Here is a 57399-nt window from a genome sequence, read left to right on the forward strand (position 1 = left end):
ACTGCGGGTCGAATGGACGCGGCTGACCTTGCCGTCCGGCAAGTCGATCGTCCTGGACAAGCTGCCGGGCGCCGACGAGCAGGGCATGGCGGGCTTGCAGGACGGTGTCGATCGCCACGGCGCTCGCCTTTTGGCCGCCGCGGGCCTTTCGACCCTGCTGGCGATGGGCGCCGAGGCTGGATCGTCGAGCGAAGAATCCGACATCGTCCGGGCCCTTCGGCGCGGCGGCGCGGAGACCACCAGTTCCGTCGGCCAGCAGATCGTCGGCAAGAGTCTGGACCTGGCCCCGACCCTGACCATCCGTCCTGGCGCGCCGCTGCGGGTGCTGCTGACCCGCGATCTCGTGCTCGAACCCTATGTCGACGAAAGGAAGACCCCATGAGCGGCGGCAAACTGAAACTGGGCGCGCTGGAGGACGACACGCCCGTCAAGGTGACTATGGATCTGCCTGCCGGCGTCCATCGCGATCTTCTGGCCTATGCGGCGATGCTGGCCGCCCAGACCGGCGGCAAGCCCGCCGAGCCTGCCCGCCTGGCGCCCAGAATGCTGGAGCGCTTCATGGCCACCGACCGGGTTTTCGTCCGGGGGCGGCGAGGGCGGTCCCCCTAGGCCGCCGCCCTGTCTTCGGCCGGCTCGACCAGCGTCTCCATCATGGTCAGGACTTGTTGGCGGCGATCGCAGCGCAACCCGGCCAAAAGTTCGGCCAGGGCCAGGCCATCGGGCGTGGCGAGCATGGCCTGGACAGCCCGTGCGGCCTCCAATTCTTCCGGTTCGGCTGGGATTCCGGTCTCCGTCGGCGGCAGGCCCTCGAAGAACCAGGCCGGTCGCGTCCGCAGAAGGCCGGCCAGATTGTACAGCATCGACGCGCTCACCCGGTTGGTCCCGCGCTTGTACTTCTGCACCTGCTGGAAGGTCAGGCCCAGGCCCTGGGCGAGTTTGACCTGGCTGATCCTCAGCAGCTTGCGGCGCAGTCGGATGCGCGCGCCGACATGCTGGTCGACGGGGTGAAGCGGGGCTTTCAATGACAAGGCGGTCTCCGGCGGCGTCCAATGTGGCTAGGACACGCCAGTCGGCAAAGGTTGGTAGTTGCACGGACGAATCTTGTCTTCGCCCCGACCGGACCGCGCGTATGGCCGCCATCAGCCGCTCGATCAGTGCTTGGCGACGACGATGTACCGACCATCGGGCGTGACGGGCAGGCTCATCGATCCAGTACGATCCAGGCTGGCGCGTGGTCGCTGGCGCCGTCCTGGCCGCGCACCCAACGATCCACGCCAGCCTCGACAACACCGTCGGCGAGATTGGGCGACAGCAGAAGGTGATCGATGCGCAGGCCCTTGTCCCTGGGCCAGCGCTCGCGAAGATAGGACCAGTAGGTGTAGGGCGCAGCGTCGGGGTGGAGGGCGCCAAGAGCGTCTGTCCAGCCTTGGTCGAGCAGGCGGGCGAACGCCATGCGGCTTTCGGGTCGTAGCAGGGCGTCCCCGCCGTAGGAGTGCCTGGGATAGATGTCGGCCTCGGTGGGCACGACGTTGTAGTCGCCGGCCAGCACCACGGGCGCCCCGCTCGCCAGCAGGCTTTGGGCATGAGCGATCAGCGCCTCGAACCAGGCAAGCTTGTAGTCGAACTTTGGGCCGGGAACCGGATTTCCGTTGGGCAGGTAGAGGCACCCCACCAGGACGCCGTTCACCGCCGCCTCGATATAGCGGGCCTGGCTGGGGTCAGGATCGCCGGGCAGGGCCATGCGGGTCACGACCGGTTCGGCGTTGCGGGCCAGGATCGCCACGCCGTTCCAGGTTCGCTGTCCCTTCCAGGCCGCGCCATAGCCAAGCTGGGCTAGGGGTTCAGCCGGAAAACGACCTTGCTCGGTCTTCAACTCCTGCAGGCAGACCACGTCCGGCTCGGCCTCGGCCAGCCAGTCGATCAGGTTGTCGAGCCGGCCGACGACATTGTTGATGTTGAAGGTGGCGATCCGCAAAGGTCGGCTCAGTCGGCCGCGCCACGCGCGGCCCTCAGGCGCTGAGCCACCGCGTCGCTGTGGGGCCCCACGTCGATCACCGTGTTGATCACGGCCTGCTCGTCGACGCCGAGCCTTTCAGCCCAGCGCGACAGGTCCGCCGGATCGTCGATGTCGATGCGTGGCGGCGGCGTGGCCGCTGGGCGAAGCGGATCTTCGGACATGGTCGGCTCCTGGCCCTCCAATCCCTCGCGCGACCAGACGTTCCAAGCGGGCGGTCCGGCGGGACTGTAACAATATGTTCTATGCCAGCGCTCGCATCACGGCGCGATGGGGCCTAGGGTCGCCGCATCGTCGGCCACGATTTTCCGGGCGCCGACGGCTGAGAGAGTAGGCTATCGCCCCGTGCTCCCGCCTGATGCGTGGGAGCCTCGCATGCCCAGCTATAGCTTCTATCCTTATCTCCCCAACCGTTCCTGCGTGACCTTCGTCATCGCCGATTTCGCCGGCGACGCGGGGGCGCTGGGCCATGCCCGCCTGGTTCTGTCGGAACATATCTCGGCCAGTAGCGTGGCGGTGTGGGCGGGCGAGCGGCGGGTGGGGCTCGTCGGCGCAAGCGCCGCGGCGGCCGCTGGCGGTGCGAACCCCTCGCCTTCGCAAGCACGCGGGCGGAACGTTTCGCCAGGATCGCGGATTCGTCTCCCCACAAGGAGATCCAAGACATGTCCAAGCGTGAACTGATCGAACCCACCCCCGGCGACAAGCGCTACGTCCGTCGCGACGACAAGGGCCAGTTTTCGGAGTCCGACGACGTGGGCCGCTCGTCCGCCGCCGACCAGCGCCAGCATTCGAGCCATGACGCCGGCCGCGGTCAGGGCGACAAGGGCGACCGCCAATCCTGAGGTCGGGCCATGCCATCGCGCAGCGTTTAGACGGACGGGAAGGCCGGCCCTTGGGCTTGCCGTCGGGGGCCAAGTAGCAGGGATTGTCCCAGTAGACTCGGCGATGTCGGCCGCCGCTGTCGATCGAGGCCCGCCGACAGGGACGCGACGGTGAAGCGGCGATCGCGGGCGCGCCTACGCCTATCTCGGCGTGCCCGCCGATGTCGCCGATGGTCTGCGCGTGGCCTTCGCCAAAGGCGTATGTATCAACGCCATGTCGAAGTCGAGCCAACCGCGGGCGACCATGCCGTCGATGAAAAGGCCGTCGGCCGGCGCCAGGCTGCCATAGGCGGCCACTGCGGTGTCTCGGCGCCGGCGGGGTTGCGGATCCTGCTTGCCGAAGACCATCCGGCCAATCAGCAGACGCGCTGGAGGAGCGCGACTTTGACCTCGTGCTCATGGACATGCAGATGCCGCGCCTTGACGCCTGCCGGCGACGCGCCTGATGCGCGCCCGGCAGAAGGCCCTGGGACAGCGCCGCACGCCCGTAATCGCCCTGACCGCCAACACCGCGCAGAGCGACGTCGCCGCGTGCCTCGCTGCGGGCGCCGATTTGCACATCGCCAAACCTTTGCGTCCTGCGGTCCTTGCTGGAGGCTATCGCGGGGTTCGCAGGCCGGCGCGGCGACCAAGTCGCCGCATAGCCCTGTGGCAGCGGCACCGAAAGGCCTGAGCTCAACGAAAAGCCGCGGGCTTGCACGGGGCCTCACCGGGCGCCTCGTGCTTCTCGAGGTCCGCTGCGGACGTCCATTTGCTGGAGTGCATCAACGTCAGTTCATAGCGTAAGGCGGCCGCAATGGAGACCTTCGGATCGGCTTATGGGGCGTTTGGAGTCTCACGCGAAAATGTCGCAGTACTGGCGATTGGCTGTTTACGCGGAGCGGCGGGCGATAAGACTCAATTTAAACAAATACTTGTCAACTTGCTTATCGGCCCCGCGCCCATTGACCTTCGCGTGCGGCGAAAAGACCAAGCTTCGGTTCAGAAGTTATTTAGCAACCTCAGCCCAGTTGACCCTGTAAAGCGCGAGAGGTCGGGGAGTTGGCATGTTCAAAAAATCGAAAATTCGGGCTTTCGAGACAATGGCGGCGCTGGACCGCTCATTGGCGACTATCGAGTTTGATCCTAATGGCGTCATCCTGACTGCAAACGCCAACTTCTGCTTGTCGATGGGATATGATCTAAGCGAGATCGTTGGCCGGCATCACAGCATTTTTGTCGAGCCGATCCATGCGGCCAGCCCAGAGTACGCGGCCTTCTGGCGCAAACTCGGGCGCGGCGAATTTGACGCACGCGAGTATCTACGACTGGGTAAGGGCGGCGTGGAAGTGTGGATACAAGCCACCTATAATCCTATCGTCGACGCCCGAGGCCGGGTGTCGCGCATCGTCAAGATCGCCACTGTAATCACCGACGCAAAGCGCGAACGTGCCGAACAGCGGGCGAAGATGGATGCGATCGGCCGCGCTCAGGCAATTATCGAATTTACGCCGGACGGCGAGATCATCACCGCGAACGACAATTTCCTCGATGCTCTGGGCTACACCTTGTCCGAAATCCAAGGGCGACATCACCGAATTTTTGTCGACCCGACCGATGTCCGTAGCCCCGAGTATCTCGCCTTCTGGCGTCGGCTGAAAGACGGAGAGTTCGTCGCAGCCGAGTTCAGGCGTCTGAGCAAGGACGGGGAGGAAGTCTGGATCCAGGCTTCTTACAACCCGATCTTCGATCACAACCAGCGGGTCACTAAGATCGTCAAGTTCGCAACGGTGGTGACCGGCCGAGTCAGAGCAGTCAACGAAATCGCCCAAGGCCTCGAGCATCTCGCGCAAAATAATCTGACCTACAGGATCCACGGACCGATGGATCCGCAGTTCACAAAAGTGCGCGAGGACTTCAACACGGCCATGTCGGCGCTCGACGAGGCCGTGGGCATCGTCGCTCAGGTCACACAGGCCGTGGGGGCTGGCGCCACGGAAATCTCTGTGGCGTCCGACGATCTTGCACGGCGCAGCGAGCAGCAGGCCGCCAGCCTGGAGGAAACCGCCGCCGCGCTCGATCAGATCACCGCGACAGTCGGTCGCAGCGCCGAAGGCGCTCGTCAGGTCGCCTCAGCCGCCGCAGGTGCTCGGGTGGAGGCGGCCCGATCGGGCCAGATCGTCAGTGAGGCGGTCTTGGCTATGTCCGAGATCGAAAAATCTTCGGATCAAATTAGCAGCATCGTTGGCGTGATCGACGAAATTGCGTTTCAAACCAACCTTCTGGCCCTCAACGCCGGTGTGGAGGCCGCGCGTGCTGGAGAGGCCGGTAAGGGCTTCGCCGTCGTCGCGCACGAAGTGCGGGCTTTAGCCCAACGTTCGGCGGAAGCGGCCAAGGAGATCAAGGTTCTCATCGCTAGCAGCACAGCGCAGGTCGAGCGAGGCGTGCGTCTGGTCGGCGATACCGGCGCAGTTCTCTCTTCAATCGTCGAGAAGGTCGGTCGCATAGACGGTCTGATTACGGAGATCGCTCAGTCTTCACGTGAGCAGGCCACCGGGCTCTCAGAAGTGAATTCCGCCGTCAACCAGATGGATGACGTGACCCAGCGAAATGCGGCGATGGTCGAAGAGGCCACCGCTGCGGCCGCGAGTCTGCGTATGGAGGCGGCAGAGCTGTCACGGCTCGTCGCCAGGTTTGAAACGACCGCCACGACCGATGGACGGAGCTTGCAACACACTTCGGCCCTGGCAGGGCTCCCTAGAGCAATAGGCCGGTCGAACCGTTGAGCCAGCGCACGTTTGCACGCCGCGGCTGACGCACGGCGCTGATAGCACTGGCGGGTCGATACGCTTGAAGAGCGTGCGGCGGGGGCGTTGCGCAGATACGTAGTAGTGGGGGCTTAGATCTCAGCAGCGCGGTCCGTTCGGGCGGCTCGCTGACCGCCTGTAGGCCTAGGTGTCGAAGCTATGAAGGTTGTTCACCCGTGATCTTCCCCCGAGAAAGTGGACGGGGTTAAGCCGCTCTGCGTTCCATCTCGGCGGGGCTGATATAGCCCAGAGCCGAATGCAGGCGACGTGAATTGTAGAAGCCCTCGATATAGCCGAACAGATCGCGCCGGGCCTCGGCGCGGGTGGCGTAGACCCGATGATGGACGCGCTCTGTCTTGAGGGTGTGGAAGAAGCTCTCCATGGGCGCGTTGTCCCAGCAGTCGCCCTTGCGGCTCATCGACGGGGTGATCCCTGACTGGGCCAGGGCCGAACGATAGGCCTCGGCGGCGTACTGGATGCCGCGATCCGAATGATGGATGAGACCGGGCGCGGGCTTTTGGCGCGCGATGGCCATGGTCAGGGCCTCCAGGGCGATCTGGGTGTGCAGGGTATCGCGCATCGACCAGCCGACGAGCTTGCGGGTGTGCATGTCGAGGACGCCGGCCAGGTAGAGCCAGCCTTCGCCGGTCGGAATGTAAGTCAGATCGGCGAGCCAGACCTGGCCTGGGGCCGCCGCCTGAAAGTTGCGCCCCAGCCTGTTGGGCGCGATCGGATAGCCATGGCGGCTGTCGGTCGTCCTGGTGCGACGCGGCAGCGCGGCCAGGCCACGCAGGCCGGCGCAGCGCATCAACCGCTCGACCCGCGAGCGTCCGACGCGGCGCCCATGGCCACGCAGGACGGCGTGAACGCGCGGCGATCCATAGGTTCCGCAGCTCTCGGCATGGATCAGGCGGATGTCCTCGGTCAGCGCGCGATTGGCCGCCGCCCGCCGGCTCTCGGGCCTGATCCGCCAAGCATAGTAGCCGCTGGCCGACAGACCCAGGACCCGACACATCATCCGAACCGGCCAGGCGCCGCGGTGCTCATCGACGAACCCGAACTTCATCGGGAGGCCGCTCCGAAGATGAGCGCGGCTTTTTTAGGATGTCGCGCTCCATCCGCAGATGGTCGTTCTCGCGACGCAGACGGGCATTCTCGGCGGCCAGATCAGACGGCGACGGGGCCGGCGCTTGCGTATGGGGCCGCCGCGCCGGCCCCGTCGCCTGCGCCCCGTACTGCATCATCCATCGTCGAAGCACCGTCTCGTGCAGGCCCAACTCCCGGGCCACCACGCCGGCCGATAGGCCGCTGCTGGCGACACGATCAACCGCTTCTCGTTTGAAGGTCTCCGGAAAGACCCGACGCTTCACGCTCATCAGACACTCCTCTCCAGCTTCGAAAAGCTAGCATGGGTGTCCACTGAAACGAGGGAGGATCACCCGGGGCGGTGCTGAGAGGCTGGGGTTGCGAAGCTCCAACGTCCTAGCGCCGGATGCCCCGGATGAACGTGCATGAGAATGCGCAGCTGACCCCAGTAGATCGAGCCCTGATGATCGATCGGATCGACCAAGGCTGGTCGTTGGCCAGGGCGGCAGAGGCCTCTGGGGTCTCGCGGCGCACGGTCGGCAAGTGGTTGCAACGGCATCGACGGGGCGGGGAGCGAAGGCTTGCTGACGGATTTGCAATCAGTGCAGAAGCTAGGACTTGGCCAAGGTCTTTCGAATGGCGATCAAAGACCCTGGTCGGGCCTGGCGCCGTCCCTGCTCGAAATCGATGATGGTGCGCAAGGCGAGCCCTGCGGCGTTTGCAAGATCTTCCTCGGACCATTGCCGCGCCTGGCGCGCGGTGCGGCATTGTTGAGGTGTGATGGTCTCGCTCATGCGACGAATCTCATCCAAAGCCGCATCGACTAAGCTGGCAATGTCGAGCGGGGCTGGGCATCGCGCTGTGGCTAGCCTGCGTGATCCGATAACTTTTCTGGACCTTCATCGACAAAGCCCGGCTGCGATGCCTGCGTTTTCGACGCCCCACCTCGCAGCTTCTTCGCCAGCAAGCCCTGGATCTTCGACACGAGCATCACGGCGCCAACGGTCAAAAATGCGAACGCAACCACAAAGACGATCGTCGCGGCGAACGCCGCCACCATGAACAAGAACATTTTTCGGACCCGTGGCGCAGGAGGCGTTCAGATCGCGGCGACCGCCGAGATCGCAAGCATCGCGAACGAGCGAAGGCTAGCGATCGTGGGCCGCCAATCCAATTATGCTCGCCTTATAAGCAAGCTCCGCTTCAGGTCCGATCCTCGATGCGGATCAGCGCGTCCGGTCTCTCAAGCTTGAGCTCGTCTAATCGGGCGAGCGCCTGGGCCTAGGTCGAAAAACGGCGTTCTTTCGTCCAACGCGCCTGGGTCGGCGCGGTCCAAAGCTCTACCTCGAGGAGAAAGGGTCTCTCACGGTCGGTGTCGTCGAGCGTCAAGCGCGCACGAAACTCTCCACCGCCAGGTCGCCCAAGGCTGCATACTGGACCCAGATTGCACGGCGGGTCAGCTTTCATCTTCGGGTATCAACCTGTAGCCTAATCCCGGCTCTGTCAGAAGAATGCGGGGCGCTGCGGGTTCTTCCTCCAGCTTCTGCCGTAATTGCCCGACGAGCACCCTGACAAACTGGGCGTCCGTCTGAGCTTGGGGGCCCCAGACGGACGCGATGAGTTGTCTATGGGTCACCACGCGCCCGGCGTAGCGAGCAAGCGTCTTAAGCAAATCATACTCGCGCGGCGTGAGCCGCACCTCATCGCCCTGAAGCAGAACGATCCGGTCGGCGAAATTGATTTCAAGATCGCCGGCCTTGAAGCGGGCGCGCGCTGAAAAACGGCGGTCACGCCCCCTGAGAGCCGCACGAAGCCTAGCCAGGAGTTCACCAACGGCAAACGGCTTATTGACGAAATCGTCTGCGCCCAAGTCGAGGGCAGCGATCTTTTCTGCCTCAATATCACGCGCCGACAGCACGACGATGGGGACTTCGGACCACTCTCTGATGCGCTCGATCACCGCCTTGCCATCAAGGTCGGGCAAGCCAAGGTCCAGGATCACGACGTCGCAACCATCGCGGGCCAGGTGAGAAAGCGCGCCTGCGCCGGTCTCCGCCGTCGTGACCTGATAGCCCGCCGCGCTCAGAGCCGGCGTAAGGGCGCGCACCAATTGCGGCTCGTCGTCGACCAGCAATATGTGTGCCTGGTTAAGCTGCAAGCGCCGTCTCCCGGGTGAAGAGCATCGAGACCAGCAGGCCTTGCTGGTTGTCGCTGCGGGGCTGAGCGGCGATCGTGCCGTTCATCGCCTCGACCAAGCCACGAGCAATCGAAAGGCCCAGTCCCGCGCCCTGGCTGGCGCCGGCCGTCCGCCCACGATAAAACTTGTCGAAGATCCGCCCGTGCTCGTCGGCTTCGAGGCCAGGCCCGCAGTCCTCGACCTCCAGGAGTGCGGCCGCGCCCAGGTCGGTAAGGCGAACGACGATGGCGCGGCCCTGGCCGGCATAACGCATCGCGTTGTCCAAGACGTTGTCGAGGGCCTGTTCTAGCAAGATAGGATCGCCTTCGAGCGGGCAGGGCGAGTTAGGCAGCACACGTTCGATGTTCGCGCCCAAGCGCCTGAGCCGCGTGGCGCATCGGTTGACGATCTCGGCCATGTCGAAGCCCTGGCGGTTTAGTTGCAGAGCGCCAGATTCGAGCCGGGTCATGCTCAACAGATTGGCAACGAAGCGATTGAGGCGCTCGGCCTCCTCCTCGATCGTCTCGATCAGGTCCAGGCTCACCTCGGGGGAAAATTGTCGGCCAAAGGCTTTGAGACTCGATGCAGAGGCCAGTATGGACGCTAGGGGCGTGCGCAAGTCGTGCGAGATGGACGATAACAACGCCGTTCGCAGGCGCTCGGTCTTGCTCGCGGCGGCCAGGTCAGCGTTTGTCTGGGCCATGCGCGCACGCGCGATGGCCGCGCCGCCTAGGTCGACCAGCACATTGATTAGGCGGTCGCCGTCCTCATCGGGGCGATCCTCGGCGCTTGATCGCCAAGCCGCCAGTCCAAGCTCCTCGCCCTCGGCCGCGATGACCTGCACTCGCCAACCTTGCGATGAAAGAGCCAATGCGCCGGGCAGGTCTCGGGGCGAGCCATCTTCTGGGTAGCGCCACAGGCGCGCGCCATGGCTGATCATGGCCGAGCCCTTAGCTGCTAAAGCCATCTGCTTGACTATAAGCTGGCGAATTTCGTCTTCGTCGCTGGTCGACGATAGCGCTTTACTGGCTTCGAAGAGCGCCGAGGTCGCCCGAGCCCGGCGCATGTTGCGCAGGGCCTCGTCCTTGAGCCGGCCGGCCAGGCCGCCGGTCAGCACCGCCACGGCGAGAAAGACCAAAAGGACCAGCACATCTTCTGGGGAGGCCATCTGAAAGGCAAAACGCGGCTCGACCAGATAGATGTTGTAGATCAGGAAGGCGAGCAGGGCGGCGAAATAGGCCGGGTAGGATCCCAGTGTTACCGCGCACACCAGCACGCCGGCCAGAAACACCATGGACAAACGGGTGGTGCTCAGGAGGCGATAGAGCAACTCGGCCACGCCGGTGCTCACAGCGATTATCGCAGCAGCGGCGCCGAAACGCCAAAGCCCAAGAGGCTTTGCACCTAATCTATGGAGCCTGGAAACTATCGCGTCGTAAATCATAGGCCTTCAGGGGTGTCGTGCGCCGGCCGAGCCGAGCGTCTGTCTCGGGGGGGGGGGGCAGGCAGGCTCGGCATGGCCGACGCACTTTCCGCCCGCGGGGGAGGGCGGAGAGCGCTGAGAGTGGAGGCGCCGGCTCCGCCGGGCAACTATGTCGTCCTTATGCGGAGCCGACGGATTATAAATTTCTTATGCTTGCTCGTCGGCCTCGCCCATCCTCGTTTCAAGCCTCGCCCTTGATGAGGATAAGCTCATGTTTCGCCCGCTTACCTGCGCTATTGTCGCGCCTTTGTTGATCTCACTGGCCGCTTGCGCCACGAAACCTCCGCCAGCGGCAATGCAAGCTCAGTCTGATCATGCTCCGGCGGTGGCCGATGTGCCCGCGCCGTCGTCCGACGATCTGCCCCGGCAAGCGCCGGGCATCGCGATCATGCAGCAGCGCCTGGCCGCCGAAGCGGGCGATCGCGTCTACTTTGCTCTGGACCGCCATGACCTTTCCGAAGACGCCATGAACGTCCTTAAGGCCCAGGCGAGGTGGCTGGCCCAAAACAGCCAGGTAAGGGTTCTCGTCGCCGGCAACTGCGATGAACGCGGGACGCGGGAGTACAATTTCGCGCTGGGCGCGCGTCGCGCAGCCGCTGCTCGGGACTTCCTTGTCGCCCAGGGCGTGGCGCCCAGCCGCATCGAAACCGTCTCGTACGGAAAGGAACGGCCGATCAACGCCGGGACTAATGAAGCGGCCTGGTCGCGCAACCGTAACGCCAATACGGTCATTGTTGATCTTGGGACCTAGGTTTCGCCAGGAGTTGCCCAAAGCGGCCGCGCCAGGGCGGGGCGAGGACTGCGCTCTTGGACAATCTTCGCCCCGCGCTTTAGAGTATTAGAGTCGAGCTTGTTTTCCGGAACCCCAGGTCGTGAAGCGCTCATCCCCCCATCCGTTCGACGTGTCCGTAGGGCAACGTCTGCGAGCAGTGCGGCGTTTGAAGGAAGTTTCACAGGCTGATTTGGGCGACGCCGTAGGCCTTACATTTCAGCAGATCCAGAAGTACGAACAGGGGCAAAATCGAATATCGGCTTCTATGCTGTTCGAACTCGCCAAGGCTCTTGAGGTTTCCATGAGCCAACTGCTCGGCGAGGCCGCAGAGGTGCAGAATGAGACCATGAGGCTTGTTGATGGAGCAGAGGCGGCCGCGCTCCTCCGAGCCTTTCAGCGAATTTCGTCCCCTCGCGTTCGTCGCGAGATAATACATTTCGTTGAAGCTGTGCCAGATATATGGTCGCTGGAATAAGTCGGTCGGCATAATTTTCTTATAATGAAAATTCGATCGGCAGTCTTGCGGTGTGGTCGGTTGTCGCAGTTGCTTGTCTGGGGCGATTTTTAATTTTCGATTCATCGATATATCCGACGCTCACGCTGAATTGCGGGGGATAATCATGCGTCTCGATGACTTGAAGATTTCGACCAAGGTCTTGGCACCGGCGCTTATCCTGGCGGCTCTGGCCCTCGCGGTTGCGATCGCCGGCGCCTGGAGCACGAACACGGTTCGGCAGACCGCGCGGGTTCTTGTCGAAGAACGTGCGCCGCTCGAGCTGGCCAGCGCGCGGTTCAATCGCCGTCTCCAAGCCATGGGCTATGCCACTTACCGGACTATCGCCTACTCCAGCAGACAGGCCGAGGGACGTGCGGCTGGAGTGGAACTCGATCGAAACTATGCTGAAAGCAAGGCTTTGCTCGATGAAATGGTCAAGGTTGAGCCGGCCGCGAACGCCAAGGTCAAGGATTTCCGCCTGCGGCTGGACAAGGTCTATGCAGCGGCTCGCGAAGGGGCCGATCTTGGGCTGCAGGACGCCAACGATGCGGCCATCCTCGTCATTGCGGAGATCAATCCGAGCATCGCCCAGCTGAGCGCCGACGTCAGCACGTTCACCAATGGCCACAATGATCAGACCCGTGTGCTGGCGGCCCAAGCGGAGAAAAGGGCCATCGCAAGTGTGACCACGATGCTCGCCGTCGGCACCGTCGCGGCTGGCCTTGGTCTGGTCTTGGCGATCTGGATCGGTCGCAACAAGATCGCCCGTCCGCTCATTAACCTGTCCAAGACCATGGAAGTCCTGGCCCAGGGTTCGGTGGAAGTCGACGTGGTCGGCGGCCAGCGCCGCGACGAAGTCGGCGCCATGGCCCGCTCGGTCCAGGTGTTCAAGGACAACGCCCTGGCCCTGCGCACCGCCGAAGCCGCCCAGCAGCGCGCCGCCGCCGAGACGGAAGCCGAGCGCCGCCGCAACGAGCAGGTCCGCGAAGCCGCCGCCAAGGAGCAGGCCTTCGTGATGGAAATCATCGCCACGGGCCTGAACCGCCTGGCCGAGGGCGACCTGACCTATCGCGTCGACGCCGACTTCCCGGCCGACTACAAGCGCCTGCAGTCCGACTTCAACGGCGCCATCAGCCAGCTCGAAGAGGCGATGCGCACCATCGTCCACGCCGCCAACGGCATCGGCGCCGGCAGCGACGAGATCGCCTCGGCCGCCGACGACCTGTCGCGCCGCAGCGAGCAGCAGGCCGCCAGCCTGGAAGAGACCGCCGCGGCCCTCGACGAGATCACCGCCACCGTCCGCCGCTCGTCGGTCGGCGCCCAGGAAGCCGCCCGCGTGGTCGGCTCGACCCGTTCGGACGCCGAGCGCACCAGCGCGGTCGTCAAGGGCGCCGTGGACGCCATGCAGCAGATCGAGAAGTCCTCGAGCGAGATCAGCCAGATCATCGGCGTGATCGACGAGATCGCTTTCCAGACCAATCTCCTGGCCCTGAACGCCGGCGTCGAGGCCGCGCGCGCCGGTGATGCGGGCAAGGGCTTCGCCGTCGTCGCCCAGGAGGTGCGCGCCCTTGCCCAGCGCTCGGCCGAAGCCGCCAAGGAGATCAAGACCCTGATCTCCACCTCTTCTCACCAGGTCGAGCAAGGGGTCTCGATGGTTGGCCAGACCGGCGAGGCCCTGCAGGCGATCGTCTCCAAGGTCGGGGAGATCGACGCCCTTGTCAGCGAGATCGCCGCAGGCGCGGGAGAACAGGCCACCGGCCTCAACCAGGTCAACGCCGCCGTCAACCAGATGGACCAGACCGTCCAGCAGAACGCCGCTATGGTCGAACAGTCGACCGCCGCCAGCCACTCGCTGAAGGGCGAGGCGACCGGCCTGATGGCGATGATCTCGCGCTTCAACGTCTCGGGCGCCGAAGCCCGCCGCGCCTCGGCCGGCGGCGGTTGGGTCCGCCGCAGCGCTCCGATGGCCTCTGCGCCGATCTCGCGCCCGGCGGCCAAGCCAGCCGTGTCGCTGGCCGCCGCCGACAGCCGCCCGGGCGCCAACCCTGTCCGCTCGGCCCAGGCCAAGCTCGCCGCCTTCGCCTCGTCGGCCCCGGCAGCCACCAGCGACGACTGGGAAGAGTTCTAGGTCCAACGCAGTCCCGCACTCCAGGTTCGCCTGGAGGCCACTTGCCCCGCCGGCCAGCCGGCGGGGCATTTTTCTGCGATCGCGCGGCCTTGTTCAGCGCCCAGCTTTTAGTCTACTTGGTCGCTGAGAAGGTTTTCTGAGATTGATAGGTAATGGATAGTTCGACCGAATTTAAAGCGCTGCTATTACGCCTGCGGATTCTTCTCGATGGCCTCGACGATGTTCAAATTCGCCGATACAATTGCATTGGTCAGGAAATTTAACGTATGACGCGCCTGGTAAACGTGCTGCCAGACGGCAGCTGAGGTTGCTGATGTCTGGGCTCATGGCGCCGAGCGGGTCAGATGCTTTCTGGACGAATTTTTCCCCCTGCCAACCCGCCACTGATCGGCGACTTCGGCAACGCCGCAGGGGCGGCGGTCGGTCATTACAATGCTAGGGCGCAACGAACGACACCGGCATCGGCGCGCGCCTTGCTAGTCCATCGGCCATCGTCAACCGCGCTTCTTAGTCTGCAGATCGACCTGCAGGCCGTCCTTTGCCCAATCGAATGCGATGGTCGCTTCAAGCTGGCGAGCCAGGCGCGCCACGAGGCGTGAGCCAAACCCGGTTCGCTTGGGGGGCTCTACCGCGGGGCCGCCGCGTTCCTCCCAGTGAAGGCGCCATTGGTCAGGTTTGCCCGACCAGCGGACGTCTAGGCTGCCCCCCAACGTCGAGAGCGAGCCATACTTGACGGCGTTGGTCGCGAGCTCATGGAGGATCATGCTGACGGGCTGGATCTGGTCGGCCGAGAGCCAGATTTCCCCTCCAGACAGGGTGAGGCGCGCTTGCGCCGCGAGGGTCGAAGCCAGCTCATCACGCACCACCTGGACCATCGATCCGCCCCGCCAGGCGCCGTTCGCCAAGGTCGCCTGGGCGCGCGACATGGCTTCGATCCTGCCATAAAGCGCCGATCGCAAGGCTTCGCGGTCGCTCGCATCTGACAGGCGCACGACCGACTGGATGACGGCCAGCGAGTTGCGGGCCCGGTGGTCGACCTCGCGCATGAGCAGTTCGCTCGTCTCTTCGGCCTGCTTTCGTGCGGTGATATCCATGGCCGTTCCGGCCACTCGCACGCACCGCCCCTGGCTGTCGAACAGCCCGCGGCCTTTGGCCGCCACCCAGCGCGTAGCGCCGTCCTTCGCGCCGATAGTTCTATACTCCACATCGTAGAGCGCGCGCTGGTCAGGATCGGCCGCGGCGGCATAGGCCTCTGTGGTCGCTCTTAGATCGTCTGGATGCAGGCCGCTGTAGAAATCCTTCATCGAGACCGGCCTGCCTGGCTCCAGGCCAAATAGGGCCCGCACGCGATCATCCCAGTAGAGGGCGCCGTGCCCATGTTCGACGTCCCACAGACCTGTCTCGCTGTATTCGGTCGCCAACCTAAGTCTCGTCTCACTCTCGTGAAGGGCGCGTTCGCTTCGTGCGCGCTCGACGAAAGCCCAGGAGCGTTCGGCAGCCTCGCGGACAAGCGCCTGTTCGCGATCGGTCCACACGTGCGCAATCCTATGGTGAACCGCGATCAGCGCGCGAAGGCGACCATCGCGTATCAGCGGCATGCAGATCGTCGAGGCTATACCGAGCGATTGGAATGTCGCCGCCTCGTGTTGGGCGATCTCGACGCTGTTGTCATTGATCACGAGCGGCAGTCCCCGCGAAAGACGATCAACCGCCAGGCTTCCAAAATCCGACAGTCGGTATCGGCCTACGATCGAGGTCGAACCGACAGCGGTCCAGTCGCCGCGTATAGAAAAGTCGTTGCTGTTGTCGTCCATATCCGCATAGGCGCAGATGGCGACGTCCAACTGTTCGCCGATCAACTGTGTGGCTCGCTGCATCACCGCCTCCGCGCTCGTCAAGGTCGCTGTTATCCTGGTGAAGCGGTCGAGAAAGAGCAGGGCCGTCTCGCTTTCCTGTCGGGCGGCGCGCTCAAGTGCGGCGGAAGTCGTCTCTATACAGATGCAAAGGACGCCCCCGATCACATCGCCGGCCGGAATGGCGCTGTATGAAAAGGTGAACCATGCCGGCGTAGGCGATCCGGTCCGCTGCAACAGCACCTCATGGTCTTCAAAGAGGCTAGGCTCCCCCGAGAACGCCGCCGCGATGACGGGGGCCATTCGCTCCTCGGACTGGGGCCAGACCTCGAAAAACCGACGTCCAAGAGCCCACGGATGCTTTTCACCAAGAATGGCGCGATAGGCGTCGTTGTAGACCAACGCCCGCTGCGGTCCCCAAAGCAAAAACATAGGCAGCGGGGCGTTGAGCAAGGTCGCCACCTGCTGACGCAGGACCGGCGACCACTGATCAATCCCGCCCAAGGCGGCCGTCCAGAAGTCATCGGCTTCCAAACGCGATGCGATGTCGCCGTCCAGCTTGGCTGGAAATGATGAGGTCATCGCCGCGGGGCCCCTAAGTCAGATTGTGCTCAGCATCCCAACCATGGCTTCGGCCGATTTAACACCAATGCCAAGCTCTGGTTGCGACAATCGCTGCCGACAAGCCCAACCTCGTTTGGGCCAGCAGCTTTGTCCTAACGGTCCGGCCTCCCGCCAGGTCGCCAGATAGGCCGGGCGGCCGCACTTGGCTCGGAATAATGGTCGAGGGGTTTAAGCGCCGTTGGTCTCAACGACTTGAGGTCAGCATCTAGGTTTAGCGCGCAAGCCTTGAACCTGGCCGCGATCGATGCCATAGGCGCCTACGGGTGCCCGGCCATCTTGGCCGGTCAGGATTCTCCGCTGGTCGGGCCGCCAGCGCGGAGAAACGCGCCATGACGGACCGTGTCCGTAAACCTTCCGTCCTGCGGGAATTTCTTGATAGCGGCGCTGCCGGCGGCCTGCTGCTGATGGCTGCGGCCGTGCTTGCGCTGTTCGTCGCCAATTCGCCGCTTGCCGGCGGCTACTTTTCAGCCTTGCACGCCTCGTTCGCTGGCCTTGATCTGCTGCATTGGATCAACGATGGGCTGATGGCCGTCTTTTTTCTGTTCGTTGGCCTCGAAATCAAACGCGAGTTCCTTGACGGCCAGCTGGCGAGTTGGTCGAATCGGGCCTTGCCCTGTATCGCCGCTGCTGGCGGCGTGATCGCACCTGCCCTCATCTACGCTACCATCAATGCCGCCAGCCCCCAGACCCTGAGGGGATGGGCGATTCCGACCGCGACCGACATCGCTTTCGCCTTGGGCGTCCTTTCGCTCCTTGGGCCGCGGGTTCCGACAAGCCTCAAGGTCTTCCTGGCGACGTTGGCCATCGTGGACGACCTCGTCGCTGTCATGGTGATCGCCCTTTTCTACACCGAACAGCTCAACCTTGCGGCCTTGGGCGGCGCGCTACTGGCGACGATCCTTCTGGTGTTGCTGAACCGGCTTAAGGTGACCCGGTTGGCGCCCTACCTGGTGCTGGGTCTTGCACTTTGGTGGCTCGTGCTCCTGTCGGGGGTCCATGCGACGATCGCCGGGGTCGTCCTTGCGCTGACAATTCCGCTCCGGACCTCAAAGGCCGCGCCGGACGACATGGCCTCGCCTCTACACAGGCTCGAGCACGGTCTCTCGCCTTGGGTGGCGTTCTTGGTCGTGCCGATCTTCGGCTTTGCGAACGCGGGCGTTTCTTTCGCCGGCATGTCCGCTGCTGTCCTGATCGAGCCGGTTACCTTGGGCGTGGCGCTCGGTCTCTTCCTGGGAAAGCAGGCAGGGGTGTTCGCCGCCTGCTGGCTCGCGATCAAAGCGCGCGTGGCCTGCCTTCCCGTCGGTGCGACATGGGTGCAGCTCTACGGCGTTAGCCTTCTGTGCGGCATTGGTTTTACGATGAGCCTGTTCATCGGGCTGTTGGCCTTCGGCGACCCTGCGATCCAGGACGAAGTCAAGGTGGGCGTGCTCGTCGGCTCTTTCTTCGCCGCGAAGGCCGGCGCGCTAATACTTTTCTTCGCAAAAGCGCGTATGTCTGCAACTTCCAACACCTGATCAGCCACCGTCCTGCTCATCTTGTCGCGCTTGGTGCTCGCGTTCAGGCGAGACTCGTTGCCTGATCGCCAGAACACTTGGAAGAACAGAGCATTCGTCGAGCCCGCTTTTCGCCAGCGCCGTCATTCAGGCCGCTGCCGAACCTGCGACAATCAACCTCAGGACAGGGGTAATGATTTGGCCAAGGCTCGACCCGATACTGGTGGCGAAGGGGGCGATCTTGGAAAAAATCGAATCTATAACAGAAGACCGCCAGGTTGCGCTTCTCGGAACCCTTGCTCTTTGGGACGCCTCGTCCGAACCGGTCTTTGACCTCATCGCCAAGGCCGCGCGCGACGCGACCTTGACAGATGCAAGCTTCATAAGCTTCGTCGATGGTCATGGCCTGTTGGGAAACGTCGCGGCAGGAGGCGGTTCGGAGCCTGCTTGTCTGAGGGCCGTGCTCAGCGAGCGAGTGGCGCGATCAGCCCTGCCGCTTGTCATTACAGACGTGGAACGCGACTTCCAGGGTTCCGCGTCGGATGTCGGCGCCTACGCAGGCTTTCCGATATTTGTGCAAGAAATGACGGTCGGCGTCCTTTGCGTGACGAGCGCTGCGCAGCGCTCGTTTTCCGATAATCAACTCGCGCAGGTCGAAACCCTGGCGCAGATCGCCGGTCAGAGCCTTGGATCGCGCCGTGAGCAGCTGTTTCTGTCACAGCTTTTTGGCGGGACGTCCGATGCGGTCATTATCGTCGATGAGCGCCAGACCATCCGGCACTGGAATGCCGCGGCCGAAGCCATTTTTGGCATTAGCAGCGACGACGCGCTGGGACAGTCGCTGCGAATGATTATCCCAGAGCGGCTGCGCGCGGGGCATGATCGCGGATTTGCGCGCCTTTGTCTTGGCGGGCGGCCAACCCTGTCCGGCGCCGTCGAGGTCCCGGCCCTGCGCCGGGATGGAGCGGAATTTCCCGCCAGCTTGGCTCTGTCTGTGTGGCGCGACAGCGAGCGAACCATGATCGGGGCGATCATCAGAGACATCTCCGAGCGGGAGGCGCTCAACCAGGTTCGAGTCGCCAGCGAGGCAAAGACCCGCTTTCTGGCCAATATGAGCCATGAGATCCGCACGCCGCTCAACGGCATCATCGGCCTTGCCGACGTTCTCTCGCGCACGCCGCTGGCGCAGGATCAGACAGATTTGCTCGGTGCGATCACTGGCGCAGCCCGGACCTTGGAGGGGTTGCTCAGCGACGTGTTAGACTTGGCGCGCCTGGAAGAAGGGGCCTTGCGGATCGTCTGTGAGCCCTTCGATCTCCTATCGCTCTCGCGAGAAGTCAGCGCCTTGCATCGCCCTCGGGCCGAAGCCAAAGGCCTTGCCTGTATCCTGGTTCAGCCTGAAGGTGAATGCTGGGTGGCCGGAGACCAGATGCGGCTGCGACAGGTGCTAGGCAACCTTCTGAGCAATGCCGTGAAGTTCACTCACGAAGGCTCTATCCGTCTGGAGCTCGCGCGCGAGGGCCAAACATGGCGATTTACTGTCAGCGATAGCGGAATTGGCTTCGACGAACAGGCTAAGGCTCGCATTTTCGACCGCTTTACGCAGGCGGACGATTCCATCACGCGGCAATACGGCGGGTCGGGACTTGGGCTTTCGATCTGTGTCGATCTCGTACGCGCCATGGGAGGCGAACTGTCGGCCATCTCCACGCCCGGCCAAGGCGCATCCTTCAGTTTCCGGTTAGCCTTGCCCGACGCCCAGGCCAGGGTCGCCGCCGCCGAACCCTCGCCCGTGCAAGAAAGCGGGCTGAAAGTGCTGCTGGCCGAGGATCATGCGATCAATCGGAAAGTCATTGAGCTGATCCTGCAGGAGGTGGGCGCCCAGGTTGTGGCGGTCGGCGACGGTCGCGAAGCGACCACGGCCTATGGCGCCGAGCCATTCGATCTGATCCTGATGGACATGCAGATGCCATTCATGGACGGCCTGAGCGCAACGCGAGAAATTCGCGGTCTTGAACGTCGGCTTGGCCGTTCACCTTGTCCGGTGATCATGCTGACGGCCAATGTCATGCCGGAGCATTTGCGTGCGAGCTTCGAAGCGGGCGCGGATCGACACCTTGGCAAGCCGATCGAAGCAGCACGCCTGCTGGCCGCGATCAACGAGGTACTCTCGGGCAGCCAGGTTCCTATCCGGTGAGCAGCGTTGACCACCGAGCACCCCGAACCTGCGCCATCGAAACCTACCGCACCGCAAAGCCAGCCCGGCAGCAAGCGCCGCCCCATCCCGCGCTCGATCCCAACAAGAAGACCGACGCCACCCACGACCCGACCGCCGACAGTGCGGAGCAATGTTCTGACGCTGTCGGCCGACGCGCTCGAACAGCGGCTCCAGTCGCTCGCCACGCCAGGGCTTGCCGATCTTGGCGGGCTGGCAACGCTGGCGGCCGTGGCGGAACCTCTTTCGCAGAGCGTCTATGCGGACCGGCTGGTGCGGGCCCTGGCCGGCGAAGGCGAGCCGCTATCGGACCAGGCGGTCGCCATCATTGAGAGGATCCTCGCCCAGAACCCGCACCCGTTTGTCGTTGCCGCGACCGCGCAGGCCGTCTTGGACACGCCGCTCGGAGCCCAGCAACAGCGCCTGCTGCAGCGGCGCCTGCTACAGCGCGCAACCGTGCGGGATACCCCCGCCGCCTGCCTGATGGCCTCCGAATGCCTGGCCGGCGGCTTTCTTTTGGCGGATCTCCCTGGCGCCTCACGGCCCGCGGCGCTGGCGGCGCTCGACGAAATCACCGCGGATGACGACCCGATCCTGATCAGGCGAGCCGCCTTGCTCGCAGGTCTCGCCTGGCTGTGGGGGCGATCATCCGACCTCGAGGACTTGCTGCTCCGGCTAAGCCAAAACGATGAAGCCGGAGAACAGGCGCTCTTCGAGCTGGCCTTGATCGCGCTGGACCGCGCTCTTGCCGCCGACAGCTCAGCGGCCATGCTGCTGGGGCTGGAGGTGGCGGCCCGCAAGTTCTCAGCGGCGGCCGACGCAGGGCCCGAATTGGTTGAAGCCGCCGCGCTTTCCCAGGTTCTTCTGGCGACAACCAAGTTCTGCTCTGCCAGCCAAGATGGTCTCGAACCGATGCTGGCTCAGGCCGTCGACGCCGCGGCGACCCGGCGCCGCGAACTCGATCGCCAGGCGTTGCGAAGCTGGCTGCGCCCGCGGCTAGACGTCGAGACGGCTTGGTGGTCGCTGGCCTCGTCGCTGAAGGGTCTATCGCTGCAACTGGCTCAGCCGAGCTGGCTGCGCGCGGTTCCAGTCCTGGAGCAGATAGCGCGGTTGCGGCGAGCCATGGTGCCGTTGGCTTCGCCTGGGGGCGACGTCCTTCGTCGCTCGATAACCGATACGCTTGCTCTGAGCTTTCTGCGCCAGGAGGGGCTTCGCAGTCACCTTACCGCTTGGCGCGACGACATATCCACATCGGAAGCCGATCGCAGCGAGGCGTCCGTTTTGCTCGAGGCGATCGCGGAACTCGGTTCCGTGCGGTCCGCGCCAGAGGAGGGGAGCGCCGCGCCATCGACCGCCCAGGAGCAGCATCTCGCGGGCCTGATTTCTCTATCGGCGCCGTTAAGTTTCACCGGTGCGCTGGAACGCGCCTACGTCGCCATGGACGGTGCGGTCGATGGGCACGTCGACTATGTCGGCGAACTGCGCAACGACGTGGGTGTGCTAATCACCTACCTAACGCTTTTCCTCGGCCACTGCCTGGACATGACGCCGACGATGGCGAAGGGCGGCTTTGAATTTCTCTTTGCGAACGGTGGGGCCAAGCCGCTGGAGGAGGAACTGCAGCGCGCCTGCTGGCATTTCCTTCGCCTCCAGGCCCACGGCTTTCCACATCACCAGATCATTCGCGAACTCAACGACGTAGGGGGAGGGCGAGCCGACATCGCCATCGTCCGGCCCCAGCACCGCCTGGTCATCGAGGTAAAGCGTGAGCTTGTCGACGCATCGCGCGAGGGGATCAGCAAGTACCTCGGGCAGACGGCTGCCTATGAACTGACCGGACCGCGCATCGGGTTCCTAGTCGTATTGGATCTCGTCTCCCAACGCGGCTGGCCCTTGACCCTGGAAGACAACTGCTGGGTCGAGCAAGTCCAGACGCCAAGAGACGCGGTCCCTAGAATGGTCTGTGTCTGGCGGATTCCTGGCGCGCGTCGAACTCCCTCGGCCATCACCACGCCCATTCAGTAGAACGGGCTTTGTGACGGCTTCACCTTGAGCGCGCCGAAGCTTGGAGCCTTGACTGAACGGGTGCCGGATCTCACCTCTGACCCCAGCGCCGATCTTCGAGTCCAAGTGATCCGTGCGGGGTAAGTGGCGTGTGGTAATAGAGCGTAATCTAGATTGTGATAGAATTTACGTATTGCTCGCAATGCTATGCATTGCGGTGCGCCGCCGAATTAGTAGAACGTCTTGAAGTGTCCTGATGACAGGGCGTCGGGCGGGCTTCAACGCACCGCGCGCAGGCGTGCAACCGCGTAGGTCGGAATGAGCGCTAGCGGCTCGCGCTCACCGGCCGCCGACGCCAGCCATCGGGCCAGAGGCTTGAGGCCCACCGGGGCCCGGAAGGCGCGGCCGTCCTTGCTTACGGCGATCGATGGCGGCTCTTGTTCCTGGAAATCTATCGCCAGGTCGAGCGCCCGGGGCGCGCCGCCTGAGCGGGTCGCCGTCCAGTCTATACTGGTGGGGCCAAGGCGGCTGGGGCGATCGAGCACCAGACGCTCGGGCTCGTAGCCCGCACCGCGCAGGGCGGCGAGCGCCAGATAGAGTTTTTCCTCGTAGTCGATCATGACCTTGGTCACCGCGCCCCTCCCCAGAAGCCGGACCATGGACGCGCCGAACTTAAGTCCTGTCAACCAGACCCGGCCGCGACCAAGGGTCTCAGACCACCGCCGCCCAGAAGGGCGCGCCGTGCGTGAGGGCGGCTATAGGGCGGCCGTCGGGCAGGGCGGTGTCGTCCCACCATTCGGGCGCGATGCTGGGCGCGCCGCTTGCCAGACATGCCGGCGCGCAGCCGACGCCGGCGACAACGACCAGTCGCTTGGTTCCAGCCGCGCGCTCGAAGGCGACCACCTGCTCTGCGCGTCGGCCCTGGACCGCCAACGCCCGCAGCGGCGCGCAGAAGACATCGGGATGCTGGCGGCGCAGGTGCAGGAGCTGCTTGATCAAGGCCTGTTTTGCGCCGCCGTCGCGCCAGTCGAACGATCCTGGCACGCTGTGCAGGGCCTTCACGCGCGCCTCGTAGTCGACCGGCCGCCGGTTGTCGGGATCGACCAGGCTGAAGTCCCAAAACTCGGCCCCCTGGAAGAGATCGGGCACGCCCGGCAGGGTCAGTCGCAGTCCCGTCTGCACGAGGCTGTTGGCGACGCCGGCTGGCGCGATGACCTCGACGAGCGCCGCGCAATCGTTGCGAAAAGCCTCATCCGGACCTTGGAGCAAGCCCCGCAGATAATCTTCGCAGGACGCTTCGTAGGCCTCGTCAGGAACACTCCAGGCCGAGCGCAGCTTGGCTTCGCGCAGGGCCTTGCGCTGCCAGCCGACGAGACGCTCGGCGAAAGCGGTCTGGCCCTGCGCATCCGCCGGCGAGAGATCCAACGGCCAGGCCCCCAGGATCGTCTGATGCAGCATGTGGGCGTCGCCTGGGTCCATCGGGCCAGGTGGCGCAAGGTCCAGCCAGGCCTTGGCGCGATCCGCCCAGGCCTCTGGCATGTGGCTCAACACCGCCAGGCGCGCGCGGACATCCTCCCCGCGCTTGTGGTCGTGGGTGGCGGTGGTCAGCAGGCTATTAGGAAAGGCCCGGCCGCGCTCGTCGGCAAGCGCCAGGAACTGGGCAGGCGAGGTCGACAGTCGTCCGGGATCGAAGCCGACATCATTGCGCGATAGCAGCCGGCCATATCGGTAGAAGGCTGTGTCCTCCACAGCCTTGGCGGCGACGGGGGCGCTGAGCTGCTCGAAGCGTCGGATGGCCTGCGCCCTAAGATCGGCGGGAAAGTCGCCGTCCGCCGCCAGCCAGCGGCGGATCTGGGCCAGGGCGGCGGCTGAGGAGGGCTCGGCCGCGGCGGCGCGATCCCAGGGCTCCTGCGCCGCTTCGTTCGCCTCGTTGGCGTAGGTACGATAGGTCGAGAAGGCGGTGATCAGCGCCGCCAGGGCCCGGCGAAGGCCTGGCGTCGGCAGATCCCGCGTTGCGATATCGGCCCGGGCCAGCCGATGGAAGGCCCTGGCGGCTGCGTCCAGCTGGGCGGCGAAATCGCGGGTGAGCACCTCGCGGCGTGCGGCGTGCTCCTCGATCGCGAAATCTTCCGCGCGCCCGCTGATGGCTTTCCACAGCGCGGCCAGGGGCTGGGCGCCCGCCGCGGCATGCTGGACGGCGGAAATCTCGTTCATGACCTCGTAGCCGGTCGTGCCGTCGACGCCCCAGTCGCCGGCCAGGGCCTCGCCGCTACCGAGGATCTTTTCGACCACCAGCCAGGGCGTCCGGTCGGGCGCGGCCGCTGTCAGCGCCTGACGCAAACGCCGACCATAGGCGCCGGGCAGGGCCAGACCATCGACATGATCGACGCGCAAGCCGTCGATCAAGCCCTCGCGATAAAGCCTAAGGGGCAGGCCATGGACGGCGTCAAAGACGACAGGGTCTTCGATGCGCAAGCCCGCCAGCTCGGTGATGTCGAAGAACCGCCGCCAGTTGATGGCGTCGCCAGCCGTGCGCCACCACGCCAGCCGGTAGTGCTGCTGCTCCAGGAGCTTGTGCAGGCTGGCGCTGTCATAGGCCTTGGCGAGACGCTCCGGATCGATGTCCGCAACCGCATCGGCCCCAACGGCGGCCAGGACGCTGGCGTAGTCCTCCCGCCGCAGCGGAAAGCGGTGGGCGCCATGAGCCAGGACAGATAGGCGGCCAAGATCGGCTTCGACATCGAGCACGATATCGCCGGCCGCAAGCGCCTCGCCATAGGGCGCGCCCAGGAACGGGGCGAGCACCTTGCCGGCGAGATCGCGATCGGCAGGGGCCCAGTCGATGTCGAAATAGCCGGCGTAGCGACTGGCCTGGCCGTTTTCGAGCACGTCGAGCCACCATGCGTTGTCGCCGCCGCCCACCGCGAGGTGGTTGGGCACGATGTCGAGCACCAGTCCAACACCCTGGCTGCGGAGCGCGTGGACCAGGGCTCGAAAGCCCTCTTCGCCGCCCAGGGCCGGGTTGATGGTGGTGGGATCGGTGACGTCGTAGCCGTGCGTCGATCCCTCGCGCGCTGTCGCGATGGGCGAGGCGTAGAGGTGGCTGATCCCCAGAGCGGCCCAATAGGGGGCCAGGGCGGCGGCGGCGGCGAAGGGGAAGCCGGCGTGGAACTGGACGCGGTAGGTTGCAGTGGGGGTCATCGCGGTCTCTGGGCGCGCAGCCTTTCGAGGCGCGCGGCGACTGGAGGTGAAGCAAGCAGGGCCGAGCTTGGCTGAGGAAGCCGGCGGCGCCAGTTGGGGTGGGCCTCGACGACGCCTGGGAGGTTGGGCGCCTCGTCCAGGCCCGCCAGGTCCTCGATCGGGATCAGGACGAGCTCGCACGTGGTCTCGGCGACCAGCTGCAGAGCCAGATCCACGGCGACGTCGGCGGCTTGGGGGACGTCGGCTGCGGGCGGCGGAGCGCGCGTCAGACCCGCATGATCAGCCGTCCGCCAGAAGGCCTCACGTTCGGCGGCGCGCGCGAGGGTCTCGGCGTCACGATCGCCAGGCGCGCCCAGGCGACGGCGCCAGTCGATATCGCGGCCGCGCCACCAGCCGGCGACCGGCGCCAGGTCGTGGGTGCTGGTCATCGCCACGGCCCGGCTGTCCCATTCGCCAGGCGGCCTGAACGCGCCCTCCGCATCTCGTTCGAAAGGCAGCACCCGCATGCCCAGGAGGCCGTGTTCGGCCAGGCGCTTGCGAAAACCGGGGGGCACCACGCCAAGGTCCTCCCCGATCACCACCGCGCCGGCCCGGTGCGACTCCAGGGTGATCAGGCTAAGGAGGTCCTGAATGGGGTATCGCAGATAGGCGCCCTGGTCGGCGCTGGCGCCATCGGGCACGACCCAGAGCCGGCCCAGACCCAAGGCGTGGTCGATGCGTACCCCGCCCGCATGGGCAAGGGTCGCACGCAGGGTGGTCAAGAACGGCCCATAGCCGCTTTCGACGAGGGCGTCGGGCGCAAAGCTGGTGATGCCCCAGGCTTGGCCCGCGGCCTGGAATGCGTCTGGCGGCGCGCCGAGCGTCAAGCCCATCATCAAGTCCTGCGGGCGGCTCCAGGCGTGCGCGCCGCCAGGATCGAGCCCCACCGCGAGATCGGCGATCAAACCCAGCCCAACACCGGCCGCTTTGGCGGCGGCCTGACTCTGGGCCAGGCCAAGATCGGCCAGCCACTGGGCGAACAGGAAAAATCCGACCCGATCGCCAAGACCCAGGGCGTCGGCCTCGTGCTCGGCGGTCTTGGGCGTGCGGAACGGCGCGGGCCAGGCTCGCCAGTTTCCTGCCCCCAGGGTGGGCGCAAACCGCTCGTCCAGCGCCTCGAACAAGGCGTGCCGCCGCAAGGCCTGGCCGCCCGCGGCGATGAATTCGTCCAGGCGCGCGTCGCCGGCGAACACATGATAGGCCGCGTTGAGCCGCGCAAGCTTGGCGGCCGCGCTGGCGCTCCAGTCGATCAGGGGCCCGCCGGCGGCAGCGGGGGGCGGGGCGCCGATGCTGCTGGGATCGCCAAACAGGATGTTAAGGTGATCGCGGCTGGAGGGCGAATAGGGACTGCAGCGCTCGGGCGCGGCCGGAAAGAGCGCATTGGTCGGGCTGATCGCCAGGGCGTCGGCGCCGGCCGCGCCAGCGGCCTTGGCGAACGCCGCCAGAGATGAAAAGTCCCCAAAAGCGCCGCTGTCGCGCAAGCCGTAGAGCTGGACGCCAAGGCCCCAGGCGGGACGGCCCAAAAGGTCGTACGGCGTCAGGCATCGCGGGGGACAGACCGCCAGGGACAGGCGCTGCTCGTCCAGATCCAGCCAATGGTAGCCGGGCGTCTCGATCGTGACGCTGATCTGGCCGTCGCTCGCCGCAAGATCAAGGGTTTGACCGTCTTCGAGCGTGAGGCGCGCATGGCCCGATGCGCTGGCGAGGCGCAAGGACGCGCCGGCCTGCACGATCATGAGGTCGCCGCGGCCGCGGCGGCCAAGCTGGGCCAGGGCCTCTTGCGGCGCCTTGGGGTCATGGCCCAGGGCAGCGAGCACCGCCGCGATCGTCTCGCGCCCCACCTGGCGCTCGACCCCGTTGAAATCGGTCCAGTCGACCAGAACGCCGACAGCCTGCGCCAGCTCCAGCAACGGCTCGCGGCTCATGGCGCGGCCTCTAGCCAGGCGACGAAGCTGGCGGGCGCCAGCAGGCCGCCGCTCGGGGCGGCGCCGACCACGGCCAGCGGCGGGCCTTCCGGCGATGCTGGGAGCACCGCCGGCTCGTCGCCGAGATTGACGGCCAGGGTGAAGGTCTTGGTCTCAAGCCGCCAGCTGGCCTGGACGGCCTTGGCGCCGATCGCCTCGGCGCCAAGGCTCATAGCCGTCTCGATGTGGGGGGCAAGATGCTCGCGCCGCAAGCGCAGGAGGTGGCTGGTAAGAGCGCGCCAAGCAGCCGCGTTGGCGCCAGGCTGGGGCCTTGAGGCCTCAAAGGTTTCCTTGGCGTTGGGATCTGGGATGGCAGCGCGGGCCTGCGGATCGGCGAAGGCTGGGAACTTGGCGAACTCGCGTCGACGACCCTCGCGCACGGCGTCGGCTAGGGCGTCGTGAAAGTCAGTGAAGAACAGGAAGGGGCTGGCCGAGCCGTCCTCTTCGCCCATGAACAGCATCGGGATCTGCGGGCAAAGCAGCAGCAGGCCCATGGCCGCCTGCAGGCGCTCTGGCGAGACCAGCCGCGTCAGTCGCTCGCCCAGGGCGCGGTTGCCGACCTGGTCGTGGTTCTGCAGGAAATTGACGAAGGCGGTTGGCGGGAGGCACCCGCTGGAAAGGCCGCGCGGTCGGCCGTCATGATTGGGGGAGGGCTGGCCTTGATAGATGAAGCCTTCGGCGAGACAGCGCGCCAGGCGTTCGGCCGGGCGATCGGCGAAGTCCTGATAGTAGCTGCTGGTCTCGTCGGTGAGCAGGACGTGGACGACGTTGTGGAAGTCGTCATTCCATTGGGCGTCGAAGCCGGCCGTCAGCCGCGCGGCGTCGTTGGCTTCGTTCTCGAGCACCAGATGGATCGGTCGCTCGACGATGCGCGAGCGGATCTCGGCCGCCATGGCGTCGAGAAAGGCGTTGTCGCCGATGGCGTGGACCGCGTCGAACCTCAGGCCGTCGAGCTTGTAAGTCTCGAGCCAATAGAGCGCATTGTCGATGAAGTAGCGCGCCACCGCGGGTGTTCCGAAGGCGATGGCGGGACCCCAGGGCGTCTTGCGATCTTGGTCGAAGAAGGCTCCGGCATAGAGCGGCAGGTAATTCCCGTCCGGGCCGAAGTGGTTGTAGACCACATCCAGCAGCACCATCATTCCAAGGCCGTGGGCGGTGTCGACCAGGGCCTTGAGCTGTTCCGGAGACCCATAGGCTGGCGCCAGGGCGTAAGGCAGGACGCCGTCATAGCCCCAGTTGCGTGCTCCGGAGAACGCGTTGACCGGCATCAGCTGCAGGGCCGTCACGCCCAGCCGCGCCAGATCCGGCAGACGGTCGGCCAGCCCTTCGAAGCCGCCCATGACCCCGCAATGGACCTCATAGAGCACCGCATCGGACCACGGACGACCTGGCCAGTCGGCGTGGCGCCACTGATAGGCGCCATGATCCACCAGAAGGCTCCAGCCATGGACGTCGCTGTCGAGGGCCTGGCCCGCAGGGTCGGGAACCGCGAGCGCTTCATCGAGGCGAAAGCGGTAGCGAGACCCCGGCGAGGCTTTGGTCTCGAGGCCAAACCATCCCTCGCCGAGCGCGTCCATCGCCTGCGCCGGCGCTCCGTCCAGCTCGAGGCCGACGCTTTCTCGGCCAGGCGCCCAAAGGGAAAACCGCGCCCGGCCCGGCGCCGTCCAGGTTGGACCGGCCCGCGCGATCATGCCGCCGACTCGACGGCGCGCAGCACCACCGCGCCGCCGCCGGCCAAGTCGAGGGTCTGGCCGACCTGCTCGGGGGCTGCGTCCGGCTCGGCGCTGTCGACCAGGCGCTCGAACGTCAGGCCCTCGCTGGGCAGGGCGAAGGTCAGGGTCTCGGCCGCGCCGTTGAGCGCCAGGGCCAGGAGTTCGAGGCGGCCGTCGCTCAGCCTGCGCGCGCGCCGCATCACCAGGGCACGGCCCTCGGGGTTTTGCCAGTCGCCCTGCGACAGGCGCTCGCCGCGCTCATCGAACCAGTCAATGTCCAGCACGCCCGGCGCGATCTCCTCCTGGCCATAGAGAAATGCGCCGGCGCGCAGCAGGGGATGGGCTTTGCGCAAGGCGATCAGCCGGGCGGTGAAGGCGGCCAGCGCCTGGCCTTGGGGGCTGGCCGCCTTTGTCCAATCAAACCAGCTGATGGCGTTGTCCTGGCAGTAGGCGTTGTTGTTGCCCTGCTGGGTTCGGCCAAATTCGTCGCCGCCCAGCAGCATCGGCGTACCGAGCGCGGTCATGAGCGTCGTGAGCATCGAGCGCTGGACGCGGCCGCGCTGGGCCAGGATCGCGTCATCCTCGGTCGGGCCTTCGGCGCCCCAGTTGCGCGAATAGTTCTCGCTGTGGCCGTCCTGGCCGTTCTCGCCATTGGCCTCGTTATGGCGGCCGTCATAGCTGACAACATCCTGCAGGGTCATGCCGTCATGGGCGGTCAGCATGTTGATGCTGGCCCAGGGGCGGCGGGCGCGACGATCGAAAAGGTCTCCCGAACCGGACAAGCGTGCGGCCAGGTCGGCCCGCTGCCCTGCATCGCCACGCCAGAACCGCCGGGTGGTGTCGCGGAACTTGTCGTTCCATTCGGCGAAACTCGGCGGGTGGTGGCCCAGCTGATAGCCGCCCGGACCGATGTCCCAGGGCTCGGAAATCAGCTTCAGCCGGCCAAGCACGGGATCCTGGCGCAGGACATCGAAGAAGGCCGCGCCCGGCGAGAAGCCCGCGTCGCCCTCGCGGCCCAGCGTCACCCCCAGATCGAAACGGAAGCCGTCCACCCGGAAGGACTGGGCCCAGTAGCGCAGCGAGTCAGCCACCATCTGGATGACCCGGGCCGAGGCCATGTTCAGCGAGTTGCCCGTGCCGGTGTCATTGATGCAGTGGCGCGGGTTGTCGGCGACCAAGCGGTAGTAGGTGGCGTTGTCGAGGCCGCGCAAGGAGAGGGTCGGTCCCATCTCGCTGCCTTCGGCGGTGTGGTTGTAAACGACGTCGAGAATGACCTCGATGCCGCTGGCGTGCAGTCGGCGCACCGCCAGGCGGAATTCATCGTGGCTGCCGCTGGCCAGATACCGCGCCTCGGGCGCAAAGAAGGCCAGGGTGTTGTAGCCCCAGTAGTTGGACAGGCCGCGCTCCTGCAGGAAGCGATCCTGGGTGAAGGCGTGGACCGGCAGCAGTTCGAGCGCCGTGACGCCCAGACGCTTGAGGTGGTCGATGACCTTGGGGTGGGAAAGGGCCGCGAAGGTGCCGCGATCCTTGGGACCGACCTCTTCGAGCAGGGCGGTCAGGCCCTTGACGTGGGCCTCGTAGATCACCGTCTCCGACCAGGGCGTGTTGGGCCGGCGATCGCCTTCCCAATCGAAGGCGTCGGCGGTGACGACCGACTTGGGCATGGCTGGGGCGCTGTCGCGGCGGTCAAAGGACAGGTCCGCCCGCGGCGAGCCTACATGATAGCCGTGCAGGGCGTCGGTCCAGCGAAGCTGGCCAGCCAGGCGGCGCGCGTAGGGGTCCAGCAGGAGCTTGTTGGGATTGAACCGGTGGCCTTGTTCGGGCGCATAGGCGCCGTAGGCGCGAAAGCCGTAGAGCTGGCCGGGGCGGGCGTCGGGCAGATAGCCGTGCCAGACCTCGTCGGTGCACTCGGGCAGGGGATAGCGGGCCAGTTCCTTGCGGCCCGATGGGTCGAAAAGGCAAAGATCGATGCGCTCGGCGTTGGCGGAGAACACCGCGAAATTGACGCCAAGACCATCGAAGGTGGCGCCCAGAGGATAGGGCGATCCGGCGTCGAGGCGTTCGGGCGAGGGGGTCAAGCGCTAGGTCCTTCGTAACGGAGATAGACAGCCGCCAGCGGCGGCAGGGTCAGGTCCAAGGCCGGGCCATCGGGATGGGGAAGAGCGCTGGCCGCGCCTTGGTTGCCAAGGTCGCCGCCGCCGTAGACGGCCGCATCGGTGTTGAGGATCTCGGCCCAGCGACCTGCCAGCGGAACGCGCACGTGCCGCCTCATCTGCGGCTCGGGCGTCATGTTGACGGCCACGATCACGGGCGCCCCGCCATGGAAGGAGCGGCGCTCGAAGACGAAGACGCCGTCGCGATCATGGTTCTCGGCGATCCAGCCAAACCCGCGCGCGTCGGCGTCGGTGTGGTGCAGAGCGCCTTCCTGGCGATAAACACGATTGAGATCGCCGACCAGGCGCTGCAGCCCGGCGTGCTCACGCGTTTCGAGCAGGCCCCAATCGAGCTCGCCGTCGTGGTCCCATTCGCGCCACTGGCCGATCTCGCCGCCCATGAACAGCAGCTTCTTGCCAGGATGGGCCCACATCAGCGCCAGGAGCGCGCGCAGGTTGGCGAACTGGCGCCAGCGGTCGCCGGGCATCTTCGACAGGAGCGAACCCTTGCCGTGGACGACCTCGTCGTGGCTGAGCGGCAGGACGAAGCGCTCTGTGAAGGCGTAGGTCAGGCCAAAGGCCAGGTCCCCGCCGTGCCAGCCGCGGTGAACTGGGTCACGGTGCATGTAGCGCAGGGTGTCGTTCATCCACCCCATGTTCCATTTGTAAGAAAAGCCAAGACCGCCCTGATCGACAGGCGTGGTCACGCCCGGCCAGGCGGTCGACTCCTCGGCGATGGTGACGGCGCTTGGGAAGTGCTTTGCGACCGCGGCGTTGAGCCGGCGCAGGAAGGCGATGGATTCGAGGTTCTCGCGTCCGCCATGAATGTTGGGCGTCCATTCGCCGGCCTTGCGGCTGTAGTCGCGGTAGAGCATCGAGGCCACCGCATCGACGCGCAGGCCGTCGATGTGGAAGCGATCGAGCCAATAGAGGGCCGAGGCCACCAGGAAGCTGGCGACTTCGTCTCGGCCCAGGTTGTAGATCAGGGTGTTCCAATCTGGATGGAAGCCCTCGCGCGGATCGGCATGCTCGTAGAGGGCCGTGCCGTCGAAGCGCTCGAGCCCGTGGGGGTCGCTGGGAAAATGGGCCGGGACCCAGTCGAGAATGACGCCCAGACCCGCCTGATGGCAGCGATCGACGAAGCGTGCGAGCGCCTCGGGCGCGCCATAGCGTGCAGAAGGCGCAAACTGGCCGAGCGGCTGGTAGCCCCAGGAGCCGCCGAACGGGTGCTCCATGATCGGCATCAACTGAACATGGGTGAAGTCCAGGCCGGTAACGTAGGGGATAAGATGGTCGGCCAGGGCGTCCCAGTCGTGACAGGCCTCGCCGTCCCAGGGCCGTCGCCAGGACCCGGCGTGGACTTCGTAGATCGACATCGCCGCGCCAGCGTGGTGGCGCTCAGCGCGGCCGGTCATCCAGTCGTCATCTTGCCAGGCATGGTCGAGCAGGGGCGCGACGATCGAAGCGGTGGCTGGCGGGGTCTCGCTGGCTCTGGCGAACGGGTCGGCCTTACGCCGCACGACCCCATCGGCGCCTTCGACATCGAACTTGTAGCGCGCGCCAGCCGAGAGGCGCGGGATGAAAATTTCCCAGACGCCGGCCTCATGACGCAAGCGCATCGGATGGCGTCGCCCGTCCCAGCTATTGAAGTCGCCAACCAGGCTTACCCGCCGGGCGTTGGGCGCCCAGACGCTGAACGCCACGCCGTCGACGCCTTCAAGCGCGCGAGGGACGGCGCCGAGCCGGTCGGCCATGCCCATGGCTTCGCCCCGTGCGATCGCGGTAAGGTCGGCCTCTGAAAGCACTGGACCAAAGCCGTAGACGTCCTCGGTTTCCCAGGCGCCATCCGGCCAGAGCACGCGAAGGGCGTAGCTGGCGGTCTGCTTGACCTCGCCGATGAAGAGGCCCGGCGTCGCCTCCTGAAGACGGCCAAGGCGCCGGCCGCTTTTGCGCGAGATGACTTCGACACCCGCTGCGCCGGGCTGAAAGGTGCGCACGACACCCCCGTGGCGTCCAAGGTAGCCGAACGGATCGGACGCCCACGACACCGCACTCTCCGACCCCACCCGCCATCTCCAAATTGCTGCGAGTGCACAACGATCAGGCGATCAATCTGTGCCGGGAGAGATCAAAAAATATTCCCGGAACCCTTGGTCCCGCCCGTTGTTTCCGGGACATCTCATGGAGTAGCGGCGATGGCGTTCGGGGCGTGGCAAGGCTTATTGTGCAGTTGCGAAGAGGCGCCTCAGGTTCCTGAAACCGGCGCCAGCCGATGAGTGCTCCAAGCATTCTGTCGGTCGCTGCGGAAATCTTTCCGCTGATCAAGACTGGCGGGCTGGCCGACGTCGTCGGGGCGCTGCCGCTGGCTCTGGCCCGGGAGGGCGTCAAGGTCGTCACCCTGATCCCCGGCTATCCGGCCGTGAGAGCCGCGATGGAAACGCCCAGCGTCGTCCATCGCTTCGCCAGCCTCATGGGCGGCCCGGCGCGTTTGCTGCGCGCAAGGGCCGGCGCCCTGGACCTGCTGGTCATCGACGCGCCCCACCTCTACGACCGGCCTGGCAATCCCTATCTGCAGGCGCCGGGCGTCGAATGGCCTGACAACGGCCTTCGCTTCGCCGCCCTGGCTAAGGTCGCCGCCGAAATTGGCCTGGGTCTCCTGGCCGACTACCGGCCCGACGTCATCCAGGCCCACGACTGGCATGCCGGCCTGACCCCGGCCTATCTTCACTACGCCCAGAAGGAGCGCCGGCTTCGCGCGCCGCCGGTGGTCCTGTCGATCCACAATCTGGCCTTTCAGGGACTGTTCCCAGCAAGCCTGCGGCCCAAGCTTGGGCTGCCGGCCGAGGCCATGGCCATCGACGGGGTCGAGTACTGGGGCGACATCGGCTTTCTCAAGGCAGGCATCCAGTTCGCCGACCAGGTCACCACTGTCTCCCCAAGCTATGCGGCGGAAATCACCACCGAGGAGGGCGGCATGGGCCTGGGCGGGCTCTTGAAGGCCCGCGCCAAGTCGCTGATCGGCATCCTCAATGGGATCGACGCCGAGGTCTGGAATCCCGAGACAGATAGCGACATCAGCGCCCGCTACAGCGCCCAGACGCTCGAACGCCGGGCCATCAACAAGCTGGCCCTTCAAGCCAAGTTTGGCCTGCGCCCGGACGCCGAAGCCCCGCTTTTTGGCATCCTCAGCCGCCTGACCGACCAGAAGGGCGTCGACCTGCTGCTGGGCGCGCTGCCGGTGCTGTTCGCCGAGGGCGCCCAGCTGATCGTCTGCGGCCAGGGCGAGCCGCGATATGAGGCCGCGTTCGCGCAGGCCGCCGAGCGCTATCCCGGCGCCATGGGTCGGTTCCTGGGCTACAGAGAAGATCTCGCTCACCTCATTCAGGCCGGCGCCGACGCGATCCTGGCGCCGTCGCGTTTCGAGCCCTGCGGCCTTACTCAGCTTTGCGCCATGCGATATGGCGCCATCCCTGTCGTCTCGCGTACAGGCGGGCTGTCAGACACTATTATCGACGCCAACACGGCCGGCATCGCCCGGTCGGCCGCCACCGGCGTGCAGTTCGCGCCGGCCACCCAGGACATGCTCGAAGACGCCATCCGCCGGACCTGCGCCCTTTATCGCGATCCGACCAGCTGGCGGCGCGTCCAGCTCAACGCCATGGCGTCCGATAGTTCATGGCGCGTGTCCGCGGCCGAATACGCCGCGCTTTTTGCGCGATTGGCGGCCCGGCCGGTCCGCGCCCCCGCCAATGATGTAACGACCCCGGGCGTTGCGCCGGTCGCGCCGGCGAGCCCTGGCGAGCCGCGCAGCTTCGCCGCCTACGACGCGGGAGAGGCCGGCTCCCCCGGTCCAGCGCCCCGGCGCGCCCCATCCCGCCGCATCTCGCCCAGCACCAAGGCGGCGACCCCTGGCCTTCGTCGGATTGAAGAGCGATGATCGTCGCCGAACTGATCAAGCTGCTGCAGGCGTGCCATCCCCAGGCCGTGGTGCTGATCCCGGCGGATCCGTCCATGGGCCAGGCGTGCGAAAAGCTAGCCGACGTCGCCAGGATCGACGCCAGCCAATTTCCCGACGGGCCAGCGGCGCAAGGCGGCGTGGTTCGGCTTTCGAGCTTTCCCGTCGATCTGCTGATCAGCGGCCTGGACCTCGCCGAGCAGGCTGGCGGCTAGCGGGCGCGCCTGTGCGGCTCCAGTCCCGGTCAGGCGAAATTGATCCACTCCGGCTCACGTACAAGCGCGTGCTGAGGCAAGCCGGTCATCGACCGAAGCCGCCGAAGGTCCAGAAGGTTGATCGTTCGGGTCCCGCGCTGGATCAGGCCTGCGCGCTCCATCGCGCCGAACTTTCGGCTGACATGGACGGGGCTGAGGCCCACCAGGTCGCCCACCTGCCCCTGCGTCAGTGGGAGCGGCATGGTTTCTTGCTCGGTCAACCCAAGCGCGCTCAAGCGGTCGAAAAGCTCGACCAGCATGCCGGCGATGCGAACCGATCCGTCGGTCTGCCCCATCAGGGCCAGGGCCTCCATCAGTGTAACGCGCTCGCGCTGGGCGCCCAGAAAATGCGCCGCCGCAATGCGCGGGAAGCGCGCCAGCATACCCATCAGGTCGCCGCGCGACACCGGTCTCACGATGATCGGGGTGATCGCTGTCAGGCACTCGGCCGTCCGCGTCACGCAAAGGCTTGGCGCGCCCAGGACATCTCGCGGCAGGTGAATCTTGACGGTCTGCTGGCGGCCGGACGCTACGGTGATGGACGACGCCACCCAACCGTCCACGAGTAAGAAGAGGTGGGTCGGCTCGGCTCCGTCGCGCTTGAGCACATGGTCGCGCGGGAGGTGCTGCGCAGGGCCCAAGACGGCCGCCAGCGCCGCGCGTTCGGCGCTGTTAAGATCGAAGACTTCGTCAAGGTATCCCCTCGGCGCCCCGGGCGCGCCGGCCTGCGCCGCTGCTTGCTCATCCATGGGTCCCCGATCGCCAAGAACCCAAGCTCGCGCATTATCCTAGGTTATGGTTTGCGACGATCGAACAGCCAGGCCGCCAGCGATCGGGGGCGCGGGTCTCATCTTTCCAAGGCGGCCGACCAGGCGCCGGAAATTGCCAGAGCGCAAGCAAAGCCTGTCGGGGGGCCGCCGGCCCAAAGGCGGACGGGCGCCTATCGAGGATGTCCAAGGTGGACGCGGACCGACCGACCCCCCCCAAATCTTGCCGCGGTTGCGCTGTCGGACCCGTGGAATCCTGGCGCTCCGATCGCCAAGCGCAGCGAAAAAAGGGCGCTGCGATGCGGTGGCGCCTGACGACCGGGTTGAGCCGCATGTCGCTCTCAGTTTTGTCGATTTTAGCGTGTGGTTCGGCGCCGCCAAAATTCGAGGTCGGCGGCTGAAACCGATCGCGGCGCTGCGCGATCCTATCAAATGATCATTATCGTCGCGCGTTCGAGAGCAGGTTTCGGCGTCCTGGTGGGGAGCGACCTGGTTGAGGAATTCGATCAGGTCGACATGGCGAGAGCCTGCGCGACAAGGCTTTGCGAGGAGGCCCTCGCGCGGGGGTGAAAGCTTCAGCTGGGTTGATGTCAGCCAGGCGTCCGCGCCGCTGGCGATTGGTCGGGGGCCTTAAGGCCGCGGGCGCACGACCGCGGACATGCAGCGCCTTCTCATCGGCCTCGCTGGCGATCCTGACTTGGCGATCCAGGCCGCTTTGCGTCGGGCAGGGCGTCGCCCAGACTGCCAGGCGCGGCCCGCGCCCCTTCGACGGCGTGCAAGCGGGACATGCGTATGCACCCTCCGTGGCGGGGGCGGGGGCATGGCGCCACGGAAGGTTGGCCAACGGCAGGCCAAGCGCGCGAGCAGGGCGCTTGAGGTGGCCAGGTCTCGACGCTCTTCCCCGTAGGGATCAGCCGTGGCCTCAGAGATTTACCTTGGCGTTGTCGCCCATTTGCGGTGCGGCCCCGGTCACCGCCGCCAGCACCATCTTGACCAACGCGACGGTCTTGCCGGGGCTGTCCCAAAGCTCGCCCTGGTCGGGTGTGAAGGTCATCAGGCGAATGGAGGGGTCGCTGGCGTCCTCCCACCAGGCCTTGTCGAAATCAGACCACAGCGCCGCGATCTTTTCGCGGTCGTTGCTCAAACGCGCCGAGCCCGACATCACCACGTACTTGTAATGGCCGTTGTCGGCCCAGGCGCAGGAGACGGCGGGGAAGTGCTCGACCTGGCTATTCTTGCCGCCTTCGGCGTCGACAAGAAAATAGACGGCGTGCTCGCCACGGCGCACTCGGGCTGAAAGCGGCCGGCTGTGCTGTTGCTCGCCGTCCCAGGTGGTGAACATCGCGATGTCGATCTTTTCCGCCAGCTCCCAGATCCGGTCGGCGACCTCGTGCGGCGGCTGGGGATTGTCGTCGCTGCGTTCCTTGGTCATCGCGGGTCCTCTTGATGTGAGCAGAAAGAGCCAACGCGCCGGCGCACGGCAATGTTGCACGCTTGAGGCGGGGCCCAGGCTGGTCGATCCGCCGATTTCTTCTGCGACGGCAAAGCTGCAGGAGGGCGGCGAGCAGCCTTCAACCGCTCAGCGCGGAAAGCAGAGCCTGAGCCAGCGCTCGCCGCTCGGGTTCGCTGTCGCAGGCCAGGGCCACGACCAGCTTGTCCTCGCGCACCGTCAGGACGTCGCGCCATCGCGATAGGGCCCTCTTAGCCTTGGCCGGCGCGGGCGTGGCCAGGGTCAGCGACACCCCCTTGGGGCCGGCGCGCACCTGACGGACCCCGGCGCTCTTGGCCAGGCGCTGCAATCGAGCCTGGTCGAGCAGGGTGTTGGTCAGCGCGGGAAGGGCGCCGAAGCGATCCTCCAGTTCCTCCTCGAAAGCGTCGATCTGGCCTTGGTCTTCGAGTCTTGCCAGCCGGGCATAGAGATTGATCCGGGTCACTGCGTCGGGCACGTAGACGGTCGGGATCGCGCCCGGCTCGCCAAGCTGCAGATCGGGCGTCCAGTCTTCGGCCTCGGCCTCGCCGCGCGCGACCCGCAGCGCCCTGGCCAGCAGGCGCTGGTAAAGACCTGCGCCGATCATCCGGATATGTCCGGCCTGATCCTCGCCGACCAGATCCCCGCCGCCGCGCAGGTCCAGGTCCCGGGCGCTGATCGCCAGGCCTGACCCCAGGCGATCGAACGCCTCCAGCGTCGAAAGCCGCGCGCGGGTGGCCTCGGAAAGGTCCTCCTGCGGATCCGACAACAGATAGGCCACGCCTTGAATGCGACCGCGGCCGACCCGGCCGCGCAGCTGATGAAGCTGAGCCAGGCCAAATCGGTCGGACCGCCAGACGATCATGGTGTTGGCGCGCGGCACGTCCAGCCCGCTTTCGATGATGTTGGTGGCCAGCAGCACGTCGCCGTCGCCATCGGCGAAGCCGACCATCACCGCATCCGCCGTCTCGGCGGCCAGATCGCCGTGGGCCACGCGCACTTCAAGCTCTGGGACGAGGCTGGCCAGCTGAGCCTGGAGCTGACCGATGTCCTCGATGCGCGGTGCGACGACGAAGCTCTGTCCGCCCCGGCGCTTTTCGCGCATTAGCGCCATGCGCAGGGTGGCCGCATCGAAGGGCGCCAGAAAGGTGCGGATCGGACGCCTACGGGCCGGCGGACTGGCGATGACGCTGACGTCCTGCACACCGATCATCGCCGCTTGCAGGGTGCGGGGAATTGGCGTGGCCGTCAGGGTCAGGAGATGGCCGTCCTTGGCCATGCCGCGCAACCTCTCCTTCAACGCTGCGCCGAACTTCTGCTCCTCGTCGATGATCATCAGCCCAAGATCGCTAAAGCCGATATCCTTGCCCGCCAGGGACTGGGTGCCGATCACCACGCCGATCTGGCCCGCCTCCAGGCCCTGCTTGACCGCCTTGGCTTCGGCGGGACAGACCAGGCGCGACAGGTGGGCAACGCCGATCCCCGTGCCGGCGAACCGCCGCTTGAAGGTTTCGACGTGTTGGCGAGCCAGGACCGTCGTCGGCGCGGCCAGGGCCACCTGGCGTCCGCTCAAGGCCACGGCGGCGGCGGCCCGCAAGGCCACCTCGGTCTTGCCAAAGCCGACGTCGCCGCACACCAGCCGGTCCATGGGGCGTCCGCTGGCGAGGTCGGCCAGAACCGCCTCGATCGCCGCCGACTGATCGGGCGTCTCGGGATAGGCGAAGCGGGCGGCGAACCTGGCGTAGGCGGCCTTGGGCGGAACGATGGACGGGCAGATCCTTTCCTCGCGCGCCTTGGCCAGGGCCACCAGGCGGGCGGCGGCCGCTTCCAGGTGATGATGAACCTGCGCGCGTCGCTTGGCCCAACCCTCGCCGTTGAGCCGGTCGAGGGTCACCGCGCTTTCTTCGGCCCCATAGCGCCAGATGCGGCCGATCTCCTCCACGGGCGCCTGCAGACTGTCGCCGCCGTGATACTCCAGCTGCAGGGTGTCATGACCCACGCCGTCGATTTCGATCCTCGTAAGGTCACGCAGCACGCCTACCCCATGGTCCTCATGTAAGACGACGTCGCCGGGACGAAGGTCGGGTTCGGCCAGAAGATCCTGCAGGTTGGTCGCGCCGCGTGCGGCCGTGCGCCCCCCAACCACGTCGCTGGCGGCGATCACGGCGAGCTGGCTGGCCGCCTCGATGAAGCCGGTGTCGAGATCCAGCTCGATGCTGACGACCGCGCCCGCGGAGCTGGCGAGCGCCTGCGCCCAGTCCGCGCAGGGCTGAGGCTTGAGGTCGAGCCCGCGGGCGAGAGCCCGGGCGAGCGGCCGAAGCTCCTGGCGCAATCCCGTCAGCACTACCCGACGCCCGGCTTGGCGGTGATGGTCGACGAGATCACAAAAGGCCCTGCCAGGGTTGCGCTGCAGGGCCAGGTTGGCCACCGGTTCGAAGCCGCGCGTCTCCAGGCGCACGACCGACCAGCTGGCGAGGGCCGCCTTGAGGTCTGCGCCCAGCAGGTTGAGCTCATCAGGCGCGCCGGGCTCAGGGCCCGCGCCGCCAAGCGTCTTGCGCGCCTCGAAGGCGTCCAGCACATGGGCCTCGACCTCGGCAAGACGGGCGACGGCCTTGACGTCCATGGAAAGCCTGGCCTTGGGCAAAAGCTCGAACAGCGAAACCAGGGCGCCGTAGTGTCGGGCCATGGCGTGCTCGGCCCCGGGAAAGCGTTCGGGAACTGCGCCATCGGCGCCGGGCTTGAGGATCAGCTCGCTCGCCGGGCCAAGGCGCAGGGTCTCGAGCTCGCCTGTCGAGCGCTGGCTCAAAGGGTCGTAGGGTCGCATCTCGGCGATCCGATCGGCGTCGAGCGCAATACGCACCGGGCAGGCGGCGTCCGCAGGAAAGATATCGACGACTTCGCCCAGGAAGGCGATCTCGCCGGGCTCGTCGATACGGTCGTCTGCGACATAGCCGGCGGCGGCGGCGAAAACGCCAAGGGCCTGGCGATCGAGCACGGCGCCGCGCTGAAGGTCGAACACCGTCTCGTGCGCCAGCGCCGCCGGCGGGAGCTTCTGGACGATGGCCTCGGGCGAGGTGACCAAAACCCGCCGGCCGGCCGGCTGGGCAAGTCGTCCAAGGATGGCCATGCGCCGCCCCATCACATCGCGCGACGGCGAGGCGCGATCATAGGGCAGGCAGTCCCACGGCGGCAGCACCAGGACCTCGAGGTCGGGGGCGAAGCCGGCCAGGGCCCGACCGATTTCCTCGGCCCGGCGCTCACTGGACGCCAGGTGAACCAAGGTCGATCCGCCCTTGGCCGCTTTGCGAGACAGGATCAGCGCCACTGCAGAAGCCGGGGCCTGGAGCCTCGTCGCGCTTAAGGCGCGGTGGTTGCGCGCGCCTGGCGCCAGGGTTTCGCCAACGGCAGGGACGGGGCTGGCGACCTGAGACATGGGGGAACAACTCTGGGAGACGGGGCCCGCGCCGCCGCGAGCAGGGCCGAAACACCTCGTGCTTGGAGAGGTTGCAGACGCTGACCTGGGAAGAAGCCCAAAGGGGCGCCTGGCGATCTTTTGACAGGGCGCAGCATCGAGCGCGGAACGTTAGCCGCGAGGGCGTCGTTCAGCCTGCCCGACGGCAGCGCTTGGCCGTTGGCGAACGCGCGAGGATCGGAAAGTGGGATCAGCACAAGCACAGCCTTGGGCGCGGCGTCTGAGGCGCCTGGCGGCGCGGGACGAGATCATTCAGGGGCTCGAATGGGCCGGTCGGCTCGGCTACGCCGCGCGTGGCGTCGTCTATCTCGGCCTGGGCGCGATCGCCCTTCTGGCCGCGGTCGATATGACGCCGCGCGCGCGTGGCGCCAAGGCGATGCTGGCGGCCTGGGCGGCCTGGCCGCCAGGCCTGGTGATCGTGGCTCTGGTGTCGCTGGGCCTGCTGGGCTTTGCGGTCTGGCGCGGCCTGCAGGCAGGCCTCGACGCCGATCGCCAGGGCGTCTCGCCCAAGGCTATCGCCGTGCGCGTCGGCCAAGCCGTCAGCGGACTGATCTACGGCGGCCTTGGGCTCTGGGGCCTGGAACTGCTCGACGCCTTCGAGGATGTCGGAGAAGCCGATGAGGAACAGGCCGCCCACGGCGCGGCTGCCGCGATCCTGAACTGGCCCTACGGCGAGACGCTGTTGCTGCTGGCGGGGCTGACCCTTGTCGGGGTCGGTATAGGCAACGTCATCCAGGGCCTGATGCAGGATTTTTCCAAGCGCCTTTCATGTGATGCGCGGCTGTGCCGGGTGGTCGCGCCCCTGGCCAGGATCGGCTATGGAGCGCGGGGCTTGGCCACATTGCCGGCCGGCGTCTTCCTGATCAAGGCGGGGCTGGAAGCGCGTAGCGCCGACGTCCATAGTTGGGGCGGCGCCTTGCAGGCGCTTGAGCGCCAGCCGCTCGGATCCTGGGTCCTGGGCCTGATCGCCTTGGGCTTGGCGGCTTTCGGCCTCTTTGGTTTGGTCGAGGCGGCGTTCCGGCGCATCCGTCCCGCCCAGGCGCTCGCCTGATGGCCCGGGACGATCGCATCGCCCGCGCCAAGGCCGCTTCGCGAGAGGCCCGCGCACCCACCCCCGCCAAGCGCGGCCCACTGCTGGCGCGCACGCGCAATCTCAAAATGGCCCGATCGGCCCACGCCTACGTCCGCGGCAGCACGGTCAAGTTCTACGACTGGTTGGAGGCTCGGCCTTCGAGTCTGCCCAGCGGCCCGCCGGTGTGGATCTGCGGCGACTGCCACCTGGGCAATCTGGGGCCTCTGGCGAGCGCCACGGGCGATGTCGACATCCAGATCCGCGATCTGGATCAGACCGTCGTCGGCAATCCGGCTCACGACCTTATCCGGCTTGGCCTGTCACTGGCCTGCGCGGCGCGCGGCTCGGACCTGCCCGGCGTCATCACCGCCCAGATGATGGAGGCCATGGTCGATGGCTACGAGGACGCCCTGGCCGGTGATTTCGAGGCCGAAGCCTCGCATCCGCCGATGATCGGTGCGGTGGTGCGCGAGGCCGAGCGTCGGACCTGGAAGCATCTGGCGGCCGATCGTCTGCGCGGCGCGCAGCCTGTGATCCCCATCGGCCGGCGCTTCTGGCCGATCACCAGGACCGAGCGCGATGAGATCGAGGCGATCTGCGCCAGCGATCCGGTCAGGGCGCTGGTCACCAGCCTCAAGTCCCGCAGCAAGAAGGACGACATCCGGATGCTGGACGCGGCCTATTGGGTAAAGGGCTGCAGTTCGCTGGGCCGGCTGCGCTTTGCCGTGCTGCTGGAAGTCGCTGGCGGCGGCGACGCGCCCGGCATCTGTTTCCTCGACATCAAGGAAGCCATCAAGGCCGCCGCGCCACGCGATCGCGACGCGGCCATGCCGCGCGACAACGCAGAGCGGGTGGTGGCGGGGGCCTTGGCCCTGTCTCCCCATCTTGGCCAGCGCATGGCTTCCGGCCGTCTGCTCGACAAGGCGGTGTTCGTCCGTGAACTGATGCCCCAAGACATGAAGCTGGAGATCGTGGGGCTAGCGCCGGCCCAGGCCATGGACGCCGCTCGCGCCCTGGCCGGCGTGGTGGGGCATGCCCATGGCCGGCAAATGGACGGGGCCGCGCGCAAGGCCTGGATCGCCGACCTGTCGCGCAATCGTTCCGGCGCCTTGGACGCCCCCTCCTGGCTGTGGTCCAGCGTCGTGGATCTGGTGGCCGTGCACGAGGCGGCCTATCTCGAGCATTGTCGGCGTTACGCCCTGGGTCTGGGCCAGGACTAACGGGAAGAGGACTGGCCGCTCATTGGGTCAGAGCTCTTAGGCGCCTGTGAATGTCGGTGGCGGCGATGGCGGCCTCGGCTGAGGCCACGGCGATCTGATTTAGCCCGCGCACGACATCGCCCGCAGCGTAGAGGCCGGCGATCGAGGTTTCCTGATGGGCGCTGACCAGGAGGTTGCCGTCGGCGTCGTGAGCCGCGCCGCAAGCCAACGCCAAGCGGCTTTGCATCTCACATCCAAGCGCCAGGTAGAGGCAATCGAAGGACCTCTGCGCCGCACCGCCGCGCCCCACCTTGACCGCCTCTCTACCCACGGCAAGGTCGCCCAGCGTGATCGGCAAGACTTCCACGCCGTGGTCGTCGAGGGCCTGACGATCGGTGAGCGTGGCCGGATCGCCAAGGTGCAGCAGCGTCACCCTCTGCGAATAGGTCGTCAGGAAGGCGGCCTCGCGCGCTCCCAGATCGCCCTCGCCGAGCACGGCGATGGCCTGATCGATGGCCTCGTAGGCGTCGCAAATCGGGCACATGCGCACCTTGGCCGCCCGGATCGCCGCTTCCACTCCGTCCAAGTCCGGCAGCCGATCGACGACGCCTGTCGCCAGCAGCACGAAGCGCGCGAACACGCGGGCGGGAGCGCCCGGATCGCCGCCAGCTGTCTCCAGCATGACTTCGAAGCGCTCGGCTTGGCGTGACAGACGAACGGCCCGCCCAGCCCTGCGTTCGGCGCCGTAGAGACTTGCCTGTCGGCCCATGTCGGCGAGAAGCCGGCGCCCGCCGACGCCTCCGGGGAAGCCTGGCGTATTGTGGCTCTCGGGTATCCAGTCGGCGCGAGGACGCCCGCCGTCGAGGATCAGCACCTTGCGGCGAAAGCGCCCAAGGTACGTCGCCGCCGTAAGCCCGGCGGGACCCGCGCCGACGACGATCACGTCGTACTCATCGATCTTGGCTGCGTCCGGCAAAGCAGAAGATCTCGTCATGGGCGCGTTCGTCCGGTGGCCAGAGGCGCCTTAACGAGCGCTCGCCTTGGCCGTTCCGAAAAGAGGCCGGGGGTCTTTACCGCCGCCCTGATCTGGTCGCGCCACGACGGCGTCTGGCGGGAACGTCGGGCAAGCCGCGCCGTTCAGTTGCCGCCCCGCCCGGGAGCGATCGCGAAACCGATAGAGACGCCGACCATGGCCCGTTACGCACTTTTGACCGCCGCCGCCCTGGCCGCCCTGACGCTCGCCGCATGTCAGAAGAAGGACGCCGAGCCCGCCCCGGCCGATCCGGGCACGAGCAACGCGGCCGTCAACGCCGCGCAGGACGCCACATCCACCGCCGTGGGGACGGCAGCGGCCGTAACCGGGCCGATGTCGACCGAGGCCTTCGTAACCAACGCCGCGATCAGCGACATGTACGAGATCCAGGCCGGCCAAATCGCTCAACAAAAGGGCCAGACCCAGGCGGTCAAGGATTTTGGCAAGCAAATGGTCACCGACCACACCGCGCTCTCCAACGCCCTCAAGCCGCTCGTCGTCGCCGCAGGCAAGTCAGCGCCGGCTGGGCTGGATGAGCGCCGCAAGGGTCTGATCGACAATCTCAACGCTGCGGCCCCGGCCGACTTCGACAAGGTCTACCTGACCCAGCAGGAAGCCGCCCACAAGGAGGCCCTCACTTTGATGCAGGGCTATGCCGATCACGGCGACGATGGCGGCCTCAAGGGTGGGGCGGCCAAGGCCCTGCCCAAGATCAAGGCCCACCTCAGCCACGTCCAGGGCCTGGCCTCGGCCGTCCACTAAGCATCATTTGATAGGAGACGCGTCCCCATGGGTCTTTTTTCCAAGATCGTCGACAGGATCTTCCATCACGACCAGGCCAAGGCCGCGCCGGCCGCGCCGGCCACCCCAGCGACGGCGAGCGCGGTCGCCCCGGTTGCGCCGGCTCCGGCCCCCGTTCCGACCGCCGCCCCGGTCGATGTCGAGGCGGTCCTGACCTCGATGGCCGAGATCGAAGGCGGCGGTAGCAATTGGCGCGGCTCTATCGTCGACCTGCTGAAGCTTCTGAAGCTGGATTCGAGCCTGGAGGCTCGCAAGGGGCTGGCCGACGAACTGGGCGTCCATGTCGGTGATGCCGGGAGCGCCGAACAGAACATCGCGCTGCACAAGGCGGTGATGAAGAAGCTGGCCGAGAACGGCGGCCAAGTCCCCGATAGCCTGTACCAATAACGCTTTGCTGGCGGCGCGGGCTCATCCGAGCCGCCAGTGGCTTTCCTTCTGGATCGCAGCCTCGGCGTCGCTCCTCCGACGGATCACCGGCGCGGCCTGGCCGTTTGGCTCCTCGAAGGAGCGGCCATGGCGGATAACAAGCTCAAACAGTACCGGGCGATGCGCGATTTCTCGAAGACGGCCGAGCCGTCGGGGCGCGCCAGGATCGCTCCCTCGCAGGCTTTGCGCTTCGTCATCCAGAAGCACGCGGCCAGTCACCTGCATTTCGACCTGCGCCTCGAATATGACGGGACCTTCCGCTCGTGGGCCGTGCCCAAGGGACCCTCGCTTGACCCGGCCGACCGGCGCCTGGCCATGGAGGTGGAGGACCATCCCCTCGACTACGGCGACTTCGAAGGCTCTATTCCCAAGGGTCAATACGGCGGCGGCACGGTGATGCTTTGGGATCGCGGCTACTGGGCGCCGGAGAAGGGGTTCGAAAAGATCGGCGCGGCCCTGGCCAAGGGCGAGCTGAAGTTCGTCATGGAAGGCGGACGCATGCATGGCTCCTGGGTGATCGTACGCACCAAGCGCGACGCTCGGGGACGGGCTAGCTGGATGCTGATCAAGCACCGCGACGAGGCCGCCCAGCCGGGCAATCCGTCCGGACCCACGGACGCGGATCGCTCGATCGCCTCGCGACGGACCATGGCCGAGATCGCCAGCGGCAAGGGCAAGGCCGCCACGCCGTTCATGACCGGGGAGGGGGCGCCGGCCGGCGCGATCTGGCAGAGCGATCGCGACGACGGCGCGCCGCCGGGGCTGATCGCGCCGGACGAATCCCGGACGAGGGGCGGCCAGGCGAAGGTCAAGCGCGCCAAGGTGCTGCCGGTCTTCATCGAGCCGCAGCTGACCAAGCCCGCCGACAAGCCGCCGTCCGGACCCGGTTGGGCCCACGAGATCAAGTTCGACGGCTACCGGATGCAGTTGCGCACTGAACGCGGCAAGGCGGCCTTACGCACCCGCAAAGGGCTGGACTGGTCGACCAAGTTCCCGGAGATCACCCAGGCTGGCGCGGGCCTAGGCGACGGGATCATCGATGGCGAGGTCGTCGCGCTCGATCATACCGGCGCCCCCGACTTTGCGGCCCTACAGGCGGCAATCTCGCAAAAGAACACCGTAAACTTGGTGTTCTTCGTCTTCGACCTGCTGTTCGACGGCCTGGAGGACCTGCGTGACCTGCCGCTGTCGGCCCGCAAGGCGCGGCTGGCCCGCCGCGTCGCCGGGGGCGACGGGGTTTTGCGCTTCGTCGATCACTTCATCACCGCAGGCGATGCGGTGCTGCTGTCGGCTTGCCGGATGGACCTGGAGGGCATCGTCTCCAAGCGCCTGGATGCGCCCTACCGCTCGGGCCGGGGCGAAGCTTGGACCAAATCCAAGTGCCGGGCCGGCCATGAAGTGGTGATCGGCGGCTATACGACCACCGCCGGCGCATTTCGGTCCTTGATCGCCGGGGTCCATCGCGACGGTCAACTGGTCCATGTCGGTCGGATCGGCGCCGGGTTTGGCCGCGACAAGCTTTCGATCCTGCTGCCGAGGCTCAAGGCCCTGGAGACCGCCAAGAGCCCGTTCGCGAGCAAGGGCCCGTCCCGCGGCGGCGTTGGCGAGGTTCATTGGCTGCGGCCCGACCTGGTGGCCGAGATCGAATACGAGGGCTTCACGGCCGACGGGCTCCTGCGCCAAGCCGCCTTCAAGGGCATGCGCGAGGACAAGCCCGCCGCCGAGGTCGAGGCAGAAGCGCCCGCATCCCCCGCGACGGCGCTCGCCGAGCCCAGGGCCCAGAAGGGCGCGAGCGTCACGGTCAAGGCGGCCAGTGTCAGTTCCCGGGGCTCGGCGGTGGTGATGGGCCAGACCCTGTCCAACGCGGGCAAGGCGCTCTGGCCTGACGCGGCCGACGGCCGGCTGGTCACCAAGCTCGATCTGGCGCAATATTATGAGGCGGTGGGAGATTGGATGATCGAGCATTTGCGCGGCCGGCCCTGCTCGATGATCCGCATGCCCGATGGCGTCCAGGGCGAGCAGAAGTTCTTCCAGCGCCATGCCGGCCAGGGTCAATCGGCCCTGATCTCCGAGGTGAGCGTCTGGGGCGACCGCAAACCCTATCTGCAGTTCGACAAGATCGAGGCTCTGGTCGCCGCCGCCCAGGTCGGGGCCCTGGAGCTACACCCTTGGAACTGTGAGCCCTTCCTGCCCGAGCAGCCGGGGCGCCTGGTCTTTGACCTCGACCCCGCCCCGGACGTGCCGTTCGAGCGGGTGATCGAAGGCGCGCGCGAGGTACGTGACCGGCTGGCCGACCTTGGCCTGGTGTCGTTCTGCAAAACCACGGGCGGCAAGGGCCTGCACGTAGTCACGCCTCTATCGGCCGAAGGGCTGGATTGGGACATCGCCAAGGCGTTCGCCCGCGACGTTTGCAAGGCCATGGCCCACGACGATCCGGAAAACTATCTGATCGTCATGGCCAAGGCCAAGCGCGGGGGAAAGATCTTCCTGGACTATCTGCGCAACGACCGCATGGCCACGGCCGTGGCGCCGCTGTCGCCGCGCGGGCGGCCCGGCGCGCCGGTGTCGATGCCGCTGACTTGGAGCCAGGTGAAAAAGGGGCTTGATCCGGCCCGCTATACAGTCCGTACGACGCCGGGCTTGGTGCGCAGGCTCGCAGCCTGGGAAGATTACTGCGAGGGCGAGCGGCCGCTGGAGGCGGCTATCCGTCGGCTAGGGAAGGTCTAGGAGATGGCCAGGGCCCCCGCGCCTCGCCGGCTGAAGGTCTATCAGGCCCAGTTCGGCTTCCACGACAGCGTGGTGGCCGCGCCAAACCAAGCCGCGGCCTTGGCCGCCTGGGGCACGCGCCAGAACCTTTTCGCCGAGGGGCGGGCCAAGGTCAGCGACGATCCCGACGCCGCGGCCGTTGCGCTGGCGCATCCTGAGGTCCCGCTGCGTCGCGCGGTGGGCTCCCAGGACCCGTTCAGTCTCGATCCCGGACTACCTCAGGTTCCCGATCCGCCGCCGCGCGGCAAGCCAGCCTTGAAGGTCCTGGCGAAGGCCGCGCCGGTGGCGCTGGAGGCCTCGCCGCCCGATCGTTCGGCGCTGGACGCCGCGCAAAAGGCGCTCGCGTCGATCAACGCCCGGCGGTTGGACGAGGAGAAGGACTTTGAGCGCCGGCGCAAGGCCCTTGAGGCTGAGGAGCTGGCCGCGCGCCAGGCGTGGGCCAAGGCCCGCAAGACGGCCGAGACGGCCTTGGAGGCGGCGCGCCGGTCCTATCGCGCCGCGGGCGGCGACGCCTAGCCTGCCTTGCGGGCCTTGTGCGCCGAGGCGGCCTTGGAGGTCGTCTTGGCCTTGGCGGCGGGCTTGGTCGCCGCCTTGGCCGCGGGCTTGGCTGAAGACTTGGCGGGCGCGGCGTCCTTCCCGCCCAGGCTGGCGCGCAGGGCGGCCATCAGGTCGATGACATTGGTGTCCTCGGGCTCCTCGACCTTGGCGATCTTGTGGCCCTTCTGCTTGGCCTTGATCAGGTCCTTGAGCGCCTCTTCGTAGCGATCGACGAACTGGCCCGGGTCAAAAGGGCCTTCCTGCTGTTCGATGATCTTCTGGGCGATGGCGATCATTTGAGGGTCGGCGGCCTTGTCGCTGATCGAGCCGAACACCTCGTCCTCCTTGCGCACTTCGGCGTCGGTGCGCAGCGTGTAGGCCAGGATGCCCTTGCCGCGGGGCTCCAGCGCCAGGAGGCGCTCGCGGGTCGACATCACCACCCGTCCCAGCGCGATCTGCCCCGAGCGCTCCATCGACTCGCGGATCACAGCGAAGGCTTCCTGGGCAAGCTTTCCGTCGGGGGCCAGGTAATAGGGATTGTCCCAGTAGATCCGGTCGATCTCCTCGGCGGGCACGAAGCGCTCGATGTCGATGGTCTTTGTGCTCTCCAGCTTCACGGCGTTGATCTCGTCCTGGGTCAGCAGGATGTACTCGCCCTTGGAGACCTCGTAGCCCTTGACCAGCTTGGCGCGCTCGACCGGCCCGGTGTCAGGGTCGGTGGTGACCATCTTGATGCGGTTGTTGGTGTCCGGATTGATCAGGTTGAAATGCACCTCGCCACCGCTGTTGGTGGCGGTGTACAGCGCCACCGGGCAGGTCACGAGCGAAAGCCGAAGATGTCCTTGCCAGGTTGGACGATAAGCCATGTCGAGCATCCTTGCCGCCCACCGGGGCGCAGGGAGAAAACGATGGTCGGCGTGTTTCGTTCTCAAACGCCGCAGGGCGCGGTCTCGCCGGTTTCGAGGTCGATGCGGAAGCAGTGCTCGCCGCCGGTATCGAGGTCACGCACCACCACGCTGATCTGGCCGTCCTCGTCCGGCGCGACCGCGAGGTCCTCAACATAGGCGACGGCGGCGGCCTCAAAGGAAGGCTCGCGCACGATGCGCCCATGATGGGGGCCAGCGTGGCGCGCGTGAACGCTGAAACGCCGGTCGTCGTGCGTGGTGTTGGTCATTACGGGTCTCCTAGCGGCATCAACGCGCGAAGCCGCCGAAGGATTCAAGGCGACCGACCAGGCGCCGCCAGGCCTGTCAGCGGATCTCGCCGGCGCTCTCGAACTAGGCGGTGGGCCTGCCGTCAGCCGGCGCCGGTATCGCGACTTCGAAATCCTCGCCGCCGTCGAGCGTCAGCCCGCCGCGGCGCCGCCCCAACGCCTCGCGGGTGGATCACCGCCGACCCCGCCCTTGGCCAGGCGCTGGCGCGGGGAGCCGACGTAGCGGATTTCGAACGTCGCCCGGTCGATCTGGCGGCCCACCGTCAGCACGCCTTGCGCGGCATGCGGCGACCCGGGGAGGTATGGCCACAGGGTCAGGGTTCCTGCGCGCTCGGCGCGGGTTTGAAAGGAGGGAAGAGCGCGGCCCGGCGATCGTCGGGGGGGCGTCTGGCCGGGCCGCTGTCGTCCCCAGGGCCAGGAAAGGCGCTGTATGGACACAGATATAAGTTCCGGGGCGGCGCTTCGTTCCTGGGCGGCGCGAAACTCACCAAAAGGCCGGTGGTCGACCGGCCGCCCTTGGCCAGGCGTTCGCCAGGCCAAGGGCGAACGCCCTAGTAGACCTTGCGCACCAGGGGCTCACGGGCCCAGATCCGGCCTGCTTCCGCGGCGGCGATGAAGTCGGCCACGGCTTTGGTTGGCAGATTGATGAGACCCGCGTCCGCGTCGGGATTGGCGTCGGAGAGCCCCCCCTTGACGAAGAGCGGCGCGGCGGCCGGCAGGTAGGCGATGACCTTCAGGTGGCCGAAGGCGTCGCGCACGAAGTTGACCGCCGTCGCCTCCAGCGCCAAGGCCGCGCCGCCGGCTTCGGAAGGCAGGAGAGCCACCGCGTCGAACAGGACCGACGGTCCGCCGTCGATCCGGAAATCGGCGGAGACCAGCTGGCCGCCGGCGGTGGTCACCCCGGTGATCGTCGGGGCGATGATCGCCAGCTTGGCGCCGGCCGCTTCGACCGCGGCCTTCAGCTCATCCAGCAGCGCGTCGTCAACGCCGTCGGTGACCAGGACGCCGACCTTGCGGCCGACCAGGCCCGGGGCGGCCTTGGCCAGGATGCTCAGCGTCGGCGAGGGCGCCAGATCCTGGGGCGGGACCGGGGCGGGGGCCGCAACGATCGGATCGATGACGCCCAGGCCGGCGGCGACCCGCGCGGCCAGGCTCTCGTCGATATTGACCAGGCGCGACAGCATCGCCGTGCGCACCCGCGCCACATTGCACTTGGAGAGCTCGAAGATCAGGGCGGCGACGATGTGATCGCGCTCCGGCTGCGTTTGGCTGAGGAAGAACAGGCGCGCCTGGCTATAGTGGTCGGCGAAGGTCTCGGGACGAATGCGCAGCTGCTCACCGGTCTCCAGATTGGGAAAGGTGCGATAGCCGCCGGTCTGGCTCTCGCGCTTGATGTCCTCGCCCAGGCTGGAGGGCTCATAGTTCACCTGGCCCTTGGGCAGGCCCATCTGCATGTGGCCGTCTCGCTGCAAGTTGTGGAACGGGCAGCGCGGCTGGTTGATCGGGATCTGGTGGAAATTGGCCGAGCCTAGGCGCTTGAGCTGGGTGTCCTGGTAGGAGAACAGCCGTCCCTGCAGCAGCGGGTCGTTGGTGAAGTCGACGCCCGGCACCACATGCGAGGCGCAGTAGGCGACCTGCTCGGTTTCGGCGAAGAAGTTGTCGGGGTTGCGGTCCAGCACCATGCGGCCGACGACCCGCAGCGGGATCACCTCTTCGGGGATGAGCTTGGTGGCGTCCAGCACGTCGAAGGGCAGGGCGTCAGCCTCTTCCTGGCTGAAGGTCTGCAGGCAGAACTCCCACTCGGGAAAGTCGCCATTGTCGATGGCTTCCCACAGGTCGCGGCGATGGAAGTCCGGATCCGCGCCATTGATCTTCAGGGCCTCGTCCCAGATCACCGACTGGGCATTGAGCTTGGGCCGCCAGTGGAACTTGACGAAGGTGCTCTCACCCGCGGCATTGACGAGCCGGAAGGTGTGGACGCCGAACCCCTCCATCATCCGGTAGGAGCGCGGGATGGTTCGGTCCGACATGATCCACATGACCATGTGCAGGCTCTCGGGCGTCAGCGAGATGTAGTCCCAGAAGGTGTCGTGGGCGGTCTGGGCCTGTGGGAACTCGCGATCGGGATCCTGCTTTGCCGCATGTATCAGGTCGGGAAACTTGATGGCGTCCTGGATGAAGAACACCGGGATGTTGTTGCCGACGAGATCGAAATTGCCTTGCTGGGTGTAGAACTTGACGGCGAAGCCGCGCACGTCGCGGGCCAGATCCATCGAGCCCTTGTTGCCGGCAACGGTCGAGAAGCGGGTGAAGACGGGGATGCGCTCGCCGGGGCGTTGAAGGAAGTCGGCGGCGGTGATGGCCGACAGGTCCTCCAGGCATTCGAAGAAGCCGTGCGCGGCCGAGCCGCGGGCATGGACCACGCGCTCGGGAATGCGCTCGTGGTCGAAATGCATGATCTTCTCGCGCAGGATGAAGTCCTGCAGCAGGACCGGTCCGCGCGCGCCGGCCTTCAGCGAATTCTGGTTGTCGCCGATCGGCACGCCCTGGTTGGTGGTCAATTGCGTCGTCTCGTCGGCGGCCTGCTGATGCAGTTCTGCGCCGGGCGCCACGAGGGTCTCGACGCCGACCGTGCTGTCAGGCGTGTCGATCGGGCCCTTGACGGCCGAAGGCTTGGACTTGGTCGGCATGAGAAGATCCTGACGATTTGAAGCGGGGCCTAAGGCCTGGGCGATGGTTATGCTGGCCGGCGGGCCTTAAGGCGCGGACGGCGGGGCGAGTTGGGCCATCAGTTCGGCCTTGCGGGCCGAAAGCTTCGCGCCGAGCGCGACGAGATCCAGGTCGCTGGCGCGCACCTCGGGAAAGAGCTCGCTTTCCTCTTCCTCGACATGGTGGCGGACCTGCTCGCCGAGCACCTTGACCTTGGCGTCATAGAGCGGCTGGTCCGGCGCCCCGGCCTCGATCTGGGCGATCAGGGTCTTGGCGCCCATATGCTCGACGATGGCTTCATCGATCAGATCGCCATCGCCCGTCGCCTCTCGGGCCGGTGGGTAGAAGAACTCTTCCTCGATCTGGGTGTGGACCTTCAGGGCCAGACAGATTTTGTCGGCCAGGGACTTCTTCGCGGCCGGGTCGGTCAGACCCTCATAGGCCTCGAAATAGTCCTCGACCTGGCGGTGATCGGCCTCCAGCAGAGCGATGGCGTCTTGGCCGCGCGTCTTGGGGGCGGCCTGCGCCTTGGTGGCGGCCAGTGCGGATTTCTGCTTGGCTTTGGTCTTCGCCGTGACGGCCATGGTTGATGTTCCGGTTGGGGAAGGACGCGGTCTTAACCGCCCGCCTATCCGGCCGTTCCGGCGATGATCAAACGATGGGTCAGGGCGGGCCGCCCCGCATCCCTTCCGATCAGCAAGGGGGCTGGGAATGGCCCGTCAGGGCGGAGCGCCCGCCCTCAGGCGTACCGACAGCCCGTCGCGGTTCCAGTCGAAGTCGATCTGGCCGTCGAGCTGGCGCGCCAGGTTGGCCATTAGCCGCGAGCCGAAACCCGAGCGCGATGGCGCGCTCACCGACGGACCTTCGTGCTCCTCCCAGGCCAGCGACCAGCCTTGTCGCTCGCTGGCCCAACTGACCTCCAGGCGGCCCCCGCGCACTGACAGCGCCCCATACTTGGTGGCGTTGGTCGCCAGCTCGTGGAGGATCATGCTCAGGGGCTGGAGCTGGTCGGCGGGTAGGGCGATTTCGCCGCCCGAAGGGCGCACCCGCGCCCCGGTGCTGATCGCGGAGGCCAACTCCTCTCGCACCACCTCGGCGATGGTTCCGCCGCGCCATTGGGTCCTGGCCAGCGCCGACTGCGCGCGCGCCATGGCCTCGATGCGCCCGTGGATGGCCTGGCGGAACTCGGCTGGGTCGGCCGCATCGGTGAGGCGCACGATCGACTGGATGATGGCCAGGGCGTTTCGGGCCCGATGATCGACCTCGCGCATCAGCAAATCGCGCGCGGCCTCGGCTTGCTTGCGGGCGGTGATGTCTATGGCCGTGCCGACCACGCGTAGACACCGATCCTCGGCGTCGAACACCCCGCGCCCCTTGGCGGCCACCCAGCGCTCTATCCCGTCCTCCGCGCCGATGGTGCGATATTCGACGTCGTAGAGGTCCTGCGCGGCCGGGTCGCAGGCGGCCGCATAGGCCCTGGATGTCGGCTCTAGGTCGTCGTGGTGAAGCCCGCCGTAGAAGTCGTCGAGGGTGACCGGCACGCCGGGCGAGTGGCCAAAGAGCGCCCGGACCCGGTCGTCCCAGTAGAGCGCGCCATCGCCGTTATCGACGTCCCACAGCCCCACCTCGCCAAACTCGGTGGCCAGTCGCAGGCGCGTCTCGCTTTGCAAAAGTGCACGTTCGGCTTCGATGCGTTCAGTGACGTCCGAGATCACCGCGTAGAGGCCGACCACCCCGCCGTCGGCGCCGCGCCGCGGAACATAATCGACCTGCACATCGCGCGGTCCGCTGGCGGGATAGTCCACGCGGCTTTCGAACGTCACCCTTTCCCCGGCCAGGGCCGCCTCCAGGTACGGCTTGACCCGATCGTAGGCCGCCCCGAGCACCGCCCGCACCCGTTGGCCCTGCAGCGCCTCGCGCGGGCGTCCAAACCACGCCTCGTACCCGCGATTGACGAACCGGTAGCGCTCATCGCGATCAATATAGGCGATCAGCAGCGGGGCGGCGTCGGTGATCCGCCGCAGCTCGGCGGCGCTGTCGGCCAACTCAGCCTGGGACGCCACCCGTTCCACGAACGCCCAAGAGCGTTCGGTGACCTCGCGCACCAAGGCCAACTCGCGGTCGGTCCAGAAGTGCGGGCCCTTGTGATGAACGGCCATTAGCGCTCGAAGGCGGCCGTCGCGCACCAACGGCATGCAGATGGTCGCGCCTATGCCGATCGCCTGGAAGGTGGCCGCCTCGTGGGCGGCGATTTCCGCGAGATTGTCGTTGATGACCAGCGGCAAGCCACGCGAGAGGTTCTCCACCGCCATCTCGCCGAAGTCGGCCAAGCGGTAACGGCCAACGATGGAGGTCGAGCCGGATACGGCCCAATCGCCGCGAATGGTGAAACCGTCCTGGTCGGGATCCATGTCGGCATAGGCGCAGATGGCCACGCCCATGTGCTCGCCGATCATCTGAGCCGCGCGCATCATCACCGCCTCGGCGCTGGGCAGCGTCGATGTGGCGCGGGTCAGGCGATCAAGAAAGAGAACCGTGCGCTCGCTCTCCTCGCGGCGGGCGCGTTCCTGCGCGGCCGATGTCGTCTCGACGCACACGCAAAGGACGCCAGGAACCTCGTCCGCAACCGGTATCGGACTGTAGGAAAAGGTGAAGCATGCCGGCTCGGCCTGGCCTTTCCGATGAAGGGTGACCGGCAGATCCTCATAGAACGCGGCCGCGCCGCTGAAAGCCGCCTCGATGATCGGCTCGATGGTGGCGCGCACCTCGGGCCAGACGGTCCAGAATGGCTGGCCCAGAGCGCCTGGGTGCTTGTCGCCGAGGATGGGGCGATAGGCGTCGTTATAGATGAGGATCCGCTCGGGACCCCAGATCAGGAACATCGGGAACGCCGCGCCCAGCAGCACTTCGAGCTGCTGGCGCAGGGGCTGAGGCCATGCGGAGGGTCGGCCTATCCCTGCGATGACGCCATCGGCCTCTAGCAGCCTCGCCACTTCGCCACCCGCCAGGATTTTGGACACTTTGAAGCTCATAGCGAGGCGGTGATCCGGCAAGGGGACGTCGAGAGTTGGGCCGCCCTTGCATGCAGCAGCCCATCTGCGACGACAACGTCAAAGCCAAGCTTCGGTTGCGACAGCCGCGGCCCCGGCTTGATCAGGCGCCCGTCTTGCCGTCCGGCGCGGCGACGGGCTTGGATTCTGGCGAGTTCTTTTGGCGCAGGACGATCGACAGGACCACGAGCACGGCGGTCGAGAGGAACTCGCTTTGCCAGTTCTGGAAGGATTCGAACCAAAGTTGCGGGTCGGCGAGATAGGCCAGAACGCCTTGGGCCACCTGACCGTGCTCGGCCGCCTCCTGGGCGGCCTGCTTGGCGCTGAACACCCAGTGCAGGACGAAAGCGGCCATGAACAGCAGAGCCAGGACAAGTCCGAGCGAGTGGGCATAGAGCCAGGCCAGAGGCCCGGCGCGGCGGGCCAGCGGCGGGGCGTCCTGCTCCTTGCTGGGCAGGACATCGCGCTCAGGGGCGTCAGGGTCCTTGGATTCCGAAGAACCGTGCTGGAAGAGATAGGCCGTCAGCACGACGTAGACGGCCATCTGCAGGAACTCGCTCTCCCAGTTCTCAAACACGGTCGAGATGAAGGCAGGGTCGGATAAGTAGCTGATCAGTCCGATCCCAGGCTCGCCATGGCGCCGCAGATCCTGCAGCGCCACACGCCATCCCGTCAGCCACTGACCGACCAGACTGGCGGCGAACATCGCCATCAGCACGATCGTCAAGCCGTTGCGCTTCAGGAACCGAACCATTCGGGAAAAGTCGCCTGGCAGGTCGGTTGGTTCCACGACCCTCATTTGCGTGGACGGCATCCAGCCCACCGGCTTGCCGGAGGGGGATGGTCGATGTCGAAGGACGCTTGATGGGATCTCCCCGACACCCACCGCCCTCCTGCGCGTTGAGATGAGGGCGCGGCGCGAGCCGCGCTTGGTATCGCCGCAAGGAGAAGCTTGATGTTCGAGGCGCCGTTGTCCGATCCCGCCCAGGCAGGGCCCATTCCCGCGCCAGCCGCCCCCGAGGGCGCCGACCTGCTGATCCGCGGCAAGCCGCACGACGAGGCGTTCTGGGACCAGCATCCGGACATCGAGCGCTACAAGGTGGCGATGAAGGCAGGCCAAGCGCAGGTCGAGGACTGGGAAGTGCTGATCTGGCTCAAGCCGGACCTCAAGGAGGCTTCGGGCCCGGCCGAGCGCGGCAACTTCCCCAATCGTCCGGCCGACAATGTCTTCGAGGTGCACGCGGCCGAAGACCTTGGGTTTTTCGACCGTCATCCAGAGATAGCCGCCTGGCGCGCCGACATCGCCCTCAACGAACACGGCTCTGGCGCGGTCCACAAGGTCGAGGTGTGGATGAAGCCGCCGCCGGCAGGCTGAGGGCTCTCCGCGCGCTCCGATCCTCGGAAGGACCAGGGCGCCCATGGGCATCGGATCGGGCGCCCGGACGGGGCCCGGCGATGGGGCAGGGCGAGCCCACGAACGCCTCTGTACCGGCTTGTCGGGTTCGTGCGTGGCCGGTCTGCTCGAACGATCGCTGGGGAGAGGCCTAGTTTTCCTGCGCGTCGGGCTGGAGGCCGCGGGCGCCGCCTTTCCACACGA

Annotated in this window: 47 protein-coding genes (1 of these 47 only partly in view); 20 read left to right on the forward strand and 27 right to left on the reverse strand. The window is 66.5% G+C overall.

The annotated features are described in order from the left end of the window. Nucleotides 1-382, forward strand: a 382-nt coding sequence (locus SGCZBJ_RS01460) for a TraB/TrbI/VirB10 family type IV secretion system protein (protein WP_133149160.1), incomplete at its 5' end; no start/stop codon positions are given. Continuing rightward, nucleotides 379-609 carry a DUF2274 domain-containing protein gene (locus SGCZBJ_RS01465; RefSeq protein ID WP_101716267.1) on the forward strand — a complete coding sequence of 77 codons (231 nt, stop codon included), beginning with the start codon at nt 379-381 and terminating at the stop codon, nt 607-609. The genes SGCZBJ_RS01460 and SGCZBJ_RS01465, both read left to right, overlap by 4 nt. Here the strand turns inward: SGCZBJ_RS01465 and SGCZBJ_RS01470 are convergent. The 3 genes from SGCZBJ_RS01470 to SGCZBJ_RS01480 all read right to left on the reverse strand — a co-directional run bounded on the left by SGCZBJ_RS01470 (nt 606) and on the right by SGCZBJ_RS01480 (nt 2178). Beyond that, nucleotides 606-1028, reverse strand: coding sequence for a helix-turn-helix domain-containing protein (locus SGCZBJ_RS01470; RefSeq protein ID WP_101716268.1), 423 nt, complete (start codon nt 1026-1028; stop codon nt 606-608). The genes SGCZBJ_RS01465 and SGCZBJ_RS01470 overlap by 4 nt on opposite strands. A gap of 173 nt (nt 1029-1201) precedes the next feature. Next, on the reverse strand, nt 1202-1975 hold the full coding sequence (locus SGCZBJ_RS01475; RefSeq protein ID WP_101716269.1) for an exodeoxyribonuclease III: 774 nt from the start codon (nt 1973-1975) through the stop codon (nt 1202-1204). Nucleotides 1976-1983: 8 nt separating this feature from the next. Further along, nucleotides 1984-2178 (reverse strand): DUF3606 domain-containing protein, encoded by a 195-nt coding sequence (locus tag SGCZBJ_RS01480; protein WP_101716334.1) that lies wholly within the window; start codon nt 2176-2178, stop codon nt 1984-1986. A gap of 498 nt (nt 2179-2676) precedes the next feature. Here SGCZBJ_RS01480 and SGCZBJ_RS01490 point away from each other — a divergent pair, with 498 nt between their 5' ends. Continuing rightward, complete coding sequence (locus SGCZBJ_RS01490) at nt 2677-2856, forward strand: hypothetical protein (RefSeq protein ID WP_101716271.1); 180 nt, start codon at nt 2677-2679, stop codon at nt 2854-2856. 180 nt (nt 2857-3036) lie between these two features. On the opposite strand, the gene SGCZBJ_RS25510 is transcribed toward SGCZBJ_RS01490, so the two are convergent. Continuing rightward, the gene (locus SGCZBJ_RS25510; protein WP_165799211.1) at nt 3037-3243 is read right to left on the reverse strand and encodes a hypothetical protein; all 207 of its coding nucleotides are present in this window, start codon (nt 3241-3243) and stop codon (nt 3037-3039) included. Nucleotides 3244-3941: 698 nt separating this feature from the next. Here SGCZBJ_RS25510 and SGCZBJ_RS01500 point away from each other — a divergent pair. Further along, nucleotides 3942-5660, forward strand: a complete 1719-nt coding sequence (locus SGCZBJ_RS01500; RefSeq protein WP_240621378.1) for a methyl-accepting chemotaxis protein — start codon at nt 3942-3944, stop codon at nt 5658-5660. A gap of 226 nt (nt 5661-5886) precedes the next feature. Here SGCZBJ_RS01500 and SGCZBJ_RS01505 read toward each other — a convergent pair. Next, nucleotides 5887-7057 (reverse strand): IS3 family transposase gene (locus tag SGCZBJ_RS01505; RefSeq protein ID WP_101716273.1). Its coding sequence is split into 2 segments (ribosomal slippage): nt 5887-6775 and nt 6774-7057, totalling 1173 coding nucleotides; the frame shifts between segments, so codons are not numbered across the junction. Nucleotides 7058-7182: 125 nt separating this feature from the next. Here SGCZBJ_RS01505 and SGCZBJ_RS25930 point away from each other — a divergent pair. Continuing rightward, nucleotides 7183-7458, forward strand: a complete 276-nt coding sequence (locus SGCZBJ_RS25930) for a helix-turn-helix domain-containing protein (RefSeq protein ID WP_276308909.1) — start codon at nt 7183-7185, stop codon at nt 7456-7458. On the opposite strand, the gene SGCZBJ_RS25215 is transcribed toward SGCZBJ_RS25930, so the two are convergent. The 4 genes from SGCZBJ_RS25215 to SGCZBJ_RS01530 all read right to left on the reverse strand — a co-directional run bounded on the left by SGCZBJ_RS25215 (nt 7379) and on the right by SGCZBJ_RS01530 (nt 10387). Further along, the gene (locus SGCZBJ_RS25215; RefSeq protein ID WP_117590361.1) at nt 7379-7561 is read right to left on the reverse strand and encodes a helix-turn-helix domain-containing protein; all 183 of its coding nucleotides are present in this window, start codon (nt 7559-7561) and stop codon (nt 7379-7381) included. The genes SGCZBJ_RS25930 and SGCZBJ_RS25215 overlap by 80 nt on opposite strands. Before the next feature lie 71 nt (nt 7562-7632). Next, nucleotides 7633-7839 carry a hypothetical protein gene (locus tag SGCZBJ_RS01520; protein WP_101716274.1) on the reverse strand — a complete coding sequence of 69 codons (207 nt, stop codon included), beginning with the start codon at nt 7837-7839 and terminating at the stop codon, nt 7633-7635. A 384-nt stretch (nt 7840-8223) separates the two neighbouring features. Further along, nucleotides 8224-8925: a response regulator gene (locus SGCZBJ_RS01525; RefSeq protein WP_101716275.1), complete on the reverse strand. Its 702-nt coding sequence runs from the start codon at nt 8923-8925 to the stop codon at nt 8224-8226. After that, complete coding sequence (locus tag SGCZBJ_RS01530) at nt 8915-10387, reverse strand: DUF4118 domain-containing protein (protein WP_101716276.1); 1473 nt, start codon at nt 10385-10387, stop codon at nt 8915-8917. Before SGCZBJ_RS01530 ends, SGCZBJ_RS01525 begins: the two co-directional genes overlap by 11 nt. Nucleotides 10388-10637: 250 nt before the next feature. Between SGCZBJ_RS01530 and pal the strand changes: the two genes are divergently transcribed. From pal to SGCZBJ_RS01545, 3 genes are all read left to right on the forward strand, one after another. Continuing rightward, on the forward strand, nt 10638-11177 hold the full coding sequence (gene pal, locus SGCZBJ_RS01535; protein ID WP_101716277.1) for a peptidoglycan-associated lipoprotein Pal: 540 nt from the start codon (nt 10638-10640) through the stop codon (nt 11175-11177). Between the two features lie 178 nt (nt 11178-11355). Next, nucleotides 11356-11673, forward strand: coding sequence for a helix-turn-helix domain-containing protein (locus tag SGCZBJ_RS26435; protein ID WP_420808143.1), 318 nt, complete (start codon nt 11356-11358; stop codon nt 11671-11673). Between the two features lie 145 nt (nt 11674-11818). Next, nucleotides 11819-13822, forward strand: a complete 2004-nt coding sequence (locus SGCZBJ_RS01545) for a methyl-accepting chemotaxis protein (protein WP_101716279.1) — start codon at nt 11819-11821, stop codon at nt 13820-13822. A 494-nt stretch (nt 13823-14316) separates the two neighbouring features. On the opposite strand, the gene SGCZBJ_RS01550 is transcribed toward SGCZBJ_RS01545, so the two are convergent. Beyond that, nucleotides 14317-16257: a PAS domain-containing sensor histidine kinase gene (locus tag SGCZBJ_RS01550; protein WP_101716280.1), complete on the reverse strand. Its 1941-nt coding sequence runs from the start codon at nt 16255-16257 to the stop codon at nt 14317-14319. 371 nt (nt 16258-16628) lie between these two features. Here SGCZBJ_RS01550 and nhaA point away from each other — a divergent pair, with 371 nt between their 5' ends. From nhaA to SGCZBJ_RS01565, 3 genes are all read left to right on the forward strand, one after another. Next, on the forward strand, nt 16629-17813 hold the full coding sequence (nhaA, locus tag SGCZBJ_RS01555) for a Na+/H+ antiporter NhaA (RefSeq protein WP_101716281.1): 1185 nt from the start codon (nt 16629-16631) through the stop codon (nt 17811-17813). A 220-nt stretch (nt 17814-18033) separates the two neighbouring features. Next, nucleotides 18034-19989 carry a hybrid sensor histidine kinase/response regulator gene (locus SGCZBJ_RS01560; protein WP_165799213.1) on the forward strand — a complete coding sequence of 652 codons (1956 nt, stop codon included), beginning with the start codon at nt 18034-18036 and terminating at the stop codon, nt 19987-19989. A 6-nt stretch (nt 19990-19995) separates the two neighbouring features. Continuing rightward, nucleotides 19996-22032 carry a hypothetical protein gene (locus SGCZBJ_RS01565; RefSeq protein ID WP_133149161.1) on the forward strand — a complete coding sequence of 679 codons (2037 nt, stop codon included), beginning with the start codon at nt 19996-19998 and terminating at the stop codon, nt 22030-22032. 257 nt (nt 22033-22289) lie between these two features. Here the strand turns inward: SGCZBJ_RS01565 and SGCZBJ_RS01570 are convergent, their stop codons facing one another. The 6 genes from SGCZBJ_RS01570 to glgB form a co-directional block, all read right to left on the reverse strand. After that, a complete protein-coding gene (locus tag SGCZBJ_RS01570; RefSeq protein WP_133149162.1) occupies nt 22290-22643 on the reverse strand; it encodes a hypothetical protein in 354 nt (117 codons plus the stop codon). Nucleotides 22644-22722: 79 nt separating this feature from the next. Beyond that, nucleotides 22723-25212 carry a malto-oligosyltrehalose synthase gene (treY, locus tag SGCZBJ_RS01575; RefSeq protein WP_101716285.1) on the reverse strand — a complete coding sequence of 830 codons (2490 nt, stop codon included), beginning with the start codon at nt 25210-25212 and terminating at the stop codon, nt 22723-22725. After that, nucleotides 25209-27176: a 4-alpha-glucanotransferase gene (gene malQ / locus SGCZBJ_RS01580; RefSeq protein ID WP_101716286.1), complete on the reverse strand. Its 1968-nt coding sequence runs from the start codon at nt 27174-27176 to the stop codon at nt 25209-25211. Before malQ ends, treY begins: the two co-directional genes overlap by 4 nt. Continuing rightward, a complete protein-coding gene (treZ, locus tag SGCZBJ_RS01585) occupies nt 27173-28906 on the reverse strand; it encodes a malto-oligosyltrehalose trehalohydrolase (RefSeq protein ID WP_101716287.1) in 1734 nt (577 codons plus the stop codon). The genes malQ and treZ overlap by 4 nt, the downstream gene beginning before the upstream one ends. Next, nucleotides 28903-31005, reverse strand: coding sequence for a glycogen debranching protein GlgX (glgX, locus tag SGCZBJ_RS01590; RefSeq protein WP_101716288.1), 2103 nt, complete (start codon nt 31003-31005; stop codon nt 28903-28905). The genes treZ and glgX overlap by 4 nt, the downstream gene beginning before the upstream one ends. Further along, complete coding sequence (gene glgB, locus SGCZBJ_RS01595; RefSeq protein WP_420808142.1) at nt 31002-33146, reverse strand: 1,4-alpha-glucan branching protein GlgB; 2145 nt, start codon at nt 33144-33146, stop codon at nt 31002-31004. The genes glgX and glgB overlap by 4 nt, the downstream gene beginning before the upstream one ends. A 206-nt stretch (nt 33147-33352) precedes the next feature. On the opposite strand from glgB, the gene glgA reads away from it, so the two are divergent. Further along, nucleotides 33353-35017, forward strand: a complete 1665-nt coding sequence (glgA, locus tag SGCZBJ_RS01600; RefSeq protein WP_101716290.1) for a glycogen synthase GlgA — start codon at nt 33353-33355, stop codon at nt 35015-35017. After that, nucleotides 35014-35250, forward strand: a complete 237-nt coding sequence (locus tag SGCZBJ_RS01605) for a hypothetical protein (protein ID WP_101716291.1) — start codon at nt 35014-35016, stop codon at nt 35248-35250. The genes glgA and SGCZBJ_RS01605 overlap by 4 nt, the downstream gene beginning before the upstream one ends. A 29-nt stretch (nt 35251-35279) precedes the next feature. On the opposite strand, the gene SGCZBJ_RS01610 is transcribed toward SGCZBJ_RS01605, so the two are convergent. From SGCZBJ_RS01610 to SGCZBJ_RS01620, 3 genes are all read right to left on the reverse strand, one after another. Beyond that, nucleotides 35280-36038: a Crp/Fnr family transcriptional regulator gene (locus SGCZBJ_RS01610; RefSeq protein WP_101716292.1), complete on the reverse strand. Its 759-nt coding sequence runs from the start codon at nt 36036-36038 to the stop codon at nt 35280-35282. Nucleotides 36039-36978: 940 nt separating this feature from the next. After that, the gene (locus SGCZBJ_RS01615; protein ID WP_101716293.1) at nt 36979-37488 is read right to left on the reverse strand and encodes a pyridoxamine 5'-phosphate oxidase family protein; all 510 of its coding nucleotides are present in this window, start codon (nt 37486-37488) and stop codon (nt 36979-36981) included. Between the two features lie 139 nt (nt 37489-37627). Then, on the reverse strand, nt 37628-40849 hold the full coding sequence (locus SGCZBJ_RS01620; protein WP_101716294.1) for a TRCF domain-containing protein: 3222 nt from the start codon (nt 40847-40849) through the stop codon (nt 37628-37630). 331 nt (nt 40850-41180) lie between these two features. On the opposite strand from SGCZBJ_RS01620, the gene SGCZBJ_RS01625 reads away from it, so the two are divergent. Together SGCZBJ_RS01625 and SGCZBJ_RS01630 are read left to right on the forward strand one after the other, a co-directional pair. Then, nucleotides 41181-42047 (forward strand): DUF1206 domain-containing protein, encoded by an 867-nt coding sequence (locus tag SGCZBJ_RS01625; RefSeq protein WP_240621381.1) that lies wholly within the window; start codon nt 41181-41183, stop codon nt 42045-42047. After that, the gene (locus tag SGCZBJ_RS01630) at nt 42047-43288 is read left to right on the forward strand and encodes a DUF2252 family protein (RefSeq protein ID WP_101716295.1); all 1242 of its coding nucleotides are present in this window, start codon (nt 42047-42049) and stop codon (nt 43286-43288) included. Before SGCZBJ_RS01625 ends, SGCZBJ_RS01630 begins: the two co-directional genes overlap by 1 nt. Nucleotides 43289-43307: 19 nt before the next feature. Here the strand turns inward: SGCZBJ_RS01630 and SGCZBJ_RS01635 are convergent, their stop codons facing one another. Then, entirely contained in the window at nt 43308-44261 is a 954-nt protein-coding gene (locus SGCZBJ_RS01635) for an NAD(P)/FAD-dependent oxidoreductase (RefSeq protein WP_101716296.1), read from the reverse strand. Nucleotides 44262-44456: 195 nt separating this feature from the next. Here SGCZBJ_RS01635 and SGCZBJ_RS01640 point away from each other — a divergent pair, with 195 nt between their 5' ends. From SGCZBJ_RS01640 to SGCZBJ_RS01655, 4 genes are all read left to right on the forward strand, one after another. Continuing rightward, on the forward strand, nt 44457-45062 hold the full coding sequence (locus SGCZBJ_RS01640) for a DUF4142 domain-containing protein (RefSeq protein ID WP_101716297.1): 606 nt from the start codon (nt 44457-44459) through the stop codon (nt 45060-45062). 27 nt (nt 45063-45089) lie between these two features. Next, nucleotides 45090-45488, forward strand: a complete 399-nt coding sequence (locus SGCZBJ_RS01645; protein WP_101716298.1) for a DUF3597 family protein — start codon at nt 45090-45092, stop codon at nt 45486-45488. A 126-nt stretch (nt 45489-45614) separates the two neighbouring features. Continuing rightward, a complete protein-coding gene (gene ligD, locus SGCZBJ_RS01650; protein WP_101716299.1) occupies nt 45615-48254 on the forward strand; it encodes a DNA ligase D in 2640 nt (879 codons plus the stop codon). A gap of 3 nt (nt 48255-48257) precedes the next feature. Next, nucleotides 48258-48809 carry an efflux RND transporter periplasmic adaptor subunit gene (locus SGCZBJ_RS01655; protein WP_101716300.1) on the forward strand — a complete coding sequence of 184 codons (552 nt, stop codon included), beginning with the start codon at nt 48258-48260 and terminating at the stop codon, nt 48807-48809. Here SGCZBJ_RS01655 and ku read toward each other — a convergent pair. The 6 genes from ku to SGCZBJ_RS01685 all read right to left on the reverse strand — a co-directional run bounded on the left by ku (nt 48806) and on the right by SGCZBJ_RS01685 (nt 56556). After that, nucleotides 48806-49696, reverse strand: a complete 891-nt coding sequence (gene ku / locus SGCZBJ_RS01660; RefSeq protein ID WP_101716336.1) for a non-homologous end joining protein Ku — start codon at nt 49694-49696, stop codon at nt 48806-48808. The two genes, SGCZBJ_RS01655 and ku, sit on opposite strands and share 4 nt — an antisense overlap. Before the next feature lie 62 nt (nt 49697-49758). Next, nucleotides 49759-50004, reverse strand: a complete 246-nt coding sequence (locus tag SGCZBJ_RS01665; protein ID WP_101716301.1) for a DUF5961 family protein — start codon at nt 50002-50004, stop codon at nt 49759-49761. Between the two features lie 590 nt (nt 50005-50594). Then, a complete protein-coding gene (locus SGCZBJ_RS01670; protein ID WP_101716302.1) occupies nt 50595-52733 on the reverse strand; it encodes a catalase in 2139 nt (712 codons plus the stop codon). Nucleotides 52734-52799: 66 nt separating this feature from the next. Continuing rightward, a complete protein-coding gene (locus SGCZBJ_RS01675; protein ID WP_101716303.1) occupies nt 52800-53336 on the reverse strand; it encodes a hemerythrin domain-containing protein in 537 nt (178 codons plus the stop codon). Nucleotides 53337-53471: 135 nt separating this feature from the next. After that, nucleotides 53472-55784 (reverse strand): PAS domain-containing protein, encoded by a 2313-nt coding sequence (locus tag SGCZBJ_RS01680; RefSeq protein WP_101716304.1) that lies wholly within the window; start codon nt 55782-55784, stop codon nt 53472-53474. A 121-nt stretch (nt 55785-55905) separates the two neighbouring features. Next, nucleotides 55906-56556 (reverse strand): DUF6766 family protein, encoded by a 651-nt coding sequence (locus SGCZBJ_RS01685; protein ID WP_101716305.1) that lies wholly within the window; start codon nt 56554-56556, stop codon nt 55906-55908. A gap of 201 nt (nt 56557-56757) precedes the next feature. On the opposite strand from SGCZBJ_RS01685, the gene SGCZBJ_RS01690 reads away from it, so the two are divergent. Beyond that, the gene (locus tag SGCZBJ_RS01690) at nt 56758-57177 is read left to right on the forward strand and encodes a hypothetical protein (RefSeq protein ID WP_101716306.1); all 420 of its coding nucleotides are present in this window, start codon (nt 56758-56760) and stop codon (nt 57175-57177) included. Nucleotides 57178-57346: 169 nt separating this feature from the next. On the opposite strand, the gene SGCZBJ_RS01695 is transcribed toward SGCZBJ_RS01690, so the two are convergent. Further along, nucleotides 57347-57399: the end of a DUF6894 family protein gene (locus SGCZBJ_RS01695; protein ID WP_101716307.1), read on the reverse strand. It continues 187 nt past the right edge of the window; only the last 53 of its 240 coding nucleotides appear in the window; its start codon lies off the right edge, out of view — the gene reads right to left on this strand; its stop codon occupies nt 57347-57349.

The organism is Caulobacter zeae, from assembly GCF_002858925.1.
GTDB lineage: Bacteria > Pseudomonadota > Alphaproteobacteria > Caulobacterales > Caulobacteraceae > Caulobacter > Caulobacter zeae.

What these genes read in the sequence shown, in the direction of transcription:
- SGCZBJ_RS01520 (WP_101716274.1), bottom strand. Translation starts at nt 7,839, where the DNA reads ATGTTCTTGTTCATGGTGGCGGCGTTCGCCGCGACGATCGTCTTTGTG.
- ligD (WP_101716299.1), top strand. Translation starts at nt 45,615, where the DNA reads ATGGCGGATAACAAGCTCAAACAGTACCGGGCGATGCGCGATTTCTCG.
- SGCZBJ_RS25215 (WP_117590361.1), bottom strand. Translation starts at nt 7,561, where the DNA reads ATGAGCGAGACCATCACACCTCAACAATGCCGCACCGCGCGCCAGGCG.
- SGCZBJ_RS01610 (WP_101716292.1), bottom strand. Translation starts at nt 36,038, where the DNA reads ATGGATGAGCAAGCAGCGGCGCAGGCCGGCGCGCCCGGGGCGCCGAGG.
- SGCZBJ_RS01675 (WP_101716303.1), bottom strand. Translation starts at nt 53,336, where the DNA reads ATGGCCGTCACGGCGAAGACCAAAGCCAAGCAGAAATCCGCACTGGCC.
- glgA (WP_101716290.1), top strand. Translation starts at nt 33,353, where the DNA reads ATGAGTGCTCCAAGCATTCTGTCGGTCGCTGCGGAAATCTTTCCGCTG.
- ku (WP_101716336.1), bottom strand. Translation starts at nt 49,696, where the DNA reads ATGGCTTATCGTCCAACCTGGCAAGGACATCTTCGGCTTTCGCTCGTG.
- SGCZBJ_RS01605 (WP_101716291.1), top strand. Translation starts at nt 35,014, where the DNA reads ATGATCGTCGCCGAACTGATCAAGCTGCTGCAGGCGTGCCATCCCCAG.
- SGCZBJ_RS01500 (WP_240621378.1), top strand. Translation starts at nt 3,942, where the DNA reads ATGTTCAAAAAATCGAAAATTCGGGCTTTCGAGACAATGGCGGCGCTG.
- SGCZBJ_RS01550 (WP_101716280.1), bottom strand. Translation starts at nt 16,257, where the DNA reads ATGACCTCATCATTTCCAGCCAAGCTGGACGGCGACATCGCATCGCGT.
- SGCZBJ_RS01690 (WP_101716306.1), top strand. Translation starts at nt 56,758, where the DNA reads ATGTTCGAGGCGCCGTTGTCCGATCCCGCCCAGGCAGGGCCCATTCCC.
- SGCZBJ_RS01530 (WP_101716276.1), bottom strand. Translation starts at nt 10,387, where the DNA reads ATGATTTACGACGCGATAGTTTCCAGGCTCCATAGATTAGGTGCAAAG.
- SGCZBJ_RS25930 (WP_276308909.1), top strand. Translation starts at nt 7,183, where the DNA reads ATGAACGTGCATGAGAATGCGCAGCTGACCCCAGTAGATCGAGCCCTG.
- SGCZBJ_RS01655 (WP_101716300.1), top strand. Translation starts at nt 48,258, where the DNA reads ATGGCCAGGGCCCCCGCGCCTCGCCGGCTGAAGGTCTATCAGGCCCAG.
- SGCZBJ_RS01545 (WP_101716279.1), top strand. Translation starts at nt 11,819, where the DNA reads ATGCGTCTCGATGACTTGAAGATTTCGACCAAGGTCTTGGCACCGGCG.
- SGCZBJ_RS01615 (WP_101716293.1), bottom strand. Translation starts at nt 37,488, where the DNA reads ATGACCAAGGAACGCAGCGACGACAATCCCCAGCCGCCGCACGAGGTC.
- treZ (WP_101716287.1), bottom strand. Translation starts at nt 28,906, where the DNA reads ATGATCGCGCGGGCCGGTCCAACCTGGACGGCGCCGGGCCGGGCGCGG.
- SGCZBJ_RS01645 (WP_101716298.1), top strand. Translation starts at nt 45,090, where the DNA reads ATGGGTCTTTTTTCCAAGATCGTCGACAGGATCTTCCATCACGACCAG.
- SGCZBJ_RS01680 (WP_101716304.1), bottom strand. Translation starts at nt 55,784, where the DNA reads ATGAGCTTCAAAGTGTCCAAAATCCTGGCGGGTGGCGAAGTGGCGAGG.
- SGCZBJ_RS01670 (WP_101716302.1), bottom strand. Translation starts at nt 52,733, where the DNA reads ATGCCGACCAAGTCCAAGCCTTCGGCCGTCAAGGGCCCGATCGACACG.
- SGCZBJ_RS25510 (WP_165799211.1), bottom strand. Translation starts at nt 3,243, where the DNA reads ATGGTCTTCGGCAAGCAGGATCCGCAACCCCGCCGGCGCCGAGACACC.
- treY (WP_101716285.1), bottom strand. Translation starts at nt 25,212, where the DNA reads ATGACCCCCACTGCAACCTACCGCGTCCAGTTCCACGCCGGCTTCCCC.
- nhaA (WP_101716281.1), top strand. Translation starts at nt 16,629, where the DNA reads ATGACGGACCGTGTCCGTAAACCTTCCGTCCTGCGGGAATTTCTTGAT.
- SGCZBJ_RS01630 (WP_101716295.1), top strand. Translation starts at nt 42,047, where the DNA reads ATGGCCCGGGACGATCGCATCGCCCGCGCCAAGGCCGCTTCGCGAGAG.
- SGCZBJ_RS01685 (WP_101716305.1), bottom strand. Translation starts at nt 56,556, where the DNA reads ATGGTTCGGTTCCTGAAGCGCAACGGCTTGACGATCGTGCTGATGGCG.
- SGCZBJ_RS01465 (WP_101716267.1), top strand. Translation starts at nt 379, where the DNA reads ATGAGCGGCGGCAAACTGAAACTGGGCGCGCTGGAGGACGACACGCCC.
- malQ (WP_101716286.1), bottom strand. Translation starts at nt 27,176, where the DNA reads ATGAGCCGCGAGCCGTTGCTGGAGCTGGCGCAGGCTGTCGGCGTTCTG.
- SGCZBJ_RS01635 (WP_101716296.1), bottom strand. Translation starts at nt 44,261, where the DNA reads ATGACGAGATCTTCTGCTTTGCCGGACGCAGCCAAGATCGATGAGTAC.
- SGCZBJ_RS01480 (WP_101716334.1), bottom strand. Translation starts at nt 2,178, where the DNA reads ATGTCCGAAGATCCGCTTCGCCCAGCGGCCACGCCGCCGCCACGCATC.
- pal (WP_101716277.1), top strand. Translation starts at nt 10,638, where the DNA reads ATGTTTCGCCCGCTTACCTGCGCTATTGTCGCGCCTTTGTTGATCTCA.
- SGCZBJ_RS01490 (WP_101716271.1), top strand. Translation starts at nt 2,677, where the DNA reads ATGTCCAAGCGTGAACTGATCGAACCCACCCCCGGCGACAAGCGCTAC.
- SGCZBJ_RS01665 (WP_101716301.1), bottom strand. Translation starts at nt 50,004, where the DNA reads ATGACCAACACCACGCACGACGACCGGCGTTTCAGCGTTCACGCGCGC.
- SGCZBJ_RS01640 (WP_101716297.1), top strand. Translation starts at nt 44,457, where the DNA reads ATGGCCCGTTACGCACTTTTGACCGCCGCCGCCCTGGCCGCCCTGACG.